Below are 57,671 nucleotides of genomic sequence, written 5' to 3' on the forward strand. Positions count from 1 at the left end.
TCGACGCGGGACCCGCGCTCTGCGAGTGGGTGCTGGCATCATGTCCGAGTGACACCCTCTCCCGTCGGACGCCCCACGCGCGGCACCACGGGGACCAATCGCCTGCGGCGCGTCGACCGGTGGATCGCGCGCCACCCCGTGCTCCGGCGCACCGACGACCCCCTCGTCGTCGACCTCGGATTCGGCGCGAGCGCGGTGACGCCCCTCGAACTCCTCGCCCGGCTGACGCGCCAGCGAACGGATGCCACCGTCCTCGGCCTCGAGATCGACCCCGAACGGGTCGCGCGTGCGCGGGAGCAGGCCGCGGGGGTCGCCGGCATCGCGTTCGCGCGGGGCGGCTTCGAGGTCCCCGTGTCGGACGGTCGACGCCCGGCCGTCATCCGGGCGATGAACGTGCTGCGCCAGTACGACGAGGCCGACGTCGCCGATGCGTGGGCACGCATGTGCGGCCGCCTGCAGCCCGACGGCATCCTCGTCGAAGGCACGTGCGACGAGATCGGACGCATCGCCACCTGGGCGGAGGTGGGGGCGGATGCCGTGCCGCGCAGCCTCACGGTGTCGCTGAGCCTGAGCCACCTGGACTCCCCCGCCGTCGCGGCGGAGCGACTGCCGAAGGCGCTCATCCATCGCAACGTCGCCGGAGAGCGCGTGCACGAGTTCGTGGCATCCCTCGATCGGGAATGGACGCGCGCGGCGGTGGTGGCGCCCTTCGGCCCGACCCATCGCTGGCGCACGGCGATGGCCGCCCTCGCCGCCGAGGGCTGGCCGCTGGTCCGGCGCGAGAGATGGCGACTGGGTGAGGTCGGGGTGGCGTGGGAGGCGGTCGCTCCGCGGTGAGTCGCGCGGAGCGCCCGATGGCGGCGGGATCGCCGACGACGACTGCGCCGAATCGCGACGAAGGGAGCCCGCCGGCGGCAGCCGTCAGATCCGCGGCAGGAGTGCGCGCGCCTCGGCTGAGGGCATCCCCGCCGCGACGAGCAGGTCGACGGCGAGCGGGCGCATCGCGGCGACGAGATTGAGCTCGCCGATGCCGCCGTCGGGCATGAGCCGCGCGGGGTCGAGGCGGCGGGTGAGGCCGGTGAGCGCCTCCCGCGCCGCGGGCTCCATCGAGATGTCGTCGAGGCCGTCGCGCACGAGGGCGGCCGCTCGAGCGAGCTCGGCGAGGAGGTCGGCGGGCACCGGGCGAGGCTGGCCGTCGGCGCAGAGGTAGGCGGCGCGCCGCGCCACGACGCGCAGGTTGCGCGTCGCGAGGTCGAGCGCCTCCCGCACGCGCTCGTGGCGCTGCAGCTCGGTGCGCTGACGGCGCAGGAACGGTGAGATCCTCGCCACCTCGCGGCCGGACTCCAGCGACCCGCTCCAGGCGTCGACGTAGGTCTGCAGTGAACGCGCCCGCTCCAAACCCCGCTCCGCCCGAGCGCGGTCGCCCTTGCGCAGGGCCCGGACGATCGTGGCCATCGCCGCATCCACGGCGTCGAACAGCTCGTCGGCGTCGCGCAGCTCCGTGCGCCGCAGCGTTCGTGGGATGAGGGCCGTCACCGCCAGCGCCGCGACACCGCCGACCGCCCCGTCCACGAGGCGCAGGAACGGCGCGCCCGAGACGAGCACCAGCGCGATGAGCGACTGCACCACCGCGGCGAGCGCGAACCCCGGCTGCGGCGAGAGGAAACGCGCAACGACGAGTGTGACGGCCATCGCCACCGCGATCTGCCACCACCCGGCGCCCGCCACGAGCAGCACCACCTCGGCGATGAGGATGCCGACGAGCATGCCCAGGACGGTCTCCGCCACTCGCCATGGTCTCGCGTCGCGCACCAGACCGAGGCTCGATACGGTCACGGTGGCGGCGAGCAGGGGCACGGGATGGCCGAGCACGAAGTGCGCGAAGGCGAAAGCGGCCGTCGCGGCGACGACGATCTGCGCGATCGCGGGCACCGACTCGCGTACACGATGCAGCCGGCGCGACAGCGTCGACCGCCAGCGTGAACGAGGGACGACGACCCCGACGGTCGTCGACGACTCGTCGGTGCTCATTCCGTGGCGCGGCGGCGGCCCAGGCGCGGCAGTCGCGGGACCGCGGCGGTCGCTCCGGCATCCGCCGGGACGACCGTCTCGGCGGATGCCGCGAGCGGGCCGTCGGCGGTCATGACGACCAGGGGCACGTCCTCGGGAGCGGTGCGCTTCACGAGGGCGAGGGCGATCGGCCCCTCCTCGTGGTGGACGGCGACCGACGTGATGGTCCCGATCACCGCGTCGCCGGCGCGCACCTCATCGCCCCGAGCGGGCAGGATGTTGTCGCTGCCGTCGAGCTGCAGGGCGACCACACGGCGCGGCGGATGACCGAGGTTGTGCACCTTGGCCACCGTCTCCTGCCCGCGGTAGCAGCCCTTCGACAGGTGCACGGCCGTGCGCAGCCAGTCCATCTCGTGCGGCAGCAGCCGCTCGTCGGCGTCGACGCCCACGCGCGGGCGCCATGCCGCGACACGCAGCGCCTCGACGGCATCGAGACCGGCCAGCGCGACCTCGCCGCGCACGGCGGCATCCACCAGACGCGCGTACTCCGCGGCATCCAGGATCGCCTCGGACCAGTCGCGCTCGGCACCCGGGTGCGGCTCGACCCGGGCGTAGGCCCACCCGCCGGGAGAGACCTCCGGCCACGGGTCGACCCACACGGGTGCGACCGTCGTCAACGCCGCCACGGCTGCGCGCGTGCCACCCACGACGAACAGGTCGTCGGAGCGATCGCGCACCTCCACGCGCAGGCGGAAGCGCATACGGGTCAGCCACGCCGCGAGGGCCTCGGCGTCCGTCGCGTCCACGAGCAGCCACGTGGTCTCGCCGTCGTCGACCACCGCGGCCGCGTGCTCGACACGACCCTGCGGATCGAGGATGAGCAATTCGGTCGAGACGCCGGGAGCGAGGTGAGTCAGGGCCTGCGACGACAGCGAGTCCAGCCAGCTGCGGCGGTCCTCACCACCGACCGAGATGACGCGACGGTCGCCGAGGGGGGCGAGGGCCTGCCCGGATGCGAGCTTGCGCTGCTCCGTGACGGGCGAGCCGACGTGGCGGAGACCCCGCTCGTCGGCGACGGCACCGGGGACGTCCGTGAGCGCGCTCACGTCACTCCGCCCGCGCGAGACGGGCCGAGGCGTGCGATCCGAGCTCGCGCCCGAGGGCGGCGATGTCCCACGCCCAGAGCAGGTGGTTGTCGACGAGACCGTAGAGGCGCGTGGCGGCCGTGTAGGGCTTGGCGCCGGCGGTGCGCACGACCGCGTCGGTCGCGAGGTCGATCCGCGGGCCCTTCACCTGCCCGACGTAGAGCTCGAGCACGCCGTCGGCGTGCGCCAGGCTGACCTCGATGTCGAAGCCGCCGTCGGCGTTGCGCAGGGCTTCCACGTCGTCGGCGGAGCGCTCGGCAGCTGCGGCGGTCGCCGGCAGCAGCGCAGGGCCCGCATCGGCGTCGGAAGCGGGGCGCGCCAGACGCCAGTACCCGATCTCGGAGACGAGGGGGCGACGTTCGTTTCCGTCGAGCAGCCAGGCGTCGGCCGAGTAGTTGAGGAAGGCGCCTCCGTCGTGGCTGAAGCTCACGCGATGCGCGAACTCACCGGAGAAGGTGCGACCGCCGGCCTCGTAGTCGATGACGCCGGTGCCCTCCCAGACGCCGACGAGCCACGACAGGGGGACGAGGTCGGCCGGGAGGTCTGTCGGGATCTCGATCACGAGAGCGCTCAGCGCTGGCCGCGATAGAGGTTCCAGATGACCGTTCCCGACACGAAGGCGATCGCCAGCGAGGCGAGGCCGAGAAGTCCCACGAAGAACAGTTCGAGCGCGAGGAGGTCCATACGTCGATCTTAGAGGGCGGCGAGCTCGGCCAGCGCGAAACCGGCCGTGATGACGCCGAGGACGACGAGTGCGCCGAGGCTGCTGAGCGCCATCCGCTGGATGAACGCCTGCGACCGGCCGTACCAGAGCTGCACGGCGAAGGCGGCGATGATGCAGCCGCCCAGCGCGACGCTGATCCACTGGGCGCGCCATTCCGCCGGGACGAACAGCCCGATCGCCACGCCGGCCAGAGCGGCCAGCACCCAGATGGCGACGATCCCGCCGAAGGTGCGCCGCGGAGCGAGGTCGGGAGTGGACATGCCCCCCATCATCGCCCAGGAGGCGTCGTCGGCGCACGCGAAGCGCCGGTGACGGTGCGCCGCGGCGCGTCACCCTAAGATGATCGGGTGCGCGGCAGGCCGCGCGGGGAGGTCCACTTGGCTCAGCTTCTCGTTCTCAGCTCCGCCCCCGGCGGCGGTGCGGCGCTGCCCGCGCTCGAATTGCTGAGCCACCGCGTGCGCCAGATCCCCGCCGAGGCAGCGCAGCTGATCAACGCCCCCAGCGCCGACGTCATCTTCATCGACGCCCGCTTCGACCTTGTCGGCGCGAAGTCGCTGTGCAAGATCATGTCGACCACCGGCGTCGAGGCCCCGCTGGTCCTCATCGTCACGGAGGGCGGGCTCACGGCCGTCTCGACCGACTGGGGCATCGACGACGTCGTGCTCGTGGGTGCCGGCCCGGCAGAGATTGACGCGCGCATCCGCCTCGCCATGGGGCGCCGCACCGTCGACCAGGTCTCCACGCGCATCCAGACCTCCGGCATCACGATCGACGAGTCGTCGTACTCGGCGAAGGTGCACGGCAAGCCGCTCGACCTCACCTACAAGGAGTTCCAGCTCCTGCACTTCTTCGCCACGCACCCCTCCCGCGTCTTCACGCGCGAGCAACTGCTCAGCGAGGTGTGGGGCTACGACTATTTCGGCGGCACCCGCACGGTCGACGTGCACGTGCGACGCCTGCGCGCCAAGCTCGGCGATCTCGAGCAGCTCATCGGCACCGTGCGCAACGTCGGCTACCGCTTCAACGTCTATGAGGACGACGCGCCCGCCACGGCATCCGCCCCGGCCTGAGACGCGCGGAACCGCCCGTTCACTCCCGTGTCACCGACCCCTGCAATGATGTGGGGATGATGGAACACGACGCGCTGGATGCCGGACTCGGCGACGCCGACGACGACGACTTCGACGAGGCGGTCGAAGCCGAGGACGACCAGCTCCCCGACCACCGGTACCTCGACCGCGAGGTGAGTTGGCTCGCGTTCAACCAGCGTGTGCTCGAGCTCGCCGAGGACCCGACCGTCCCGGTCCTGGAGCGCGCGAACTTCCTGGCCATCTTCGCCAGCAACCTCGACGAGTTCTTCATGGTGCGCGTCGCGGGTCTCAAGCGCCGCATCGTCACGGGGCTCGCCGTCCCCACCAACGTCGGTCGCGCCCCGCTCGACGTCCTTGCCGACATCTCCGCCGAGGCTCACCGCCTGCAGCTGCGTCACGCCGCCGCATGGACCGAGAAGGTGCGCCCCGCCCTCGCCGAGGCCGGTATCGAGGTCGTGACCTGGGACTCGCTCGACGACGACACCGCCGCGCGCCTGACCGAGTACTTCCAGCGCAACGTGTTCCCGGTGCTCATGCCCCTCGCGGTCGACCCGGCGCATCCGTTCCCCTACATCTCGGGGCTCTCGCTCAACCTCGCCATCCGCATCCGCAACGCCCGCACCGGGCGCCAGGAGTTCGCCCGTCTCAAGGTGCCGCCGATGCTGCCGAGGTTCGTCGAGGTCGCCGGCGACGGCCCGGGGGTGCGCTACCTGCCCCTCGAGGAGCTCATCTCGAACCATCTCGGCGACCTCTTCCCGGGAATGGAGGTGCTCGACCACCATGCGTTCCGCCTCACCCGCAACGAGGACATGACGATCGAGGAGGACGAGACCGAGAACCTCATCCAGGCCCTCGAGGCCGAGTTGCTGCGCCGCCGCTTCGGCCCGCCCATCCGTCTCGAGATCACCGAGGACATGGATGACGTGACCCGGGCGCTGCTGCTGAGCGAACTCGACATCACCGAGCAGGAGGTCTACCGCCTGCCCGGGTCGCTCGATCTGCGCGGCCTGTTCGATCTCTCGCGGATCGACCGCCCCGACCTGCACTACCCCCCGCACGTTCCCAAGACCGCCCTGGCCTTCCAGCCGCCGGAGCAGAACGGGCGCGCCGACCTCTTCGGGGCGATCCGCAAGGGCGACGTGCTCGTGCACCACCCCTACGAGTCGTTCGCGACCAGCGTGCAGGCCTTCCTCGAGCAGGCCGCGCGCGACCCGCACGTGCTCGCCATCAAGCAGACGCTGTACCGCACCTCGGGCGACAGCCCGATCGTGCAGGCGCTCATCGACGCCGCGGAGGCCGGCAAGCAGGTGCTCGCGCTGGTGGAGGTGAAGGCGCGCTTCGACGAGGCGAACAACATCGTCTGGGCCCGCAAGCTCGAGAAGGCCGGCGTGCACGTCGTCTACGGACTCGTGGGCCTGAAGACCCACTGCAAGCTCGCCCTCGTCATCCGCGAGGAAGAGGGGCGTCTGCGCCACTACAGCCACGTCGGCACCGGCAACTACAACCCCAAGACGAGCCGCATCTACGAGGACTTCGGTCTGTTCACGGTCGACGACCAGGTCGGGCGTGATCTCACCCGCCTGTTCAACGAGCTGAGCGGCTACGCGATCGAGAAGAAGTTCAAGCGGCTGCTCGTCGCGCCCCTGCACCTGCGCAAGGGCCTGCTGCGCCACATCGAGAAGGAGCGGCAGAACGCCCTCGCCGGCAAATCGTCGGGCGTGCGCATCAAGGTCAACTCGATGGTCGACGAGCAGATCATCGACGCCCTGTACCGGGCCAGCCAGGCCGGCGTCCCGGTCGAGGTGTGGGTGCGCGGCATCTGCTCGATCCGGCCCGGCGTCCCGGGGATGAGCGAGAACATCACGGTGCGCTCGATCCTCGGCCGTTACCTCGAGCACTCGCGCATCTTCTCGTTCGCGAACGACGGGGATCCGCAGATCTTCATCGGCAGCGCCGACATGATGCACCGCAACCTCGACCGCCGCGTCGAGGCTCTCGTGCGCGTGATCGACGAGAACCAGCTGCGCGAGCTGACGACCCTGTTCGATCTGGCCATGGACGACGGCACCAGCTCGTGGCACCTGGGGTCGGAAGGCGAGTGGACGCGTCACAGCGTCGACGCCGAGGGCGCCCCGCTGATCGACCTGCAGGAGCACACCATGGCGCTCGTGCAGCGCAAACGACGCGCCCGGACGGCCCGGTGACGGAGACGGCCGTCTACGCCGCGGGCGGTGTCGTGTGGCGGGTGGTCGAGGGGAAGCTCCGTGTTCTCCTCATCCACCGCACCAAGTACCGCGACCTGACGCTGCCCAAGGGCAAGGTCGACCCCGGCGAGACCCTCGCCGAGACCGCCGTGCGCGAGATCCGGGAGGAGACCGGCATCCGCGTGGCCCTCGGCGTGCCCGTGGGGGTGTCGCGTTATCGGATGCCGAACGGCCGGACGAAGATCGTGCACTACTGGGCGGCCGAGGCGACCGACGCGGCCGTGCGCACCTCCAGCTTCGTGCCGAACAAGGAGGTCGCGGCGATCGAGTGGATGAGCCTGAAGAAGGCACGGAAGAGCCTCAGCTATCCCGTCGATGTCGAGATCCTCGACGAGTTCCAGCGCTTGGTCGACGAGCGTGCTCTGCCGACCTTCCCCATCGTCGTCCTCCGACACGCCAAGGCGCGCTCGCGCGACGACTGGGACGGCGCCGACGACGCGCGTCCGCTCACCCCTCGCGGTCGGCGGCAGTCGCAGGCGATCGTGGGACCGCTGCTCGCGTTCGGCGTGCGGAGGGTCATCTCGAGCCCCGCCGAGCGGTGCGTCCGCACCGCGACGCCCATCGCGCAGGCCATCGGCCAACGCGTGCAGTTCTCCGCGTCGATCAGCCAGGACGCGTGGGAGGAGGGACGCGCCGACGCGCGGTCGGTCATCGGCCAGCGGGTGCGGTCACGCAAACCCGTCGTGCTCACCAGCCACGGCCCGGTGCTCCCCGACATCCTGCACGAGCTCGCGCTGGCCACCGGCACGATGAGCGGGTCGTACCTGGGCAGCGCCTCGGCGCTCGAGCCGGCCGCGTTCTCGGTCGTGCACGTGCCGGTGGAGCACCCGGGCGCGGGGATCGTGGCGATCGAGACGCACGAGCCGCAGGTGTGACGCTCCCCGCCGGGCTCACCGTCGCCTGGGGCGAGGTCCCCGCGGGCGTCGCCCGTCGCGCGGTGTCGAGGCGCCTCCTCGGCCGGCTCCTGCCCGAGGCGCGCTTTGCCTCGCGGTGCCCGGCCTGCGCGGGCGACCACGGTCGCGTGCACGTGGAGGGGGCGGATGCCACGGTCTCGGTGTCGTACGCACCGGGATGGGCGGTCGTCGCGATGATCCGCGAGCGCACGCGGCTCGGTGTGGACGCTGCTCCCCGTGAGGTGCGCGGGTTGGAGCGGGTGCGACCGGACGCGACGGCGCAGGCCATCGATTGGGCCCGCGTCGAGGCGGTGCTCAAGGCGGACGGCCGAGGACTCGCGGTCGACCCGGCGCGGGTCGAGGTCCGCTCGGACGGCACCGCCTGGACCGCGACCATCCGGCCCGGCGCTCTCGACGGCGCGACGTCGTCCGTCGTCTGGCGCGGCTGGGACCTCGACGCCCCCGATGGACTCGTCGCGGCGATCTCCCTGTCCTGAGGCGATCGCGCTATCGAGCCCCACGACGTGATCGCCCGAGAGGGCGCGGCGCGCGACCCGCTCAGGGACGAGGGGGAAGAGCCCGGTGGTCGATCCATCGCGACAGCACCGTCGCGGCATCCCCTCCCCCGGCAGCCTCCACGGCGCGGCGGAAGTCGTCGGTCGTCACGAGGCGGTGACGATGCTCGGCCGTCCACGCGCGCAGCAGGTCGAAGAACGCGGCGTCACCGACCTCGCGCCGAACCGCGTGCAGGGCGATCGCGCCACGTTTGTAGACGCGGTCGTCGAACATGTCGTCGGGACCGGGGTCGACCAGCAGCAGGTCGCGGGGCTTCGCCACCAGACCCGCGTAGTTCTCGGCGACGCAGGTCTCGACGTCGGTGCCGCCGGACTCCTCCGACCACAGCCACTCCGCGTAGCAGGCGAAGCCCTCGTTCAGCCAGATGTCGCTCCAGCGCGCGAGTCCGACGCTGTTGCCGAACCACTGGTGGGCGAGTTCGTGGGCGACGAGCCGCTGCGCAGCGGGGACGAGGTGGTTCATGCCGAAAACGGCGAGCCCCTGCGCCTCGAGCGGGATCTCCAGCTCGTCGGCCGTCACGACGAGGCTGCACGCCTCCTGGGGATAGGGGCCGAACAGCCGGTCGAACAGCCGCAGCATGTCGGGCACCGTCGCGAATGCCCGATCCGCGGCCGACGTCAACGCGGGCGGAGCCGTGACCGACACGGGCGGGATGACGCCGTCGCCGCTGCCGACGAGCGGACGCGTCCGGTACCGACCGACGTGGACCGCCGCGAGATAGGTCGCCGTGGGCACGTCGGAGGTGAAAGTCGTCGTCACCCGTCCGCCGCGGCGGGCGGTCGCTCCCGCCACCCCGGTGGCCGCGACCGCGTAGCCGTCGTCGATGGTGATCTCCATCCGCATGCGCGCCCGGGCATCGGGGCGGTCGTTGCACGGGAACCACGTGGGGGCACCGATCGGCTGCCCCGCGACCAGGGCGCCGTCGGTCAGCTCCTCCCAGCCCACCGTGCCCCACCGCGAGCGTCGAGGGGCGGGGGCACCACCGTATGTCACCTCCACCGCGAAGCGCTCCCCCGGCGCGATCGTGCGGCCGGGGCTGACGCGCAGCACGCGCGGTCCCGCGGCGAAACGCGCGGGGGCGCCGTCCATCCGGACGCGTCCGGTCCGCAGGCCGACGAGGTCGAGGGCGAACGACGACAGGGATTCCCGGGCGATGCCCACGATCGTCGCCACCCCGTCGAGGCGGTTGGTGCGGACGCGATAGGTCAGAGACAGGTCGTACGACTCGACGTCGTACGACCTGTCTCCGCTCTGCGGGGCGTAGGAATCGGCGCCGCTCACGTCGTCGACTGGTAGGCGCGCACCTTCACCGCGCGCCAGGGGCCGATGGGATTGCCGCTCCACCGCGAGCCGACGGGGACGGTCTCCCCGCGCATGACCAGCGAGGCCGGACCGACGGTCGCGTGCGCGCCCAGGGTCGAGGCGGGCAGCACCACGCTGTGAGGCCCGAGGGTCGCCCCGGGCTCGAGCTCGACGGTGTCCATGCTCATGATTCGATCATGGAAAAGGTGCGTCTGCACCACGCAGCCCCGATTGACCGTCGACGCGTCGCCGAGCGTCACGAGATCGGGCTCCGGCAGCCAATAGCTGTCGCACCACACGCCCCGGCCGATGCGCGCGCCCAGGCTGCGCAACCAGACCGCAAGGGCCGGCGTCCCGGCCGCCGCGCGGGCGAACCAGGGTGCGGCGACCATCTCGGTGAAGGTGTCCGACACCTCGGTGCGCCAGACGAAGCTCGACCACAACGGCTGCTCCCCGGCCCGGATGACGCCGACGATGGCCCACTTCGCCGCGGTCGACATCCCGGCCGCCACCGCACCGGCCGCAAGCATCACGACCCCCGACAGCAGCAGCGTCCACACGGGGCCGAGGCCCTCCCACAGCGCGGCGAGCGCGAAGATCACGCCGAGGCCGATGCCGCACGTCACGACCACCGGAACGAAACGGCACAGCTCCCACAGCGTGCGGGCCAGCCGGAGCCGCGCCGTCGGCCGGTACGTGCGCGACTCGTCGCCCTCCGCGGACAACCGTCGCAGGCGCACCGCGGGCGAACCGAGCCACGACGACCCGGCCTTCGCTTTGCGCGGCGCGGCCGACAGCACGGCCACGAGCCCGTCGCGCGGCACGCGGTGGCCCGGAGCCGCCATCCCCGAGTTGCCCAGGAATGCGCGCTTCCCGATGCGCACGGGCCCGAGTCGCAGCCACCCGGCGTGCAGTTCGTAGGAGGCGACCATGGTGTCGTCGGCGAGGAACGCACCGTCCTCGATGCGGGTCATCGACGGGATGAGCAGAACCGTGGACGCCTCGACGTCGCGACCGACGCGCGCGCCCAGCATCCGCAGCCAGACGGGGGTGAACAGCGACGAGTACAGCGGGAAGAGGATCGTGCGCGCGGCATCCAGGAGGCGCTCGATCGTCCAGGCCTGCCACGCGACGCGGCTGCGCACGGGATGCGTCCCCTCGACGAGACCGACCGAGAGCAGCCGCACGAGCAGCACCACGGATGCCGCGAACACGAGGCCGGTCACCGCGACGGCGGGCACGAGCCACGCGAAGGCCGCTCCCGCGGCGGCGCCGAGGGTCGCGGATCCGCGCACCCCGTGCGCGAGCACGAGCCCGCCGACGGTGAAGGCGGACAACGGTAGGAGGGCGAGCAACACCGCCGAACCGGCGTAAGCCCAGAGCCACCGCGTCGGTGTGGCCGGGCGCTCCGTCGGCCAGTCCTTGGCGGTGCCGCCGACGCGGACGGCGGGGGAACCGGCCCAGGACTGGTCGGCCTTCACGCGGCCGAAGACGGCCGAACCCGGCGCGATCTCGGCGCGTCGCCCGATGCGCGTTCCCGGCGCGAGGGTGGAGCGCGCCCCCACCGTCGCCTCTGCGCCGATGCGCACCTCGCCGATGCGCACGAGGTCGCCGTCGATCCAGTACCCGGTGAGATCCACCTCCGGTTCGATCGACGCACCGTCGCCGACGACGAGCAGCCCCGTCACCGGCGGCAGCGCGTGCAGATCGACGTCGCGCCCGATCCGCGCGCCGAGCGCGCGCGCGTAGTACGACACCCACGGCGCCCCCGCCAGGCCGACCGCATCCACCTGATCGGAGATCTGCTCGGCGAGCCAGAGTCGGATGTGCACCCAGCCTCCGCGCGGATAGTCACCCGCGCGGACCCCCGCGAGCAGGAGACGAGCGGATGCCACGGCGATCGCCATGCGCCCGAAGGGCGTCGCGAACACGAGCAGGCCGATCACCAGCACGGGCCACGGGACGCTCGGCAGCACGTCGAATCCGGGCAGGAGCCGCAGGATCGCGGACGCGGTGAGCAGGTACAGGAGCCATCGGATGCCGGAGAGGATGAACAGCGGAGCGCCCAGCACCGTCTGCACCCATTGCGTCGTGCGCGGCGTCGGGGCGGCCCGGTGGAAGGATGCCGGCGTCTCATCGGCCAACCGCGGTCCGAGCGCCTTGGCCATCGCACCCAGCCGCGGCACGTCGTAGATGTCGGCCACCGAGAACTCCGGCACACGGGCGCGGATGCGCGAGACGAGCTGCGCCGCGGCGAGGGACCCGCCCCCGAGGTCGAAGAAGTCGGCCTTGCGATCGGTGACCGGCATTCCCAGCACCGCCTGCCACTGCTCGGCGAGCCAGGACTCGTCGGCCGAGAAGTCGGTGGCGGCGGGGGTTTCCACCCCGGGCAACGGCCACGGCAGCGCCGCGCGATCGACCTTCCCCGAGGTGCGCACGGGCAGCGACTCGACGACACCCAGAAGCGGGATGGTCGCCGCCGGCAGACGCTCGGCCAGCAGCGCGCGGGCCGCGTGCCGGTCGAGCTCACGACCCTCCTCCATCACGAGGTATCCCACGAGCACCGGTACGCCGGCTTCGGTCGTGCGCACGGCGACGGTCGCCGCGCTCACCTGCGGCAGGTCCTGGAGGGCCGACTCGACCTCGCCCAGCTCGATGCGGCGGCCCCCGACCTTCACCTGATCGTCGGCGCGACCCTGGAACACCAGCCCCTCCGTATCGAAGCGCACGAGATCGCCCGAGCGGTACGCCCGCTCCCAGCCGAGTGTCGGCATCGGCGCGTATTTCTCGGCATCCTTGGCCGGATCGAGATAGCGCGCGAGCCCCACACCCCCGATGATCAGCTCGCCGACCTCTCCCTCGGCCACCGGCCGACCCTCGCCGTCGACCACGGCGAGCGCCCACCCGTCGAGCGGCAGGCCGATGCGCACGGGAAGCGAGCCGTCCAGCGGTGCGGCGCAGGCCACGACGGTGGCCTCGGTCGGGCCGTAGGTGTTCCACACCTCGCGCCCCTCGGCGACGAGGCGGGCGGCGAGCTCGGGCGGACAGGCCTCGCCACCGAAGATCAGCAGGCGCACGTTCTCGATGGAGTCCGCGGGCCACATCGCGGCGAGGGTGGGCACGGTGGACACGACCGTGATGCCCTGACGCAGCAGCCACGGCGCCAGGTCCTCCCCGGACCGCACGAGAGAGCGAGGGGCGGGGACGAGGCACGCGCCATGCCCCCAGGCGAGCCACATCTCCTCGCACGAGGCGTCGAAGGCGACGGACAGACCGGCCAGCACGCGGTCTCCCGGGCCGAGCGGCTCGTCCTGCACGAAGATGCGTCCCTCGGCTTCGACGAACGCCGCCGCGGATCGGTGCGAGACGGCGACTCCCTTCGGCACCCCCGTCGACCCCGAGGTGAAGATGATCCAGGCGTCGTCGTCGACGGAGGGCGGCGCCACGATCGGCACGGCGCTCGTACTCGGGTGGGGCGCCTCTCCCTCGTACAACCGCACGAGGTCGCCCGTACCGTCGCCCGAGACGAACTCCCCGTCGCCCGCGACGATCCCGCGCACGCCCGCCTCCCCGAACACCAGCCGCGCTCTCTCGTCGGGGTCGTCGGCATCGACGGGAACATAGGCCGCCCCCGCAGCCATCACCGCGAGGATCGAGACGTAGAGCTCCTTCGACCCCGACGGCATCCGCACCCCCACCCGGTCACCGCGGCGTACGCCGGCATCGTGCAGGGCCGCGGCCGTCCGCCAGACGCGCGCCAGCAGCTCGCGGTAGCTGAGGGCGCCCGAACCGTCGTCGATCGCCGATGCTTCCGGATGCCGGGCGGCCACCGCCGACAGCAGATCGATGAGCGTGCGCGCGGGGGCGGCGGAAGCCGTTCGATCGAGCGGGCCCTGGGCGGCGAAGGCAGAGGTCGTCACGGGGCTGAACAGTACAAGGCCCAGGCGAACACCCCGGACGGGCCACCCCGGTTCACCTTCCGTTCACCCATGCAACGCACACTCTTAAGAGTCGCTGTTTACCGTTCCCGACGAACCCTGCACCGGGTTCCGTCCCCAAACATGCGAAGGATTCACATCGTGAAGCTCTCCCGACTCGCCCAGCTGGGCACCGTGGCCGCCGTGGCCTCCCTGACTCTCGCCGGCTGCGCCGGCACCTCGGGCTCCGGCGACGCCGCGGGCTCCTCGGCATCCCCCACGTCGTCCGACGTGGCGTTCAGCATCGACCCGAACCTCTCGGGCACGATCACCGCGGGCGGCTCCAGCGCCCAGTCCAACGCGCAGGCCGCGTGGACCAGCGCCTACAACGCGCAGGCCAAGGGCGTCACGATCAACTACGACAAGTCGCAGGGCTCCGGCGGTGGCGTCACCAACTTCCTGAGCGGCGCGTACGACTTCGCCGGCTCCGACGCCCCCCTCAACGCCGACCAGACCACCCAGTCCGAGGCCCTGTGCACCGAGGGCGGCGTCAACATCCCCGTCTACCTCGACGGTGTCGCGATCATCTTCAACATCCCCGGTGTCACCGACCTGAAGCTCTCGGGCGAGACCATCGCGAAGATCTTCGCTCTGCAGATCACCGACTGGTCCGACCCGGCCATCACGAAGGACAACGGCACCGCGCTCCCCGCCGGCGCCATCACCACCGTCGCACGCTCGGACGGCTCGGGCACGACCCAGAACTTCACGAACTACCTCGCCGCGACCCAGTCGTCGGTGTGGACCTCGCCCGCCGGGAAGGACTGGCCGATCGAGGGCAACGTCTCGAAGCAGAAGGGCGGCTCGGGCGTCGTCGAGGCCGTCAAGGCCGGCTCGGGCACGATCGGCTACGCCGACCACTCGGCCATCGGCGACCTCAACGCCGCGTCGATCGTCCAGGACGGCACCGCCGTCGCCTACAGCGCCGAAGCCGTCACCGCGACGTTCGAGGCCGCGGCCGTCGACGCCTCCACCGGTGTCACGGGCGACCTGGCGAAGAAGTTCGACTACTCGAAGCTCACGGCCGAGACCTACCCGATCCCGCTCGTGTCGTACGCGATCACCTGCACCACCTTCAAGGACGCCAAGCAGGCCGAGCTCGTGAAGTCGTACCTCGGCTTCGTCACCAGCTCGCTCGGCCAGCAGGTCGCCGCGAAGAACGCCGGCTCGGCGCCGCTGCCCGACTCGGTGCTCGAGGCCGCGGCCGAGACGCTCGCCGCCATCAAGTAAACATCTCTTCGGTTTCGGCCCGGCCCGCACCTTTCGTGCGGGTCGGGCCGGGCTGATCGGAACGTTCGACCCGGGTCGAACGCTCCGCTGAGCCGAATCCTCAGAGAACACCCGACCGAGGAGCACCCATGACCCGTGCCGAGCGTGAGGTCCCCCGTGACTGACACCGTCTCCGACACCGAGACCGCCCCGTCCGCACCGACCGATCCGACCACGTCGACCCCGGCCCGCACGAGCATCGTGGGCAAGCGCCGGGTCGGCGACTCCGTCTTCCTGGGTCTGTCGACCACCGCCGCGGTGTCGATCATGATCATCCTCGCGGGTGTCGCGATCTTCCTCATTCTGCGCGGTCTCCCCGCGATCACGGCCAACTGGAGCGAGGGCGACCTCGCCGGCTACCAGAACGGCCAGTGGTCGAACTTCTGGGAGTACGTCGGCCCGCTGCTCTTCGGCAGCGTGTGGGCGGCCTTCATCGCCATGATCATCGGCACCCCCGTGGCCATCGGCATCGCGCTGTTCATCTCGCACTACGCGCCGCGCCGCATCGCCGGCGCCCTGGGATACGTCGTCGACCTGCTCGCCGCGGTCCCCTCGATCGTGTTCGGCCTGTGGGGCATCATCGTCATGCGCCCGCTGCTCCTGCCCGTCGGCGAGTTCCTGAACGAGTACCTCGGCTGGATCCCGCTGTTCCAGGGCCCCGTGTCGTCGACAGGCTCCACGATGCTCACCGGTGGGGTGGTGCTCGCGGTGATGATCCTCCCGATCGTCACCTCGATCACCCGCGAGATCTTCCTGCAGACCCCGCGTCTGCACGAAGAAGCCGCACTGGCCCTCGGCGCGACGCGCTGGGAGATGATCCGCCTGTCGGTGTTCCCCTACGCCCGCAGCGGCATGGTCTCGGCCACTCTGCTCGGACTCGGTCGGGCCCTCGGCGAGACCATGGCCATCGCGCTGATCATCTCGCCGAGCCTCATCTACTCGGTGCTGTTGCTGACCGACGGTTACAACTCGCAGACCATCGCGGCCAACATCGCGCTGAACTTCCCCATCGCGACCGACCTGCAGCGCTCGGCGCTCATCGGGACCGGTCTGATGCTGTTCGTCATCTCGCTGGCGGTCAACATGTTCGCCCGCTACATCATCGGCGCGACGGGCCCCGGCGCCAAGGGTCGCAAGAAGGGCAAGCGCTCATGACCGTCACGGCTCCCTCCGCGCCGCTGGCCCTCACCAGCGGCCAGCTGCCCCGCTTCATCGAGCCGATGGTGCTCGCGGGCGTCGCGATCGTCGTCGCCGTGCTGCAGCTGCTGTTCGGCGGTTTCAACCTCGCGGCGTGGCTCATCCTCACCGCGCTGCTGTACCTGATCGCCATCGGCATCGGCTCGGCCATCGTCGAGAACCGCCGTAAGGCCGTCGACCGGGTCATCCGCGGCCTCGTCACGGCGGCCTTCCTGCTCGCCGTGGCGCCCCTCATCTCGACGCTCTACACGGTCGTGTCCAAGGGCCTCGCCGTGGTGAACCTGCCGTTCATCACGCAGGTCGGCGGCTCGGCATTCAACCCCGACACCCTCGAGGTCGTGGCGACCGCGGGTGCCTGGCAGGCGATCACCGGAACGCTCATCATCACGGGTATCGCCGCCCTCATCTCGGTCCCGATCGGCATCCTCGCGGCCGTCTACCTGGTCGAGTACGCCCAGCCGAACAACCCGCTGCGCCGCGCGATCACCTTCCTCGTCGACGTCATGACGGGCATCCCCTCCATCGTCGCCGGTCTGTTCGCGTTCTCACTGTTCAGCCTGATCGTCGGCCCGAAGGCGTTCAGCGGGTTCTCGGCATCCATCGCCCTGTCGGTGCTGATGATCCCGATCGTGATCCGCTCCACCGAGGAGATGCTGCGTCTGGTGCCCGCCGACCTGCGCGAGGCCTCCCTCGCGCTGGGTGTGCCGCGGTCGGCGACCATCATCAAGGTCGTGCTGCGCACGGCCGCCTCGGGCATCATCACCGGTGTCGTGCTCGCGGTCGCCCGCGTCGTCGGCGAGACCGCTCCGATCTTCATCGCGGCGAGCTTCACCGACAACTTCAACGCCAACCCGTTCGAAGGCCCGATGCAGACGCTGCCCGTCATGGCGTACACCGCCTACAGCTTCCCCGGACAGGACATCGACGCGTCGCAGGCCAACGCCTGGGGCGCCGCGTTCCTCCTCGTCGTCCTCGTCGTCATCTTCAACCTGATCGCCCGTATCGTGGCGGCGGTGTTCGCGCCCAAGGCGCGCTGAGCCCAGAAAGGCACCTCTCGTGTCCAAGAGCATCGAGGTCCAGGACCTCAACGTCTACTACAGCGACTTCCTCGCGGTCGAGGGCGTCTCGATCGACATCGAGCCCCGCTCCGTCACCGCCTTCATCGGCCCCTCCGGCTGCGGCAAGTCCACGTTCCTGCGGACGCTGAACCGTATGCACGAAGTCATCCCCGGTGGTCACGTCAAAGGCCGCGTGCTGATCGACGGCGACGACCTCTACGGACCGGGCGTCGACCCCGTCCTCGTCCGTCGTCACGTCGGCATGGTGTTCCAGCGGCCCAACCCGTTCCCCACGATGTCGATCCGCGAGAACGTCCTCGCCGGCGCGCGCCTGAACAACAAGCGCCTGTCGAAGAGCGACGGCGACGCGCTCGTCGAGAAGTCGCTGCAGGGCGCCAACCTCTGGAACGAGGTCAAGGACCGTCTCGACAAGCCCGGCGGCGGCCTCTCGGGCGGTCAGCAGCAGCGTCTGTGCATCGCCCGCGCGATCGCCGTCTCCCCCGACGTCCTGCTGATGGACGAGCCCTGCTCGGCCCTCGACCCGATCTCGACGTTCGCGATCGAGGAGCTCATCTCCGAACTCAAGAACGAGTACACGATCGTCATCGTCACGCACAACATGCAGCAGGCGTCTCGCGTGAGCGACAAGACCGCCTTCTTCAACATCGCGGGTACCGGCAAGCCCGGAAAGCTCATCGAGTACAACGACACCTCCACGATCTTCACGGCACCCACCGTGCAGGCCACCGAGGACTACGTCTCGGGACGCTTCGGATAAGCACTCGCCCCCACGAGAACGAAGGCCCCCGCTGTTGCGGGGGCCTTCGTCGTTCTCGAACGGGACGGATCAGTCGCGGCGACCGAGCAGGAAGGAGTTCAGATCGTCGGTGAGTCCCCGGTCGACGGCGACGGCACGGCCGTCGACGGCGGAGATGGGAGCCGCGAGGCGCACGCTCGACAGCAGCCAGGCGGCATCCGCCCGCTCGAGATCACCCACGGGGACGTTCTCGTACCCGGTCTCGAAGCCACGCTGCTCGAGGTGCGCGAACACGCTCAGCTGCGTCGTGCCGTGCAGGATCCCGGCGCTCGGCGACGGAGTGACGAACCGGCCGTCGATGCGGAGGAGAAGGGACGCCGTGGGCGCCTCGAGGAGGAACCCGTCGGTCGTGACGAAAACGGCATCGTCGGCACCCCGTCGCTTCGCCTCGCGGATCGCGGCCATGTTGACGGCGTACGAGAGCGTCTTGGCTCCCAGGAGCAGCCAGGGCGCGCGGGCGGGCACGTCGAGGGGGTACCCGCGATCGAGCGTCACGACGCGCACGCCGTCGCGTCGGGCCGCGGAGTTGTCGGGGGCCGTCGCGACAGTGACCCAGGCGGTCGGCATCGCGCCGCCCTCGATTCCGCGACTCAGGATGAGCTTGATGACGCTCTCCCCCGGCCCCGCCTCGGCGCTGACGCGCTGGATCGCCGCGCGCCACTGCGCGAGATCGGGTGCCGGCAGATCACACAGGGATGCCGAGTGCGCGAGTCGTTCGAGGTGCGGGCCGACCTCGTGCGGGTGCCCGTCGACGACCCCGATGGACTCGAAGACGCCGTCACCGCGCTGCGCGCTCAGGTCGCCGAGTTCGAGGGCGGGAGCAGACGGGTCGATCACGCGGAGCGTGCTTCGCAGATCGCCGCCCTTCTCGAGGGATGCCACGGGGTCGATCATGAGAGCGAAGCGCAGAACCATGACGTGAGCCTACGGGGAGACCCCGACACGCCCGGGTCTTGTCAACGGGGGTCGCGGAGGGAATGTCTCGGGGGTCGCCTTGTTACACTTTTCTAGCCGGGCCGCAGTAACCCCGGGCTCCATCTTCTGCCGCTCTGAGCGGCCTTGCGCCGAGAGGCGTTCTGCGGTCCGGCACTTATCTTTTCCGGCGTTCATCATCGATGCGGCGTGCAGTCCTCCCGCCCGTCGACCGCCTCGTTCTCTCCCGACCGCCGCGCTCTCCCATGCGTCCCTGCTCTGCGCCCTCCTGGGTCGCGTGTCCACGACGCGCCGCGACCGGCGCGTGCCTTCGGCGTGTCCTGGACACTCGACGGAAGAAGACGCCGCCGCGTGGCCCGATGTCGGCCTCTGCGCCGCGCGGTGCCCGAAGCAGCACGCGCCGCGGCATCCTGAGACGAGTGTCCGGGACACGCCGCGACCCCCGTGTGGATGCGGCGCGTCCTGGACACTCGAGAAAGAGCGGCCGGGGTTGCGCGGAAAGGAGGCGGGGCGGCTCAGGTGAGGGCGTCGCGGCGCCAGAGCGACGCGGAGGCCGACAGGTCGTCGGCATAGGTGGCGAGACGGAGGGCGCGGGTGGTGAGCGCCGTCGCGCGCTCCGACTCGGTGTTCTCGTAGTCGTCGGCCAGATGCGTCGAGCCGGCCGCCTGGACGCGGCAGAAAGCGGCGGCGCGGTCGAGAGCCACCGCGAAATCGCCGTCGAAAAGCCCGCGGAGGATGGTGTCGATGAGCTGCACGAGCTCCTCCGGGCCGGCCGGGGCGGGCGCCCCCGCGACCACCGCATCGACGGTGGCCATCTCCACCCGTCCCCGCTCGTACAGCAGCGCCGCCGTCGCCGCGTCGTCGTGGATCATCAGCTGCAAGAGGTAGAGACGCCACAGGGCACCGGGGAGCGATCGGGCAGGCGAGCGCGACCAGAGTTCGGCGATGTCGTCGATCCCGTGATCATCGGTGAAGGCGACGAGGCGTTCCACCACGTCGACGCTCGGGTCGGCGCGAACCCGCGACAGCAGCGCCTGAGCGGTGCTGTGGGCGACGCGCGACACCTCGGCGGGATCCTCCGCCGAGAACAGGCGGTCGAAGAGTTCGGCGGGACGCCGGACCGGCTTGTGGAATTCGCGGGGTGAGTCGCTCATCATTCCAGGCTAGAGCGTGCCCCGCCGCGGGCGGGTCGCGAACGACCCGCTCACCGGCCGTGGGGTCACGCCGTGGCGACGGCGACGACCGGAGCAGAGCTGGGCGTCCCGTCGGGCGACCCACCCGCCGGCTCGATCGTCACGGCGATGACATCGCCGCTGTGCATCTCGCCCTGCAGGACCGCCGTGGCCTTGCCATCGGCATCCGGTTCGAAGGTGCCCGCGGCGATCGGCGTCTCGCCGCGCACGAACCACAGCTCGTAGGTCTTCCCCTGCTCGGGGGCCGGCATGCCGTCGGTGACCAGAACGCTCTGCCCCGTCGACGGCGACCAGTGCGCGGTCGCCACGGTGCCGTCGGGCATCGTCGCGGTCGCCGACTGCGCGTCGGGGGCGTCTTCGATCTGCTGGAGCGCCACGACGGCGGCCGGGGGAGCGAAGATCTGGCTGACGGTCACGGCACCGAAGCCGAGCACGAGCACGGCCGCGAACGAGGCCGCCAACGTGAACCACCGACGCGGTCCCCATCCGGATGCTGCGGACGGACCGATGGTGACGCTCTCGCGCTCGGGTGCGACCGGAGCGGCACCCACGGCCGCGAAGTCCTCCTCATCGAGACGCGAGGAGGACTCGTCGACCGGTGAGGCCGAGTCCTGCGGGAGCTCCGAGATACGCGCGAACAGGGATGCGCGGACGGAGGGCGGGGGCTCGACGGGCTCGACGGAGGCGCTGATCGCCGTCACGATGTCGCTCGCGTCGCGCACGTGGTGGTCCCAATGCGGATTTCCCGCCAAAGCCTCCTGGTACGCGCGCTCATCTGCCTCTGACAACGCGTTCAACGCGTGTCCGACGGCGAGGTCGGCGAAATCCCTCTCGTTCACTTGTCCACCCCCATTTCCATCCTCAAGCGCGACAACCCGTCGCGCATTCTGGTCTTGACCGTTCCGAGCGGCGCCCCGACGAGGGTCGCGATCTCACTTTGGCTGTACCCGCCGAAATAGGCGAGCGTGAGGGCTTCCTTCTGGGCGTCGGGAAGCGCCGCCAATGCATCGACGACGCGCCGCCCTTCCATTTTCAGTTCTACTCTCTCGGAGACATCGTCATAAGCGACGTCCATATCGCGGAATCCCGCGCGCACATCTCGATCCGTACTCGACTGCGACGACCGGACCCGGTCCACCGCTCGCCGGTGCGCGATCGTGAGCACCCACGATCTTCCTTGACCTCTGTTCGGAGTGAACCGTGAAGCGGATTGCCAGACTTCGAGGAAGACCTCCTGCAGGACCTCCTCGCTCTGGGCACGGTCGACGAGCACGCGCAGGATCAGACCGAAGGCCCGCGCGGAGAGAGCGTCGTACACGCCCGCGAATGCGGCACGGTCGCCGGCGGCGACGCGCATCAGAAGGGCGCCGATCTGGTCGACCGACCCCGTCCCGTCGTCGGGGAGGTCTAAGCCGTCGATCACCATGTCATCCATCATTGCCTACCGGCCTGGAGAGTCCCACGCATACGCGCGCGCGTCGCGGTTGAGCTAGGGACGGCGGGAACGAACCCCCACGCGGTGCTCGAAAAATATTCGGAAGAATATTTACTCAACTCTGATCTGGGCTTTTCCTTCAAATGGGACGGCGATTCGGGGTCCGTGCGCAACATTCCGCAATCCGATCCCCGGGGGGTCCCGAAGACCCTGTGTAAGCCGCTCCACGGCGAACCGCCCCTCGCACCGGGGTGTCCCTGCCGGGTCGCAGACCGCGATCCGAACGATTTCGGAGGAATGTCATGCTCACCAACAAGAAGCCTGTCGTCGCCGGTCTCGCCCTCGTTCTGGGTTCGGCCTTCGCTCTCACCGCATGTTCGGGTGGCACCACCTCGGGCAGCACCGCCGAGGAGAGCTCGTCGGCCCCCTCGATGGCCGCTTCGCCCTCCGCATCGGCGTCGTCACCGATGATGGACCCGGCCGCCAACCTCGTGGGCCCCGGTTGCGCCGACTACGCCGCCGCCGTTCCCTCGGGTGCCGGTTCGGTCGAGGGCATGGCCGCTGACCCGGTCGCCGTCGCCGCCTCGAACAACCCCCTCCTCACCACGCTCACCGCGGCCGTCAGCGGTCAGCTGAACCCCAATGTGAACCTGGTCGACACCCTCAACGGCGGCGAGTTCACCGTCTTCGCTCCGGTCGACGACGCTTTCGCCAAGATCGACGCCGCGACGATCGACTCGCTGAAGACCGACACCGACACCCTGACCAAGATCCTCACGTACCACGTGGTTCCCGGCCAGATCGCGCCCGACGAGATCGACGGCACGCACACCACCGTCGAGGGCCAGGACGTCACCGTCGCCGGCTCCGGCGACGCGATCACGGTCAACGGCTCGACCAACGTCATCTGCGGTGGCGTCCAGACCGCCAACGCGACCGTGTACCTCATCGACTCGGTGCTGATGCCCCCGATGTAAGTCCTCGGAGCGTGAGCGATCACGCATCCGACCGATCGACAACCGATCGGACCTGACGGCGAGCGCCGGACCCCAGGCGAGGGGGTCCGGCGCTCGCTTTCGTCTGCCGGTCAGCCGGCATCGACCTCGCTGATGATCTCGTCCTGCACGAGCCGGGCTGCCGTGGGTCCGGCATTCATGAACCATGGGTCGTAGTCCACCGGTACGGCCCGCCCGTCGGTGACCGCTCCGAGCGTCGTCCACAGCGGAGCGCTCTCGATGAACGCGACGCCCTCCCCCGTGCCCGCGTAGAACACGTGGTCGGCGTCGGCGAGATCGATCTGCTCCGCGCTGATCTCCTGCGACGTCTCGTCGAACTGCTGCGACGAGGGGCGACCGAGGCCGAGATCCTGCGCCAGACCGCCGGCGAAAGACGGCACACCCATGATGCGCGTGCGGTCACCCGTCGACTGCAGGAACGACACGGTCGTCGCTTCCGCCTCGCGTCCGGCGGCGAACGCCGCGCTGTCACCCTGGAGCGAGTCGAGAACGCCCCGCGCCGCGCCCTCGTCGCCGAGCGCGTCGGCGATGAGGAGGAAGTCGCTCTTCCAATTGACCCCGTTTCCCTTGGTCACGACCGTCGGCGCGATCGCCGACAGAGCGTCGTAGAGCTCGGCGCCGCGCGTGGCGTTGACGAGGATGAGGTCGGGGGCGGCTTGCGCGATCGCCTCGAGGTCGGGCTCCGTGCGCTGGCCGATGTCGGTCATGGCGTCCAGGGCCGCGGCATCCTGGGGGAAAGCCTCGCGAAGGTACGCGGGCACGAGTCCGCTGTTCTCGGCGCGGGTGGCGGCGGTGGGCACCCGGCCCAGGGTGAGCAGGGCGTCGAGCTGGCCCGTCGACACCACGGCGATGCGGGTGGGGGCCGCGGGGATCTCGGTCACACCCGCGAAGTGGGTCACCGAGCGGGGGAAGACCCCGTCGCCCTCGGTCGAGCCCATCCCGGGCTCGAGATCGCGCGCGACGACCCACTCCCCGGTCGAACCGACCTCGGAGTCGATGGATGCCGCGGGGGCGGCCGTTCCGGCGCACCCGGTGAGGGCCAGGATGGTCGCCGCGGCAAGGACGCCGAGCAGGCGTCGGGGACGGAAACGGTCGGTCACGGACGAAGAACGAAAGGCGATCACCCAGTTAGGTTATCCTTACCTGTGTGACCGACGTGACCGCCGCCGTTCTCCCGTCGGCCGTCGCGGAGCGCGTCATCGAGCGGCGTCGTCGCGTACGCGCGCGCGCCCTCGTCTTCACCCTCGTGATGCTCGGGGCCGTGGCCCTGCTGGTGGTCGCGAGTCTCGCCGTCGGGTCTCGCCCTCTCGCCCCCGGCGATGTCGTCGCCGCCCTCTTCTCGGATCGGCGGGATGCCGTGGGCGTCATCGTGCACGAGCTGCGAGCGCCGCGGACGCTCACGGCACTGCTGACGGGCGCGTGCCTCGGCGTGGCCGGAGTGCTGATGCAGGCCGTGACGCGCAACCCCCTCGCCGATCCGGGCCTGCTGGGCGTGAACGCGGGGGCCGCGGTGGGAGTGGTCACCGCGATCGCCATCTTCGGCGTCGGCACGGCGAGCGGATACGTGTGGTTCGCCTTCGCGGGAGCCGCGGGTGCGGCGGTGCTGGTGACGGCCGCAGCACGATCGGGTCGGCGCGGCGACACCGTGGGTCTCGTGCTGGCGGGGGTGGCGCTGAGCGCGTGCTTCGGGGCGCTCGTGCGGATCATCACGCTCGTGGACGACGACACCTTCGAGTCCTTCCGCTTCTGGGCGGTCGGCTCGTTCGAGCGCCGGGATCCCGACGTCGCCCTGCAGTTGCTGCCGTTCGCCCTCGCGGGTGTGATCCTCGCCGTCATCGTCTCGCGCGGTCTCGATCAGCTCCGCCTCGGCGCCGACCTGGCGCGCGCACTCGGGGTGTCCCCCGTCCTCGTGGTCCTCGGCGCGGGCGCGGCCATCACGTTGCTGTGCGCGACGGCCACCTCCGCCGCGGGACCGCTCGCATTCATCGGACTGCTCGTCGCTCATCTCGTGCGCGGGATCGTCGGCGTCGGCGTCCGCTCGTCGCTTCCGGTCGCCGCGGTGACCGGCGCCGCCCTCACGGTCGCGAGCGACGTCATCGGGAGGGTCATCGCTCCCCCCGGGGAGATCGAGGCGGGGATCGTCGCCGCGTTCCTGGGCGCCCCGCTCCTGCTGTGGCTCGTCATCCGGAGGGCCTCGTGAGCTCCGTCGCGGCCGTCGCCCGACGACGTCGGTACGCCCTGGTCACGGTGGCGATCGTCACCGTCGCCCTCGGCTCCGCCCTCGTGGGGGTGACCACGGGGTCCTTCCAGACGTCGCTGGGCGATGTGGCGTCCGTCTTCTCCGGCGGCGCCGATGCTCGCACGAGCGTCGTGGTGCTCGGGCTGCGCGTGCCCCGCGTGCTCGCGGCGCTGCTGATCGGCACGGCACTGGGTCTGGCGGGCGCCGTCTTCCAGACTCTCGCCCGCAACCCGCTGGCGAGCCCCGACATCGTCGGCTTCACGGCCGGCTCGGCCACCGGCGCGCTCGTCGGCCTGATCGTCGTGGCGCCCACGGCGTCGCCGGCCGCGGGGGCGTGGATGGGCGGACTGCTCACAGTGGCCGTCGTCATGCTCATCGCGCGCAGCGTCGGCGTCTCCCGCGAACGCACGATCCTGGCCGGCATCGCCCTGTCGATGCTGCTGGCCGCGGCGAACGACTACCTGCTGACGCGCGCGCCGATCGAGATCGCCCGCAACGCCGACCAGTGGCTCCACGGCAGTCTCGCCGCCACCTCGATGGATGACGTCGCCCTGCTCGCCGGGGCGATCGGCATCCTGAGTGTCGTGCTCATCCTGCGCCGGCGGGATCTGCGCGCCCTCGAACTCGGCGACGACACCGCCCGGTCGCTGGGGGTGCGCACCCCGCGGGTGCGGCTCGTGCTGCTCGTCGTCGCCGCACTGCTGACCGGCACGGCGACCGCGGTGTCGGGTCCGATCGGCTTCGTCGCCCTCGCGGCTCCCCAGCTCGCCCGGCGCCTCTTCGGCGCGAGCGGAATCCCGTTGCTCGGGTCGGCCCTGACCGGCGCGGCCGTCCTCGTGATCGCCGACGTCGTCGCGCAGCGCGCGCTCGCGCCGCTGCAGATCCCCGTCGGTCTCCTCACCGGCGTCGTCGGCGGAGCCTATCTGTTCTGGATCGTCGCGCGCTCGCGCCGGTGAGCACGTCGGGCTCGGGCGTCCCGGTAGGCTGGAGTCATCAGGGCCTGTAGCTCAGTTGGCAGAGCATCGGACTTTTAATCCGCGGGTCGAGGGTTCGAGCCCCTCCGGGCCCACCACCTCAGCGTTCCCCGCATACCGACCTCGGCGATCCCCAGGGGAGACGCACTGTCCGAGCACTCACACCGCCTTCTTTCCAGAGGCGGTTTTCCGCGTGCGCGAACTCTTCGTCCGTAGCGAGCGGCTCGCGAACGCGGAGTCATCCCCCCGCCCTCCTTCCGCGACGTATCCGCTCGACGGTCTCCCCCGCTGCCACGCCCACGAGAAGGACCGCGGCCGCGATCGACAGCCTGAGCGCGTCGAAGAACGGGAGGAAGAAGGCCACCCCCGCGAGCGCGACCAGACCGACGAGGCCGATCAGCTGAGCTCGCGACCACCGTCTTTCGAGAGTGCGCCGGAAGAGCGCGGTGCCGGCGAGGAAGAGCATGGGTGCGCCGACGATGACGATCGTCGCGGAAACACTTCGCTGGTCGGGATGCGAGAGCATCTCTTTGTCGCCCACGCTCATCAGGACGATTCCCGCGATGATCGGGAGATGCACCCAGGTGTACGCGGTGCGGGCGAGTCGGGCCGGTTCGTCCGACGCCTCGATCGCCTCCGCACCGATGCGCTCGCCGTGGTCGAAGTAGATCCACCATGCGGCCGCGGCGGTGGCGAAGGCCGTCACCAGCGACGCGACCGACGACGCCGACGACTCCTTTTCGACGAAGGCGAGGCCGGTGATGAGCAACCCCTCGCCGACGGCGATGAGGACGAAGAGCGAGGTCCGTTCGGCGATGTGAGGGCCGGACAGATCCCACGATCGAAGAAGCACTTTCCCTCGACCCGGTATCGGGTACCCGAGGGTCGTACCGAGCAGTTCGAGAGCGAGAGCCGCGGTCCACAACGGCAGCTGCCACGCATGCGGCAGCACGGCGCCGACGATCCAGAGGGCGCCGCCCGCGGCGGTCCACCCGAGGATCAGAGCGAAATCGTGCGCCACCCGCCGGTCGTGGCGCGCCGTCGCCCACACGATGAACGCCGTTCGACCGACCTGGAGGACGACGTAGGAGAGGGCGAACGCCCACGCCCGATCACCGAATGCTTCAGCGATCGACACGCTCATCACGAGCGCGACGAAACCCAGTGCGACCACCGCGCCCCGAACGGGGAGCTTCACCGGGTCGAGCCAGTTGGTCACCCACGTGGTCGACACCCACGCCCACCACAGGGCGCACACCATGATGATGCCCTCGAGAGCGCCGAGCGGAGTCTGGTTCTCGTACAGGTAGGCCGACAGCTGCGTCAGCGCCAGGACGAACATCAGGTCGAAGAACAGCTCGACGTAGGTCACCCGATCCGCGCGCGAGGAGTCCGAGGGACGGAGGACGTCGCGGGCCATACCGAATGCCATGCCCCATCCTGACACCGGTGCAGGGGGCTCAGACGGATCTCCGAGGCCGGCCGTGACGGGCCCACCTCCCACGGTGGGGTCTCACCGGCCGCCTCACCCGCCCGGGCAGTCGCAGGTCCCGCCACTGGCGCACTGGCACGGCAGCGACGGGTAGTCCTCCGCGGTCACCGTGCGGCGCACGTCGAGTCCGTCGATCGGCTCCGGCTCCCCGTAGCGCGAGTAGTCGATGACGTCGGCGACATCGGCGAGACCGTGGCCGGCGCCGTCGGTGCAGTCGGAGGCGAGGGTGTGGATCTTCCGCTCACCGGCAGGGAAACGCAGCTCGAAGCAGACGGCCGCGCTGCGCTGGTCGTAGAAGAGTCCACCGCCCGTCTCGACCCCCGCCGAGGTCGCGAGGATCAGAGACGTTCCGTCATCGGATGTCGCGAGGCCGAGGAGCTTGTACAACCCCCCGGCCGGGACGACGGCGGGGTCGGCGTAAGCGGGTCGCACATCGGAGACGAATCCGATCCGGGCGATCGTCGCCTCCGGGTCGGAGACGATGTCGGCGCGATACGGCCAGAAGGTGTCCTGCGCCCCGTCCACCGAGCGCGCGAGCGCGTCCTCCAGCTCCGCCTCCGGCGAGGGCATCACCCCGCACCCCGCCGCCAGCAACGCAGACAGGCCGATGGCCACCGAACAGATACCGCGTCGTGCTCCCCCGTGCATGCGGGTCAGTGTGCCGCATCCCGCATCACCGCAGCGGCATGCGGGTGCCCCGCACCGTGACCAGAGGCACCGGCCCTGCCTAACGCTCACGAAAATACGAGAGCGCGCGTCCTGCATCGACCGATGCGACCCCCAACAATGCGCCGCAGAGCGCGCCGGCCATTCCCACGGCTGCGGAGAAAAGGGAGAACTCCATCGCCGGAGGAAAGGCGCCCCTCGCCTGCACCGCGGATAGCGCAGACGTGGCCACGAGCGAGACCGCCGACGAGACCGTCAGCCAGACGCTCGACTCGAGAAGGAGCATGACGCATTGATGAAAGGGGCGGATGCCGATCAGTCGAGCGGCAGCCAGTTCCAAACGCCTGGACCGCACGGCGAAGAAGCCGAGCGATGCCCCCAGAACCACGAGCGATCCCGGTACAAGCACGCTGGCACGTCCGCGATACTTCGCTTCGCCATTGAAGCTCATTCCCATCGACGCGTTGAGCTGACCTACCGTCGGGGGGCCCTGACCCGCGTCGTCTCCTCCCACCACCGTCGAACTGGCTATGGACTGGATGCGGGGCGACTCCGGCCACACGTCCACCCAACATTGATCGAAGATTCCCGAGACGAGAGCCGTCTCGATGGCGGCATAGCCGAGAATCGCCCTTCGACCGTCGTCCGGGTAGGCGAAGGTGCCTGCCAGATGAGCTTCGCCCGTGACGAGCTCCAACCTGGACCTGTCTGCACCGAGGGCTCTCGCCGCCTCTGCGGACAGGAAGACACCATATGCGTCACCCGTATCGGGCCGCAGCATGGGGAGGAGGCCGGGGGTGACATCGAAGGTGGGAAGCTCGACCCCCGGCGTGATGGTCGGCGTGATCTGTCGCGCGGCGGACCGCAGCGCGCCGGCATGACGGACATTGGGTAGATTCGCGAGATTCGCGCACCGCAAGCCGTCGACGCGACCGGCGGCTTCGACCACGATGATGTTGGCGCCCGCGTCACGGTATGTCGCCGACGCAGCGAGGAGATCGGCGGTCACTGCCGCGTTCCATGCCAAGACGACCGAGAGCAACACGCACCAAACAGCGCCGAGAAGGACCGCTCGGGTCGTTCCCGACACCAGGTTTCGCCCCGCTTCGGAACACAGCACTCTCGGCCGGATCGTCGACCCGTCTCTCACGATTGATACCCGGCCAAGTCCAGGACGTCGGTGCAGGAGTCTCGCGTACCCGCATCGTGCGTGGCGATGACCACGATGCATCCTCGTTCCGCCAGGCGTCCCAAGAACTCGTTCACAACGGCGGCCGTTCGCACGTCGAGTTGCGCGGTGGGCTCGTCGACCAGCAGAACGCCGGGCGCTGCGGCGATGGCACGCGCCAGCATCAGACGCTGCGCTTCCCCTCCCGAGAGGTGGCGAAACCGTTCCTCAGCCACGGAGCCCAAAGCGAATTGCTCGAGGAGATCCCGCGCCTTGCCCTCGGCCTCGGCGCGACTGTCGCCACGAGCAAGAAATGCCAACGCGACGTGATCGAGGGCGCGTCTTCCCGGGACCCCGTGGGGATTCTGAAACACCCAGTTCGACGTGGTCGACCTCGCACGGACGACACGCCCGCGGGTCGGTTCGAGATTCCCGGACAGGATGTTCAAGAGGGTGCTCTTCCCGGCACCCGACGGGCCCACGACGGCATAGGTTCGGCCCGGGATCAACTCCACACTGATCGCCGAGAAGAGAGCACGTCCCGTCTCGTATTCATGGCCGACGTCGTCGAGAATCAGGGACATGTCTGCTGATCGTCAGGGGCGATGAGGACCTCCGAGGGGCTCCCCGACGCGAAACTCATCAACGTGTAACCCAGCTCGCTCGTCAGGATCTCTCCTTCGTACGTCTGCACGCCGTCTGAGACGCACCCCTTTCCCGTGCGCGTGCCGAAAATGGCCGACGGAGGGATCCGAGAAACCCGGACCGGGGTCGTTAGCTGGACGTCACCCTTGAGTACAACCGTCTTTGGATCCGCCACGTACGCCTCGAAAGAGGGCGTCTCCGAGATCTCCGGCCACGACTGTCGATCGACGTTCCCCTGCTCATCGACTGCCGCCGAGATGCCGTCGATGACGACGGTCCGCGGCAGGTCAGGCATGACGACCGGCAGAGTGCCAATCCCCAACGCGGACAGGCGAGGCGGGAGCTCCGCCACGACGTCACCCGGATGGACCACGCTTCCCACGGGGACGGGGCAGCTCGCGCCGGTCACCGACTCTTCGGGGAGCCAGACGATGTCGGACGGTGCGATCTCGGTGACAAGGGGAGCATCTGACGCGATCGCGCGCCGCAGACCGTTGAAGAACGCGATGGTCTGCGGCCCCACGACCCCATCGATCGCTCCGCGAAACCCGAGGCTCGCGAACGAGCGCTGGAGCTCGCGGACGTCTCCCCCCTTCGCATCGGCGCCGAGCGGCCGCCATAGCGGATGCGGGGTGTACAGATCGATGAGCGGCGTGCCGTCGACGGCGAAGACCGAGTCGCCGCTGACAATTACCGCCTCGGGCGCACAAGAACTCGAGGTCACGATCCCGCTCGTCTGAACGAGCACCCTCGAGCTGGTGTGGAGCGAGACCTCCATCACCACGGTGTGCCGGTCGGAGAAGTCATCCACCTGAACGTCGTAGCGTTCCACCGCGAACGGGGGCGCAAGGTCGGTAGGTACGGAAAGCCTGCCCTGCACGTATCCGACCGCCGCCCCACAGCCGACCAGAAGGGTCAGCGCGCCAACGAGGATGACGACCCGCTGGCGCTTCTCCGCTGATCGGCTCTTCATGACTCGATCGCACCTCCTACGGCGCACCCATGACGCCCAACGGATCTTGGACACATCGTTGGACGTCATCTGCCGACCAATTCACTCCCGTTTGGTCCGCCAGATCTTTGGCGTATTGCGCCACGGTGTAGGCGACGGCGACGATGTGGTGCCGTTTGAAGCACTCGACCACGATGAGGGATTCGTCTTTGCGCTCGGGATTCCGTCGGATCTGCTCGTAGAGCATCGCAACCGATCCGACGGTCTTCTTTTCACACCCGGGCACCGCGTCGGTCGTCACCTGAGCCTCCGTGAGCTTCCCGTCAGCCCGGACGGAAAACCCGCCATCGGGATCGAGCACGACCGAGACACCGAGGTCCTCCAGGCAGCGGGTGAAATCGTTGCGAAGACCGGCATACTCGGTGTCGGTGATGATGCCGTCGGCGAGGATGTCCCTCTGTGCGGATGTCGTGTCGGGATTCTCGAAGATGCGTGTGAACCAGTCCGACCACGGTCCGTGGAATGCGGGAGAGGTCGCGACGCGGGGCGGCTCGCCCCGATCACTCGACGCACCTGCGTTCGTATCCGGATCGGCGCACGCCGAAAGGACACTGACGCACACCAATCCAATGAGTACCGCCCGAAGAAGCGACCGCTCCCGCACAGCAGGGTTTCTCACACCGTGTGGAAGGCGTAGGTGTACCACACCACGTTCGCGTAGCTCGCGCTCTGCCACGACGTCTGGCCCGTGGGCGCCCAGCGCGCGTAATGGATTGTGCTGCCCTCCTTCACCTGGCTCTGAACGACCTTGTTTGCACAGAATGACGTGCTGTTGACAGCTCGGGACTCGGAGTAATACCCGCACGAGCCGTTGTCCGCGAAAGCGGCGGGAGCGGCGACGAGAGTCGCTCCACTCACTGCGATTGCGATGGTCATCGCGGCCGCGATTCTCGTCGTTAGCTTGATCATGATCGTCCCTCTCCTCCGTTGATGGCGGACGACGTCGAGTCGTCCACGCGCTCAGAGAAGCACCGGAGGACCATGCGGTGCACGGAATGCGTGCTGCGTCATGCGAAGGTGAAGCCAGCGAGCCTGTCCGCTCTCCCGCGCTGGGCACGAGCTGCACATGCGCCTGAATGAGGAGGCGCGCCGCGACAGATCACCCATCTCATCGATCCCGCGGGAGCGGAGATTCGCCCGCCTCGACCACTTCCCGCACAACCGGCGTCCCGGCGCGGAGGTCCTCCCGCATGCGGCGCCAGCCGAAGCCCGCCTCTCAGTCGAGCAGCTCCACCCCGAACTCCGCGACGACCGCGCGCACCTCGCCGAGGTAACGCTGGGCCTGCTCGGTGAGGGGGATGGCGGTGCGGTCGATCCAGCCGATCTCGATCTGCTCGTCGATGTCGAGGGGCACGGCGACGATCTCGGGATCGAGGTCGTCGCTGATGATGCCGGTCGAGATCGTGTAGCCGTCGAGGCCGATCATGAGGTTGAAGATGGTCGCGCGGTCGGACACGCGGATCTCCTGCCGGCTCGACAGCGTCGAGAGGATCTCCTCGGCGAAGTAGAAGGAGTTGTTCGCGCCCTGGTCGAAGGTCAGGCGCGGGAGGTCGACGAGGTCGTCGAGCGTCGCGCGCGGACGGGATGCCAGGGGGTTGCGGCGCGAGACGAAGATGTGGGGAGCCGCGACGAACAGCGGGTGGAAGGCCAGGCCCGAGTCGCGCAGCAGCTTGTCGAGCACGTTGCGATTGAAGTCGTTGCGGAACAGGATGCCGAGCTCGCTGCGGAGGGTGCGGACATCTTCGATGATGTCGAACGTGCGCGTCTCGCGGAGGGAGAACTCGTACTCGGCGGCATCCGTCGCCTTCACCATGCGCACGAACGCGTCGACGACGAACGAATAGTGCTGCGCCGAGACGCCCAGCAGGCGCCGGGAGGGAGGGCGGCCGAGGTAGCGCTGCTCGAGGAGCTCGGCCTGCTCCACCACCTGCCGGGCGTAGCCGAGGAACTCCACGCCGTCATTGGTCAGTGTGATGCCCCGGGCCGAACGCGTGAGCAGGGCGCGGCCGACCCGCGTCTCAAGATCTTTCATCGCGGCCGACATGGTGGGCTGTGCCACGTAGAGCAGATCGGCGGCGGCGGAGATGGACCCCTCGGCCGCGACCTCTATGAAGTACTGCAGCTGCTGCAGGGTGATCCCGCTCGCGCGCTTTGCCATAGGTACAAGCTATATCAGTGCATAGTCGACGGGAATTACCCGATGACCCGGGGGGCGGCGCACGATGGAGGACACCACCGTCCGCGGGCTCATCCGGCCCCCGCACCCGATTGGCCCGTCATGGCGAACGACATCGCGTTCAGCATCACCACCACCCGTTTCGACGAGGATTACGCTCCGGCCGAGTCCTCGCGCGTCACGACGAACTTCGCCAACCTCGCGCGGGGCGAGGGCCGCCAGCAGAACCTCCGCAACGCCCTGTCGATGATGAACCACCGTCTGAACGAGCTCGTGCCCGGCGAGGCGGACCAGTACCGCGTCGAGCTCGACATCGTCTCGGTGCACCTGCGCTTCGCAGACGGGGCCGATGACGAGGAGTTCCCCGTCATCGAGGTGCTCGACGTGAGCATCGTCGACACGCGTACCGGCGAGCGCCACCGCGGCATCGTCGGCAACAACTTCTCGTCGTACCTCCGCGACTACGACTTCAGCGTCGTCCTGCCCGCGGCGAATGCCGGCGGCGCCGGGTTCACGGTGCCGGAGGACTTCGGCATCCTGCACGGGAAGATCTTCCAGCACTTCCTCGACTCCGACGCCTACCGCGAGCGCTTCGCACAGGCTCCGGTGATCTGCATCAGCGTCTCGACGAGCCGCACCTACCGGCGCACGGGGGTCGTGCACCCCGTGCTCGGCGTCGAGTACGAGCAGGACTCCTTCTCGCTGACCGACGACTACTTCGGCCGTATGGGCCTGCAGGTGCGGTACTTCATGCCGCGCGGCAGCGTGGCACCGCTGGCGTTCTACTTCCGCGACGACCTCACTGCGGAGTACTCCGACCTGCAGCTCGCGGGCACGATCGCCACGATGGAGACGTTCCAGAAGATCTACCGCCCGGAGATCTACAACGCCGTCAGCCCCGCGGGCGAGGTGTACCGCCCGACTCTCGACGAGCCCGACTTCGTGCGCACCGGCATCGACTACGACCGCGAGGAGCGCAGCCAGCTCGCCGTGACGCAGGGCCGCTACGCCGAGGAGCACTTCGTGAAGCCCCACCGTCACATCCTCGACGCGTGGGCCGCCGACTACGCCGCACCCGTCCGATGACCACCGAAGGATCCGCCGCCGTGACCACGCTCCTGCCCACCTCGACCGTCGGCAGCCTCCCGAAACCCGCTTGGCTCGCCAAGCCCGAGGTGCTCTGGTCGCCGTGGGAACTCGAGGGCGACGTCCTCGTCGAGGGCAAGCACGACGCCCTCCGCTCGGCGGTGCAGGAGCAGGAGCGCCGCGGCCTCGACATCATCAGCGACGGAGAGCAGACGCGCCAGCACTTCGTGACCACGTTCATCGAGAACCTCGACGGCGTGGACTTCGAGAACCGCGAGACGGTGCGCATCCGCAACCGCTACGACGCCAGCGTTCCGACCGTCGTCGGCGCCGTGAGCCGTCGCGGTCCGGTCTTCGTGGAGGATGCCGCGTTCCTGCGCGCGCAGACCGACCGGCCGATCAAGTGGGCTCTGCCCGGTCCCATGACGATGATCGACACCCTCTCCGACCGTTACTACGGCAGCCGCGAGAAGCTCGCGTGGGAGTTCGCGACCATCCTGAACGACGAGGCGCGCGAGCTCGAGGCCGCCGGCGTCGACATCATCCAGTTCGACGAACCGGCCTTCAACGTCTTCTTCGACGAGATGAAGGACTGGGGTGTCGCCGCCCTCGAGCGCGCCGCCGAGGGACTGCGCGCCGAGACGGCCGTGCACATCTGCTACGGCTATGGCATCAAGGCGAACACCGACTGGAAGGCCACGCTCGGTTCCGAGTGGCGCCAGTACGAGGAGTCGTTCCCCCTGCTGCAGCGCTCGAGCATCGACATCGTCTCGCTCGAGAGCCACCACTCGAACGTGCCGATCGACCTCGTCGAGCTGGTCCGCGGCAAGAAGGTCATGCTCGGCGCCCTCGACGTCGCCAGCGAGCGCATCGAGACGCCCGAAGAGGTCGCCGACACCCTCCGCCGCGCCCTGGAGTTCGTGGATGCCGACAAGCTCATCCCCAGCTCCAACTGCGGCATGGCGCCGCTGCCGCGCCGCGTCGCCTTCGACAAGGTCAGCGCGCTGACCGCGGGAGCCGCACTGCTGCGCGAGGAGCTCGCGGGCTGATTCCGCGACGGGTCGGAAAGCCCCGGCATCCCGGCCCGTCTTCGATCGCCCCCACGCGGAGCCGGTTCCGTCGCGAACGCGGATGTCGTGGCAGAGTCGGAACGATCCCTTCCCCGTTCCGAGGAGCAGCAGTCCCATGCCCATCGCCGCCGATGATCCCCGCCTCGTCTCGCCCTTCGACGCCGCCGCGACCCGCTACGACGACGTGCCGTTCCAGCGCGCCGGCGCCAGCGGCATCCCCCTCCCCCGCATCTCGCTCGGCCTGTGGCAGAACTTCGGCACCGGGCGCACGCTCGACAGCCAGCGCGCGATCCTGCGGCACGCGGTCGACCGCGGCGTCGTGCACATCGACCTCGCCAACAACTACGGCCCGCCCTACGGCGCCGCCGAGGCCACGTTCGGCACGGTGCTCGACAGCGACCTGCGGCGCTACCGCGACGAGCTGTTCCTGTCGACGAAGGCCGGCTACGACATGTGGCCCGGGCCCTACGGCGACGGCGGTTCGCGCAAGTACCTGATGCGCTCCCTCGAGCAGAGCCTCACGCGCATGCGCACCGACTACGTCGACGTCTTCTACTCGCACCGCGTCGATCCCGACACGCCGATCGAAGAGACCGTGCACACCCTCGCCGACATCGTCCGCAGCGGTAAGGCCCTCTACGCCGGCATCTCGAACTACCCCGCCGACCTCACGCGCCGCGCCCACGACCTGCTCGCGGCCGAGGGGGTGCGTCTGTTTATCCACCAGCCGCGATACTCGCTCTTCGACCGCACGCCCGAAGCCGAGCTCTTCCCGACGCTGCGCGAGCTCGCCGTGGGGAGCGCGGTGTTCTCGCCTCTGGCGCAGGGCCTGCTGACCGCCAAGTACCTCGACGGCACCGTGCCCGCCGACTCGCGCGCGGCCGACAGCCGCTTCCTCGACGCATCGGCGCTGACCGACGACTACCTCGAGCGCATCCGCGGCATCGACGGCATCGCTCGCGAGGCCGGGCTGTCGATCCCCCAGCTCGCCGTGGCGTGGGTGCTGCGCGACCCGGTCGTCACCACCGCCATCATCGGCGCCTCGCGCACGAGTCAGATCGACGACGCCGTCGCGGCCAGCACCATGCCGCTGTCGGACGACGTGATCGAGGCCCTCGAGCCCTTCGCCGCCGGCGTGGGCGAACGCATCGCCTGAGCGCACAGCACACCGTCATCCGCGGCGCAAGCGGCATGGCATCCCCCGGTCCGTCGCGTTGGCTGGGACTCCAGCTGACTGAAGGAGGCGCCATGGGTGTTGCACGATGGATCGGAACCGGGGCCGTGGGACTGGCCGGAGCGGTGATCGCGCGGACGGCGATCGGACGCGCGGTCGCCGCCGGGACCGTGGCCTACCGCGTGTGGACCGACCCGAAGGTGCAGAAGGTGCGTCGTCGGGTGGTGGCGAAGCTCGCGAAGCAGCGCCGCACGCGCTGACAGCGCCTCACCGCCCGGGAATCAGCCCGAGGATGACGCAGGCGACGCCGGCGACGCCGAGGACCACCGCGTACAGCGCGCGGTGGTCCTTCTCGATCAGCCGCACGTAGACGCCGTTCACCCGCGCCGCCGTCGTGGGGAAACGCGTCCATGCCGTCGCAAGCAGGACGAAGGGGGCGGCGAGCGCCGCGAGGAACACGGCGTACGCCAGCCACCGCAGGAGCGGGTGATCGCTGACCCCATCGGCCACGCGGCCCGTCATGTACATGATCGGCAGCGTGGTGAATCCCACGATCGAGCAGCTGACGCCCAGCACGTACGAGCTCCAGCCATGGGCGTGCGACGACGCGGTCGTGCGGTGCGGTGGGCGCGCGGGTCGTCGGACCCTCCAGATCCCCATCGCGATCGCGCCGGCGAGGAACACCGCACCGGCCGCGAGGTCGACCCGGCGATCGAGCACCGCTTCGGTCGTGCCGCGTTCCGCCGCCGCGACGAACTCGGTCGGGTCGAAGCTCTGCAGCACGAGGTAGAGCACGGTGGCGCCGGTCGCGAGACCCGCGACCATCCACCCGACGCGCGCGCCGACCCGGGTGTTCTGCGCGAGGGCATCCGCCGTCGCGGCGTAGAGCGCCGGGTTGAGGCCGAGAGTCACCCCGAGACCGACCATCGTGGTCAGGGCCGCCGTCCAGCGCGCGAGGTCATCCACGTCGCGGGGCTCCTCTCAGAGGGTCAGGGCCCTGGTGACGCTCGGGCGGGATCGTCACATCGTAGCGAGGCACGCGTCAGTGGCTGTCCGACGAGCGCGCACCCCCGACGGGGAGCGGCGAGAGCGGCTTGGTGACGCCGAAGGCGAACGTGGTGTCGATCGACGAGAGGGAGGGGATCGCGCGCAGGTGCTCGCGCAGCAGGCGTTCGTACGCCTCGAAGGTCGGTGTGACGATGCGGACGAGGTAATCCCAGTCGCCGGCGAGAAGGTGCGCCTCGACGATCGACGGGATCGCGCGCAGTCGCTCCTCCACGGCATCCACCGTCGCCCCTTCGTGCGAGGCCAACCGCAGGCGGACGAACGCCGTGATCTCGAGATCGACGGCCTTCGGTGACACGACCGCGCGGTAGCCCGAGATGACCCCCGCCTCCTCGAGCCGGCGCACACGACGCAGACACGGCGAGGGCGAGAGGCCGACCCTGTCCGCCAGGTCTTGATTGGTGAGGCGGCCGTCGCGCTGCAACTCGGAGAGAATGAGGCGGTCGATCTCGTCGAGGGCGTCCATCCGGCAGATTCTGCCAAACCAGACCCGGTACGAGCAATATTCGCAATCCTCTGCGCCCATGTTGTTCCTACGCTCGCAACGTGACCACCTTCGCCCTGCCCCGCCCGTCGGCGCTCTCGCGACGCACTGTGGTCGGGATCGCGGCCGTGACCGCCGTCGTCTGCCTGTGGTCGTCGTTCGCGCTGTCGACACGGGCGCTCGAGGCGACGGGGATGAGCATCGGCGACGCTGCGATCGTGCGATTCGGCGTCCCCGCCCTCGTGCTCTCCCCCTGGATCCCCCGCACGCTCCGCCGCCTCCGCGGCGAGCCCACGACGGTCATCGCCCTCGTCCTGCTCGCAGGGCTGCCGCACTTCCTCCTCTTCGCCTGGGGCGCGCACCTCACCTCGGCCGCTCTGACCGGCCTCCTCGTCCCCGGCACGGTCCCCCTCTTCGTGACGATCCTGCTCTTCCTGCACCGGCGGACGACGGTGTCTCGGACCCGGCTCATCGCCCTCGCGGCGATCGTCGCGGGAGTCGCGGCGAGCGCCGTCCTCATGGGAGGGGTGGCGGATGCCGGGGGCATCGCGGTTCTGCTCGCGGCCGGTCTCGTGTGGGCGGCGTACACGCTCGGGCTGGGGCGGACGCGACTCGACCCGGTCGGGGTCATCGCGCTCGTCTCCGTCGTGTCGCTCGTCGCCGCTCTCGCGCTCACCGCCACCGGTGCGATGCCGTCGCACCTGTTCGACGGACGCGTCGACGTCTCCGCCTGGGTGGCCTACGGCCTCGTGCAGGGCGTCGGAACGGGGCTCCTCTCGACCGCCTGCTACGTCGTCGCGGTGAAGAACCTCGGCAGCAGCATCCCCGCCGCCGCCGGGGCCCTGAGCCCCGTGCTGACCGCCCTCGTCGCGGTCCCCCTCCTCGGCGAGCAGATCTCCCCCGGGCTCGTCGTCGCGCTGGTGCTGATCGTCACCGGGGTGGCCGCTTTCGCCCTCGCCCCCGCACGGACGACCTCGCCGCCGCCGCCCTGACGGCACCCGGCCCCGGCGGCATCCGATTCCGCTCCGGCTCCGAACAAAGGACGAGGCAGGCTCGCGCGTGCGCGGTGCCGGAAACGAGGATGCCATGACCACCGACACCACGGCACGCACCGCCGAGACCACGAAGGTGCGCCAGCCGCACGCCTGGATCTGGGCCGCCCTGGCCGGAATCGTGTCGGCGGCGACGTTGCTGGCGGTCGCCGAACTGTTCGCCGCCCTCGTGGCGCGCTCCGCGAGCCCCGTGCTGGCCGTCGGCTCGTTCATCGTCGACGTCGTGCCGCGCCCCCTGAAGGAGCTCGCGATCACGCTGTTCGGCGAGACCGACAAGATCGCGCTGCTCGTGGGCGTCGGCCTCGGTGCGGTCGTCGCCGCCGCCGTGGCCGGGGTGCTGCAGTACAGGTTCCGACCGGTGGGCGCCGTGCTGCTCGGGATCGGCGGCGTGCTCGCCACCGCCGCGATCATCACCCGCGCAGGCGCCGGAGCCCTCTCGTGGCTGCCGCCGGTGCTCGGCACCGTGGCCGGTGTCGTCATCCTCATCCTCACGATCGCTCGCCTGAAGCGCTGGGTCGCCGCGGCCGATGACCGCGACCTCGACGGGGTGCGCGCCGGGCGTCGTCAGTTCCTCCTGCTCACCGGATTGACCGCCGTCGGCGCCGTCGTCGTGGGTGTGGGCTCCCGTATCCTCAACGCCACGACCTCCTCCGTCGCCGCTGCGCGCGACGCTCTGCGCCTGCCCGCGCCGCGCACCACGGTCACCGTGCCGGAGGGCGCGAACTGGGAGGTCGATGGACTGAGCCCGATTATCACGCCCAACAGCGACTTCTACCGCGTGGACACCGCTCTGACGGTCCCCAACGTCGACCCCACCACCTGGCGCCTGCAGATCGACGGCATGGTCGACACCCCCGTCGAGCTCAGCTTCGACGATCTCGTGAACATGGGCCTGAACGAGTACGGCGTCACCCTGACCTGCGTCTCGAACGAGGTCGGCGGAAATCTCGTCGGCAACGCGATCTGGACCGGCGTTCCGATCCGCGACGTGCTGCGTATGGCGGGCGTCCAGTCGGACGCCGACATGGTGCTCTCCGAGAGCGTCGACGGGTACACGGCATCCACTCCCCTCAGCTCACTGACCGACGACAACCTCGACGCCATCTTCGCGGTCGCCATGAACGGCGAGCCCCTGCCGTTCGAGCACGGCTTCCCCGTGCGCATGGTGGTGCCGGGCCTGTACGGCTACGTCTCGGCGACGAAGTGGGTCACGAAGCTGACGGTGACCCGCTTCGACAAGGACGAGGCGTACTGGACGCCCCGTGGCTATGCGGCGCAGGCGCCCATCAAGATGTCGTCGCGCGTGGACACGCCCAAGATCGGCGCGCCCGTGCCCGCCGGTACCGTGGTCATCGCGGGGATGGCATGGGCCCAGCCCATCGGCGTGCAGAAGGTCGAGGTGCAGATCGACAACGGCGACTGGCAGGAGACGCAGCTCTCGACGCCGATCAACGATCAGTCGTGGGTGCAGTGGCGCCTCGAGTGGACCGCCGAGGCTGGCAGCCACTACATCGCCGTGCGCGCGACCGACAAGCAGGGCAACGTGCAGATCCAGGAGCAGGCTCCCATCGCGCCCGACGGCTCGAGCGGATGGCAGCGCACGCTCGTGACCGTCTCGTGACCGTCTCGTGATCGGGCGGAGTCGGCGAGCGGATGTCAATCGCTGTCGCTCCCGGCCGGTGACGGGCATGATCGAGCCATGCCTTCAGCAAGCATCCCCGCCCGCTTCCGTGCCGCATGAGCACCGTGCCCGATGAGCCGTCGACCCTGCCCGCCACCCCGGGGGTGATCCCCGACCACCCGCTGACGAGCATCCGTCGCTCGATCCCGCGCGACTGGGACGAGCAGGTCGACCTGTTCGCGATCGTCAAGCTGGACAGCGGCGGGTTCGTCCGCGGGTGGAACCTGGGTGCGGAGCTCATTAAGGGCTACACCGAGGACGAGATCCTCGGCTCCCATTTCTCGCGCTTCTACCGCGAGGAGGCTCAGCGCCGCGGTGTGCCCGATCAACTGCTCGCCGCCGCTCAGCGCGACGGCCACGTCGAGGACACGGGCTGGCGCGTGCGCAGCGACGGCACCGAATTCTGGGCGCGCGTGACCATCTCGGCCATCCGCAACGATCAGGGTCAGGTCCTCGGTTTCGTCAAGATCGTGCGCGACCTCACGAGCGAGAAGCAGGCGGCCGACGAGCGCGCCTCCCTCCAGAGGACCTTCGCCCACGACCTCCTCTCCCCCGTCACCGCGCTCCGCGGCTACCTCGACCTCATCGCCGACGAACTGCCGCCGGATCACCGCCTCCTGCGCCTCGCCGGCGACGCGAGCGACCACATCGTCGCCATGGCCCAGGCGCTCATGGCCGACGTCACCTCGTCCGCCGAGCGCGGTCGCCGCCGGGCGACCCTCGACCTCGTTGCGCGCGGCGCCGTCGCCCTCGTGCTCCCGGGCGAGCTCGGCCGCGTCCGGTTCGGCACCATGGATGCCATCCCCGTCCGCGCCGACGTGTTGGGACTGCGACGCGCGATCGCCAACGTGCTCGAGAACGCGGCGAAGTACTCCGACGACGTCATCGAGCTCGACGCCTTCGAGACCGACGAGGGCGCGGCCGTCCGCGTGCGCGACCACGGTCGTGGCATCCATCCCGACGATCTCGCGACGATCGTCGAGGAAGGCCGCCGAGGGCGCTTCGCGGTCACGACGGACGGCGGCCAGGGGATCGGCCTGTCGAGCGTGCACCGCGTCGTCGCCGAGCACGGGGGGAGCCTGCGCATCACGAGCACCCCGGGCGAGGGCACGACGGTGACCCTGACGATTCCCCGCGCCGACGACGACGAACCCGTCGTCCGCGACGACTCAATCGACTGAGCGGGCCAGCACCGTGCCGGCGGCCTCGATCTCGCGGAGGGCCTCGGCACTCGAATCGGGGTGCACCCCGGCGATCAGGTCGGTGAGCACCCGCACGCCGCGACCCGCCGCGACCGCGTCGAGAGCGGAGGCGCGGACGCAGTAATCGGTCGCGATGCCGACGATGTCGATGTCGCGGATGCCGTGCGACTCGAGGATCTGCGCGGCGGTCTCGCCGTCGTCGGACACCCCCTCGAACAGCGAATAGGCGGGCTTGCCCTGCCCCTTCTTCAGGTGGTGGGTGACGCGTTCGGTGTCGAACACCTCGTCGTAGTCGGCGCCGTACGTGCCGCCCACGCAGTGCACCGGCCAGGTGTCGACGAAGTCGGGGGTCGCGGAGAAGTGCCCGCCGTTGTCGTCGTCGCCGTGGTGCCAGTCGCGCGAGGCCACCACCACCGCGTAGTCGTCGGCGTGCGCCTCGAGATAGCGCGAGATGCGGGCGGCGACCTCGTCGCCGCCCTCCACGCCCAGCGCCCCGCGCTCCGTGAAGTCGTTCTGGACGTCGACGATGAACAGGGCGCGGCTCATGAGGCGAGCCTACGCGCGTCGGGCGGGCCGCGGATCGCGTGCGGCGTGGCTCCGTGAGGTGCGGCGCGAGCTGCCGACGGGCGGGCGCGGGCGGGCGAGGCCGGGCGCGGGCGGTCACGGGACGAGCCCGGGTGGCCGGGCCTCCCGGAGGGGTCGCGTCATCCGCGAGTGGTCCTGGGGCGCGCCCGATGACCGGGCGGGGAGGAGTCGGGTCACCCGCGGGCGAACAGCAGCACGATCGAGACGACGAACGCCACCGCGCCCAGTGTCAGGACGCCGGCGGAGAGCAGCGAGAGGAACCGCACCACGGGCGAGGACCGCGTGAGCCGCATGCGGTGCGACGCACCGCGGCGGTAGAAGATGTCGGCCATGTCGGCCGCGCCGATCTTCGCGTCGTCGTGCGCCGACAGGGGCGCCTCGTTGACGCCGCCGCCGTCGTCGAACCAGCGCACGACACGTCCGCCGTCGACCGGTTCGACCACGGCCCGAGCCGGAGACCACGTGCCGTCGAGCAGAAGGAGGACCACCGCCGCGAAGGCCAGGACGAGCCCCCCGCCCAGCCCGACCCACGTGAAGATCTCGATGAGGGCATCGAGGGCGTTCGACACGGGTGCTCCTGCAGGCTGACGACGCGTCACGCGGACGCGGAACGGCTCTCCAGCCTATCGGCCCGTGAAGGGCGCTCTTCGGCCTTCCAGGGCCTCCAGACGGCGCGTGGCGACGAAGGCGACGATGAGCGGTACGGCGGCCACCAGGCCGAACGAGATGTCGATCAGCTGCCAACCGAGCGGCAGCCCGCGCAGCGCCCCCGCGATGAGGGCGAGGGGCACGATGCCGGCGCACGCGATCAGCCCCCACACCGTGATCCAGACGTTGCGCACGGGGTCGAAGAGCGGCCCCACGAACGCGACGGCGATGAGCAGGTGCGCGAACGCCAGCCAATCGGTGCCGTAGGCGATGAACGGGAACGCCGCAGCCGTGGCATCCAACCCCTCCCCCACCCGGTCCACCCAGCCCGTGAAGGCGGGGGCGGATGCCGCGACACCCGTGGATCGCAGAACCTCTCGAGCGAGGGCGAGCTCCTCCCGCAGCGGGAACGCGGTGACACCGCTGACCACGAGACCCGCGATGACCACGCCGAGACACAGACGGATGACGCGACGCAGACCCCTCGCGTCCGAGACGAGTGCGGTCACGGTGCCCCCTTCGGGGCGCGTCGCCCCTGCGCCGACCATACGGCCGCGGCCGACAGCCCACGCGCACTCGTCTCGACGACGAAGAAAGGCCCCCACCCGGTGGAAGCGGGTGGGGGCCTTCGGAGCCGCCTAAGGGAATCGAACCCTTGACCTATTCATTACGAGTGAATCGCTCTGCCGTCTGAGCTAAGGCGGCATGTGCGCGCTGTCGCGTGCACGATCATCGATCTTACATGCTCCAGCGGCCCTCGCGGTACGCGGTCAGTAGTCGCCCGTCGCGGAGCGGTCGGCCAGGATGTCCCGGCTCGACGACAGGCCGAGACGCGAGGCGCCCGCGGCGATCATCTCTTCGGCCGCGGCGCGCGTGCGGACGCCGCCGGAGGCCTTGACTTCGGCGCGGTCTCCGACCGTGCGCTTCATCAGCTGCACCGCGTGAACGGTCGCGCCGCCGGCGGGGTGGAAGCCCGTCGAGGTCTTGACGAAGTCGGCTCCCGCCGCGACCGCGGCCTCGCACACGGCCACGATCGCCTCGTCCGACAGGGCGGCGGACTCGATGATGACCTTCAGGACGGTAGGCGCCGGCGCCGCGGCGCGGACGGCGCGGATCTCGGCCTCGACGACCTCGTAACGCCCCTCGATGGCGGCGCCGATGTCGATGACCATGTCGATCTCGTGCGCGCCCTGGGCGACCGACAGCGCCGCCTCGGCGGCCTTGACCTCGGCGTGGTGCTTGCCGCTGGGGAAGCCGCACACGACGGCCAGTTTGAGACCCTCCGGCAGCTGGACCGGGAGGAACGACGGCGAGAGGCACACGCTGTAGGTCCCGAGCTCGGCGCCCTCGGCGATGATGCGCTCGACGTCGGCGCGGGTGGCCTCGGGCTTGAGCAGCGTGTGGTCGATGTAGCTCGCCAGGTCGGCGATGGGCGCGGTCATAGGGGTCTCCTCCGGATGTGACGGATCAAGCGTAGGCGCACGACGTCGCCATGGGGCTACTCGCAGCGCAGATCGGGGCCGGGCACGGTGCCGTCGACGAGGTAGTCGTCGACCGCGCCGTTCACGCAGTCATCGCCCTTGTTGTAGGCCAGGTGGCCCTCGCCGACGTAGGTGACGAGGACACCCTGCGAGAGCTGATCGGCGAGCGCCTGGGCCTCGGCGTAGGGCGTGGCCGGGTCTCCTGTCGTGCCGAGCACCAGGATGGGCGGCGACCCCGGGGCCGTGATGGCCGCCGGCCGGCCCGTCGACGGCGCCGGCCAGGCCGCGCACGCGTCGGGCCCCACCCAGTAGGGCGCGACGACCGGAGCCTTCTGCTCCAGCTCCTGCTGCAACGCCGTCTCATCGGCGTCGTCCTCGCGGGGGTAGTCGACGCAGTTGTAGGCGCGCAGGGCCTGCATGGTGTTGTCGGTGTACTGCCCGTCGACGCGGCCATTGTAGAAGTCGGCGAGCTGGAAGGCGACGGAGGCGTCGCCGTTCTGCACGTCGGCGAGGGCCACGCGCAGATACGGCCAGTTCTGGTCGCTGTACAGCGCGGCGACGATGGCCGTCAGCAGCGTGTCGGCGCCGAGGAGGCGTCCGTCGGAGCCCGCGAGAGGGCGGGCGTCGGCGCGGGCGAGCAGCGAGGCCACGTCATCCATCGCATCGTCGACCGACCCCGAGAACGGGCACTCCGAGGTGCGCAGGCAATCGGCCATGAACGCACGCAGCGCGTTCTCGAAGCCGACCGCCTGGGCGATTCCGCTCTCGCTCCCGGCAAGGCTCGGATCGATACCGCCGTCGAGCACCATGCGCCCCACGCGCTCCGGGAAGAGCCCGGCGTAAGTCGCACCGAGCAGGGAACCATACGAGAAGCCGAGGTAGCTGAGCTTCTCATCGCCGAGGACGGCGCGCAGCAGATCCATGTCGCGCGCGGCGTTCTCCGTGGAGATGTAGGGCAGGATGCCGTCGCTCCCCGCCTCGCAGGCCTTCGCGAAGTCCGCCTGCCGCTGCTCGAGGGCCGCGTTGCGCTCGTCGCTGCCGCGCGCGCCCGGCGGGACGTCGTACAGGTAGGCATCCATTCCGGCGGCGTCGTAGCACGACACCGCCGTCGACCGGCCCACGCCGCGGGGGTCGAACCCGATCACGTCGAAGGATCGCGTCAGCGCCTCGTCGGCGACGAGCGACAACGAGTCGCGGACGGTGTCGACGCCGCTCACCCCCGGGCCGCCCGGGTTGGTCAACAGCGACCCGAGCGGTTCGCCGGAGGTCGCGCGGTGCCGGATGACCGCGAGCTGCAATTCACCCGCAGAGGGGTCGGAGTAGTCGCGCGGGGCGGTGACGGTGGTGCAGTCGAAGCCGGCGCTGCCGCACGCGGTCCAGGTCAGTGTCTGGCCGTAGTAGGGCAGCAGAGCGGCATCGATGCCCTCCGTCTGAGGGGCGAGGGAGCGACCGCCGTCGGGGGCCATGGGCGGGATCTGCGCATAGAGGCAGCCCGTCAGTGCCAGCGCGACGCCCACGAGACCCGCGACCAGCGCGGTCAGACGCCGTCGCACGCTCACGGGGCCGAACCGTTCGCCACGGTGATCATGAGACTCTCCAGGGCGAGCAGCGGCGCGGCGTTCTGCTCGAGGTTGCGGCGGGTCGCCGAGATGCGATCGAGGACGCCGAGGCTGCGCGCGGGCGTCCATTGCGTCGCCAGCGCGCGCAGAGCGTCGAGGCGTTCGACGTTGACCAGGTCGGCCTCGCGGCCGTATTGGACCATCACGACATCGCGGAACAGGGATTGCAGATCGGTGAGCACACGATCGATGCCGTCGCGCAGGCTCCGCGTGGCACGGCGCTTCTGATCGTCTTCCAGCGCGTTCACCTGCCCCCGCACCGAGGGCGGGACCGCGGCCCCCTCGGCCACCCCGAGCATGCGCAGCAGAGCACGTCGCTCCTCCTCGTCGCGAGTGGCGGTGAGCGCCTTGGCGTCCTCCGTGGCCAGGCGCACGATCTGCCCCGCGACCTCGACGGCGTCGCCGATCCCCCGCACGGCCAGCACGGCCGCGAGGGTCTCGGCGCGCCGCGCCCGGGCATCGTCGTCGGTGGCCAGACGCTGCGCCATGCCGATGTGCCTCTGCGCGTGACGCGCCGACTCTTCGGCCACGTCGGGCGTGACCCCGGTGCGTTCGACGATGAGACCCGCGACATCGGCCACGGAAGGTTCCCGCAGCCGAAGAACGCGCACCCGCGAGCGGATGGTGGGCAGCAGATCGGCGTCACTCGGGGCGCAGAGCACCCAGACGGTCTTCTCCGGCGGCTCCTCGAGAGCCTTCAGCAGCACGTTCGACGTGCGCTCGGCCATGCGATCGGCGTCCTCGACGACGATGACGCGGTGCCGACCGAGCGAGGGCGCGAAGGACGCGCGCTCGACGAGACGGCGCGCCTCGTCGATGCGGATGACGACCTGCTCCGTCCGCAGAGCGGTGAGATCGGGGTGCGTCCGCGCGAGCACCTGATGCTGCGCCCGCTCGTCGTCCGGGTCGGCGATGAGCTCCGCGGCGAACGCGTAGGCGAGCGTCGAACGCCCCGAACCGGGCGGCCCGGTGATGAGCCACGCGTGAGCGAGCGCGGAGGGGTCGGATGCCGCATGGCGCAGGGCAGCGACGGCCTCGTCCTGACCCCACACGGCGTCCCACGGGAAGGGGGCCGCGCCGGCGGCCCGCGGAGACGGCTCGAGCGCGACGGACATGCGTTCCAGCCTAATCCCGGGGTCGGACAGCGCTGCTGAGCATCGACTGTCGGTGCGCGTCCGGCTCAGCGGAACCGCGCGACGACGGCGTCCCGTACCCGTGCGGCCAGGACCTCGGGCGTCTGCGTCGCGTCGAGGACGACGAACCGATCGGGCTCGCGTTGCGCGAGGGCCAGGAAACCCTCGCGGACTCGGGCATGGAAGTCGTTCTTCTCCGCCTCGAGCCGATCGAACGGCTTGTCATCGGCGTCGAGCCGCTGACGCGCGGCTGTCGGGTCGAGGTCGAGCAGCACGGTCAGGTCGGGGAGCAGGCCTCCGGTCGCCCACAGCGACAGCGCTCGCACGTCATCGGGGTCGAGCACCCGGCCCGCACCCTGATAGGCCACCGACGAGTCGAGATAACGGTCCTGGATGACGACATCGCCACGGGCGATGGCCGGCTGCACGACGGTCTCCACATGGTGCGCCCGATCGGCGGCGTACAACAGCGCTTCGGCACGCGCGGCGATGTGACCGCGGTGGTGCAGGACGATCTCGCGAATGCGCACGCCCACCTCGGTGCCGCCCGGCTCGCGCGTGCGCACGACGGTGCGCCCGTCGCCCGTGAGCCACTCCTCGAGCATTGACGCCTGGGTCGTCTTGCCCGCGCCGTCTCCCCCCTCGAAGGTGACGAACAAGCCGGGACCCCCGGCCGACGCCGCCCGAGGGGCGTGCAGCGGCCGAGGCTCGAGGCCGGTCACGAGTTCTTCGCCGGGGCCTTGCGGGTGGTCGAGGTCGTCTTGGCCGCGGTGGTCTTGGCCGTCGTCGTCTTGGCTGCCGTCGTCTTGGCAGCCGTGGTCTTGGCAGCCGTCGTCCGCGTCGCGGTCGTCTTGGCGGCGGCCGTCTTCGTCGTGGCGGTCTTGGTCGCCGTGGTCTTGGCCGCCGTGGTCTTGGCAGCGGCGGTCTTGGCGGCCGTCGTCTTGGTGGCAGCCGTCTTCCGCGCGGTGGTCGTCTTCTTGGGTGCCGGTCCCTTGGCGCGCTTGTCGGCGATCAGCTCCACCGCGCGCTCGAAGGTGATCTCCATCGCGTTCTCGCCGCGGGGAACCGTGGCGTTCGTCTCCCCGTCGGTGACGTACGGCCCGAAGCGACCGTCCTTGAGCTTGATCGGCTTCCCGCTCACCGGATCGGCATCGAACTCCTTGAGCGCGCTCGACGCGCGACGCGCGCCGTACTTCGGCTCGGCGTACTTCGCCAGCGCCTCCTCGAGGGTGATGTCGAAGATCTGCTGCTCGTTGTCGAGCGACCGCGAATCGGTGCCCTTCTTCAAGTACGGACCGAAGCGACCGTTCTGCGCGGTGATCTCGTCACCCGTCGACGGGTCGGCGCCCACGACGCGCGGAAGGGAGAGCAACTGCAGGGCGGCGTCGAGCTCGATGGTGTCGACCGACATCGACCGGAACAGCGACGCCGTGCGGGGCTTCGGGGCCGCCTCCTTCTTCGCACCGCGCTTCTTCGGGGCCTCGACGACCTCCCCCGTGGCCTGATCGACCTCTTCGGGCTCCTCGGCGTCGACCTCCTGCACGTAGGGGCCGAAGCGACCGTCCTTGACGACGACGAGCTTGCCGTTCTCAGGGTTCTCCCCCAGCACGCGGTCGCCGGCGACGGGCGCGTCGATCAGCTCCCGGGCCTTTTCGGGGGTGAGCTCGTCGGGCGCCAGGTCTTCCGGAATGTTCACGATCCGCGGCTTGGCCTCGGCGTCGCCCGAGGGGTCGGCGACCTCGAGGTAGGGACCGTACTTGCCGAACCGCAGCGTCGCCGTGTCGGTGATGCGCGTCGAGTTGAGCTCGCGGGCATCGATCTCGCCGAGGTTGTCGACGATGTGACGCAGGCCGACCTGCTTCTCCGACCCGAAGTAGAACGACTTGAGCCACTCGGTGCGGCGCTGCTCGCCGCGGGCGATCGCGTCGAGGTCGTCTTCGAGTGCTGCCGTGAAGTCATAGTCGACGAGGTCGGCGAAGTGCTCCTCGAGCAACCGCACCACGCTGAAAGCGAGCCAGCTCGGGACGAGCGCCTGCCCCCGCTTGGTGACGTAGCCGCGGTCGAGGATCACGCCGATGATGCTCGCGAAGGTCGACGGGCGACCGATGCCCTTCTCCTCCAGCGCCTTGACCAGGCTCGCCTCGGTGTATCGCGGCTTGGGAGAGGTGCTGTGCCCCTTGGGCTCGACGTCGCTCATCGAGAGCTCGTCGCCCACCGCGACGGCAGGCAGCGACTGGTCGGCGTCGTCGTCATTGCGCTTCTCGTCGGCGCCTTCTTCATAGGCCTCCAGGAAGCCCTTGAAGGTGTAGACGGTCCCGGATGCCGTGAACTCGGCGACCTGCGCGGCGGCCTGCACCGTGAGGGTGACCGTCGTCGTCTCGTACTTGGCATCCGCCATCTGGCTGGCGACGGTGCGCTTCCAGATGAGGTCGTAGAGCTTCTGCTCGTCGCGGTCGAGCGACGAGGCCAGCGAAGCAGGGGTGCGGAAGGTCTCGCCCGAGGGGCGGATGGCCTCGTGCGCCTCCTGGGCGTTCTTCGACTTGCTCTTGTAGACGCGGGGGTTCGCGGGGACGGCCTTGTCGCCGTACAGAGCCACGGCCTGCGCGCGGGCGGCCGAGATGGCCTGTCCCGACAGCGCGACCGAGTCGGTTCGCATATAGGTGATGAAGCCCTTCTCGTACAGACGCTGCGCCACGCCCATGGCGTGCTTCGCGCTCATCGAGAGCTTGCGACCGGCCTCCTGCTGCATGGTGGACGTCGTGAAGGGCGCGCGAGGGCTGCGGGTACCCGGCTTCGCCTCGACCTTCGACACCGTGGCGCGACCGGCGGCGGTGATCGCGTCGGCCAGCGCACGGGCGGCCGCCTCATCGAGCACCACGACGGCCTTCTTGAGCTGACCGTTGTCGTCGTAGTCCCCACCGCGGGCGATGGGAGCCCCATCGAGACGGTTCAGTCGCGTGGTGAACGACGAGCCCGACCGCGAGGCGAGCGCTTCGACGTCCCAGTACGACGCCGACACGAACGCCATGCGCTCGCGTTCGCGCTCGACGACCATGCGCGTGGCGGCCGACTGCACGCGGCCGGCGCTCAGCGCCGTGCCCTCGCGACCGGAACCGACCTTGCGCCAGAGCACCGGCGAGACGTCCCAGCCGTAGAGGCGGTCGAGGACGCGACGCGTCTCCTGTGCGTCGACGAGCGAGACGTCGAGGTCGCGCGTGTGCTCCGCCGCGTCACGGATGGCGTCCTTGGTGATCTCGTGGAAGATCATGCGGCGGACGGGGACCTTGGGCTTGAGGACCTCGAGCAGGTGCCACGCGATGGCTTCGCCTTCGCGGTCACCATCAGTGGCGAGCAGGACTTCGTCGGCGGTCTTCAGCGCGCGCTTGAGCTCGGCGACCGTCTTCGTCTTGCGATCGTTGACCACGTAGAAGGGATCGAAGTCGTTCTCGACGTCGATGGAGTACTTGCCGTACGCCGCCTTCTTGTCGGCCGGGATCTCTTTCTTCGACGCGAGGTCGCGGATGTGACCGACCGAGCTGAGCACCTCGTAGTCGTCGCCGAGGTATCCCTGGATCGACTTCATCTTCGTCGGGGACTCGACGATGACGAGCTTCTTTCCGTTTGCCACTGGGGTCCTTTCTTCGATGCACACCATACACACGCCTCCCTGTTCGGGTTCCGGGAGGTCTCACGGGCTCGAGACGACGGGAGGTCCGGCTCGCGAGCGCGCATCGAGGGGAACTCCACCGTACGCCCCGGCGACCGTGACCGTGGCGACCAGGCCGTCGACATGGCACTCCGCCAGCTCCCACCCCGCTGCGGCGGTCACCCGTGCGGCCGCGTCGCACGGGTAGCCGGTCACCGCACCACTGGCCGTGTCGGCCGCCGCGAGAGCCGCCGCATCCGCCGTCCCCGCCACCCGCCGCGCCGTCACCGCAGCACCGCCGACCGCGGCCACCGCCACCGTCAGGGCGGCGACGACCGCCACGACGCCGACGGTCGACGCGCTGCCCGCCATCAGCGGCCGCCGTCGAGGGCGCAGGCCCGCGCCTCCGCGGGCGGGAGCGGAAGGGCGATCGGGATGGAGCGCGTCGCCGACGTCGACACGCAGACGAGACCGTCGCCGCGCATCACGGTCATCGAGCCGCCGGCCGCGGCGAGCGCGGCCGACGCCCCCGCGTCGTCCCCCCGACCGAGGAGCCGGGCTCCCTCGGTCGCCGCCTGCTGCAGACGGAGCGTCGTCATGGCCGTGCTGAGCACCCCCACCCCGAGCGCCAGGACGAGGAGCACGGCGGGGAGGGTCACGGCGAACTCGGCCGCGACCGCGCCCCGCTCCCCCAGCGGGGAGAGCGGGATCGCGGTCGCACCCCGATCCTCCCGCTGCACGCGCGTACCCGCGGCCGTGACAGACCCTCCCCGCGGGAGTCGCGAACCCGCGCCCGTTTTCCGCTCCCCGGGCGGGACGCTCGAGCCCGCCCGCGACCGACCAGGCGTCGTCATTGCACGGTGAGCGCGCGGCGAACGAGGTCGGTGAGGATGCCGCGCACCTCGTCGCTGCGCATGATGGCGACGAGCAGCCCGGCGAAAGCGACAGCGGCCATCGTCGCGATGGCGTACTCCGCGGTGGCGGCGCCGCGCTCGTCGAGGAACACGCGTCGCGCGCCGGCTCCGGTCAGCAGCGGGAACGGCGACGTGTCGCGGGAGAAGAGGGATCGGGGGTCGAGGTCGGACATGGGTTCTCCTTGTTCTTCAGAGGGATTCGGGTCGACGACGTGGTCAGGGGACGACGTCGGAGCGGAGCAGGCCGAGCACGATCGGGGCAACGGCGAGCAGGAGGAACGCGGGCAGGGTGCAGATGCCCAGCGGGAGGAGCAGCCGCGTCGACAGGCGCGCGGCCGCCTCTCGACCGTCGGTGCGTGCCCGGTGACGCGACGCCCAGGCGTCGGCGCGGAGCAGCTCGGCGGCGGGGATGCCGGCTCGCAGCGCCAGGTCGAGCGTCTCGTCGATGGCACGCGTCCCGGACTCGCCGGGGCTGCGCGCGCGGCGCGCGATCACGGTCCGGGCCCGCTCGGGGGACGCGCCCGCGGAGAGCGCGACCGCCCACAACTCGGCTTCGAGGCCCGGCACCGTCGCGGACGGACGCGCGGACCGCGCCAGCCGCCGCGTCCAGACGCTCGCAGCGAAGACCAGGGCGACTCCGCCGGCCAGGCACCCGCGTCCGATCGGATCGGCGAGGAGCGTGCCGACGGTATCTGCTCCGAGAAGCATCCCCAACGGCACGCCGGCAACGGGGAGCCAGCCGAGCAGGCGGGCCGTCGCGAGCGGCTCGGCCACCGCGACACGCACGTCCGAGGTGACTTCGGCTGCATCGCGAAGGGCCCCCGCGACGGAACGGAGCGTCTCCGCCAACGGTGCGCCCGTCTCGACGGCGACGCTGTAGACGGCGGCGATGTCGGCCCATGCCCCTCCGGCGGCGGTGAGCACGACGCCGACGTCATCGCCGCCCTCGGCGGCTCGGGCGGCGGCCAGCACGGCGGGGTCCCCTCCCGCCGCCAGGTGCTGCCACGCGAGGGCGGGCGCGGCACCACCGCCCAGCAGCACCGCGAGCCGCACCACGATCGCGTACGGGTCGGTCCGCGGCGCCGTCACGACCACTCCTGCGGGCGGATGGTCAGTCGGCGGCCGCGCAGGACGGGGCGCCCCCACGCTGTCACGCGTCGGAGTCCGTCCGAGCGCTCGACATGCACCACCGCGCCGACGGCGCTCACGACCTGCCGCGCCGTGGTCACGGCGTCCATTCCGGAGAGTGCGCCCAGCGCCTCCAGACGCGTCGCGACGTCGGCGAGGCTGCTCGCATGGAGCGTGCCGGCGCCCCCGTCGTGTCCGGTGTTCAGGGCCATCAGGAGCTCGCGCAGCTCTTCGCCGCGACACTCTCCCAGAACGAGACGATCGGGCCGCATGCGCAGCGCCTCCCTTAGGAGCCGCGCGAGGGAGATGCCGCCTGCTCCCTCGATGTTGGCCTGGCGGGCCTCGAGGGCGATGTGGTGAGGATGCGCGGGGCGCAGCTCCGCCACCTCCTCGATGGTGATGACACGCTCCGTCGGGGGCGCGCATGACAGCAGGGCGGAGAGCAGAGTCGTCTTCCCCGCGCCCGTCGCCCCCGTGATGAGTACGTTCTCGCGTCGGTCCACGAAGCCCTCAAGACGCTCGCGCTGCGCGGCCGACAGCATCCCGGTCCGTTGCAGCAGCGCGAGGTCGGGTGCATGCCACCGGGGGACGCGGATGGAGATGGTCGTCCCGCGGGCGGCGACGGGGGCCAGTACCGCGTGCACCCGGACGCCCCGCTCCCAGCGCACGTCGACGCACGGAGAAGCATCGTCGAGATGCCGTCCGCCTCGCGCGATCAGCCGGACCGCCAGACGGCGCACCTCCGTCTCGGTCGCCCGCCACGATGCCACGCGCTCGATTCCCGCGCCCCGATCGACGAACAGGCCGTCCTCTCCGTTGATGAACAGGTCGGTGACGAGGGGGTCGTCGAGGAAAGGGCGGAGGAAGGTCACCGCGGCGTCGTCGTCGGCCGCGACCGCGCCGTCGTCCTGCGCCGCCGGCCGGGATTCGGCCGGGGCGATGCGTGCGGGGGAAGGGAGGGATGCCACGACCACGACGGTAGGCATCGCTGGAGCCCCGGCACGGGGCGGAGACGGGCATCCGTGGACAACGGCTCGGATCTCCTTGCTGGGGAGGAGGGGTCCGAGGGCCCGGAAAAGAAGGGGGCGGCATCCCTACAGTGGGGGGCGAGGGATGCCGCCGCGCGCCGGAGGAAAATTGGGGGGCTCCCCCCGACGCGAGTGCCGGAAGCGATGTTCGGGCGTTCCTAGAGTACGCGCGCCGATGAGCCGGGCCAACTCTCGCGACCTATTCATCGCGATATATCACCTGTTTCCCGGGCGGCGCCGATCCCAACTATCGGAGGTGGCCCCGGTGCAGAGCGGTCGCTAGCGTGACCCGGGTAGAACGCCGCGCATCGACGCGGCGTGACGTGAACGCGAAGGAGCGCCGCGATGAGCAGCCAGATCGACCACCTCCTCAACGAGACCCGGCGGTTCGCACCGTCGGCCGGTTTCGCCGAGAGCGCCGTCGCAGACCGGAGTCTGTACGAGCGCGCGGCCGCCGACCGCGAGGGCTTCTGGGCCGATCAGGCGCGCGAGCTGCACTGGCACACGCCGTTCACGCAGGTGCTCGACTGGTCCAACCCCCCGTTCGCGGAGTGGTTCGCCGACGGCGAGCTCAACGTGGCCTACAACTGCCTCGACCGGCACGTCGAGGCCGGGAACGGCGATCGCATCGCGCTGCGGTGGGAAGGCGAACCCGGCGACCAGCGCAACGTCACCTACGCGGAGCTCACCGACGAGGTCAAGCGCCTCTCCAACGTGCTCCTCGACCTCGGCGTCGAGCGCGGGGACCGCGTCGCGCTCTACCTGCCGATGATCCCCGAGGCCATCGCCTCCATGCTCGCCGTCGCCCGTATCGGCGCCGTGCACTCGGTCGTCTTCGGCGGCTTCTCGGCCGACAGCCTCCGCGCACGCATCGACGACGCCGGCGCGAAGGTCGTCATCACCGCCGACGGCGGCTGGCGGAAGGGGAAGGTCTCCCCCCTCAAGCCCGCGGTCGACCAGGCCCTCTCCGACCGCAACGGCTCCGGCATCCAGGAAACGGTCGAGCACGTGCTCGTCGTCAAGCGCGGCGAGAACGAGGTCGAGTGGAACGCCGACCGCGACATCTGGTGGCACGACGCCGTTCCGCAGGCCTCCGCCGAGCACGAGGCCGAGGCGTTCCCCGCCGAGACACCGCTGTTCATCCTCTACACCTCGGGCACGACGGGGAAGCCGAAGGGCATCCTGCACACCTCCGGCGGCTACCTCACGCAGGCCGCGTTCACGAACCGGGTCGTTCACGACGTGCACCCCGAAACCGACGTCTACTGGTGCACCGCCGACATCGGCTGGATCACCGGGCACACGTACGTGACGTATGGTCCACTCGCCAACGGCGCGACTCAGCTGCTGTACGAGGGCACGCCCGACACGCCTCACCCGGGTCGCTGGTGGGAACTCATCCAGAACCACGGCGTGACCGTCTTCTACACCGCCCCGACGGCGATCCGGTCGTTCATGAAGATCGGGCGAGACGTGCCGCAGAGCTTCGACCTGTCGTCGCTGCGCCTGCTCGGCTCGGTCGGTGAGCCCATCAACCCCGAGGCGTGGGTCTGGTACCGCGAGATCATCGGCGCCGACGAGACGCCCATCGTCGACACGTGGTGGCAGACCGAGACGGGCGCGATCATGATCTCGGCGCTGCCCGGGGTCACCGAGACCAAGCCGGGGTCGGCGCAGGTGCCCCTGCCCGGCATCTCGATCGCCGTCGTGGACGATGCCGGCGAACCCGTCGGCAACGGCAGCGGGGGGCTGCTCGTGGTCACCGAGCCCTGGCCCAGCATGCTGCGCGGAATCTGGGGCGATCCGGACCGTTACCGCGAGACCTACTGGGAGAAGTTCGCCGAGAAGGGCTACTACTTCGCCGGCGACGGGGCCCGCCTCGACGACGACGGCGACGTGTGGTTGCTCGGCCGGGTCGACGACGTCATGAACGTGTCGGGGCACCGTCTCTCGACCGCCGAGATCGAGTCGGCCCTGGTCGGCCACGAGGGCGTGGCCGAGGCGGCCGTCGTCGGCGCATCGGACGAGACCACGGGCCAGGCGGTGGTCGCTTTCGTGATCGTCAAGAGCCGCTACCTGAAGCAGAACCCCGTCGAGGGCCTCGGCGACGAACTGCGCAAGTGGGTCGGAGAGCAGATCGGCCCCATCGCGCGCCCGCGCGACGTCTACATCGTCGGGGAGCTGCCGAAGACCCGCTCCGGCAAGATCATGCGTCGCCTGCTGCGTGATGTCGCGGAGGGACGCGAGGTGGGCGACACCACGACCCTCGCCGACACCGCCGTCATGAGCGTCATCAGCGCCCAGGTGAAGTGACACTCCCCGGCCGGGGATGCCGCGTCCGCGGTGTCCCCGGCCGGACCTTCCTCCGAGTCGGCTCCCCCGGGCCCCCGCGCGTCGCGCGTCAGACGACCCGGCGCGCGCGACGGCGTCGCATCCCGGCATCCACCCTCGCGACCGCCACCGCCCATCCCCCGCGCACGGCCGGGAACACCCCCGCCGCCCAGACGAGGGATGCCACCGCGTCGCCGAGGTAGTGCACGCCCTCGATCACGACGGCGGCGGTCATGCCCGCCACGAGGACAGCGCCCATCGCGATCACGAGCGAACGCCACCGGGTTTCCCATGCCAGACACACGCACGCGGCGACGAAGGCCGCGGTGAAGGCGACGTGACCGCTCGGGAAGGAGGCGTCGGCGGCCCGTCCGATGGTCGCCATCGCCGCCTCGCTCATCCCCGGTCGCGGACGGTCGACCATGACCTTGACCGCCTCGGCCGAGCCCCACGTCACCGCGACCGCTCCCAGGAAGACGACGGCCGGCCGCCACGAGCGGGTCAGACCGGCCACCGCGGCCGTCGCCGCGAGCATGATGATCGCCGCGGGCATCGGCTTGAGGGCGAGATAGAACGCCTCCGCGGTCGACCGGAGCGCACCCCCTCGGAGGTGGTGGATGGCCGCCGACGCGGCGACATCGATCTCGGTCAGGCGCAGCAGGAAGCCGACCAGGACCAGGCCGACGATGGTCGCGACGGCGATCGCCGCCTGCCGCCGCAGGCGTGCGGGAGGGTGCGTCAGCACGGAACCGGTCACCGCGGAAGGAGGAGTCACGAGGGCGATCGTCCTCCTCGCTCCTTCTGAATCAGCCGAGTCACCCGTGGTGCCGGACCCGCCTCGCCGCACCGAAACGGCCGCCCGAACGCCGGAGGGCCGTGGACGTCATCCGCGTCCACGGCCCTCCACGATCACGTCGTCAGGCGACGGTGAAGATCACCTCGACCTCGACCGGGCTGTCCAGCGGCAACACGGGCACGCCGACGGCCGATCGCGCGTGCGCGCCGGTCTCGCCGAACACCTCGCCGAGGAACTCGCTCGCTCCGTTGATGACTCCCGGCTGCCCGGTGAAGT

At 70.4% G+C, this 57,671-nt stretch carries 56 protein-coding genes and 2 tRNA genes (1 of these 58 running past the window's edge); 21 read left to right on the forward strand and 37 right to left on the reverse strand.

Annotation, left to right across the window (positions count from 1 at the left end; all coding sequences use genetic code 11):
* Positions 1–48: 48 nt before the first annotated feature.
* On the forward strand, positions 49–837 hold the full coding sequence (locus AB0N82_RS07310; RefSeq protein ID WP_315994798.1) for a class I SAM-dependent methyltransferase: 789 nt from the start codon (positions 49–51) through the stop codon (positions 835–837).
* 84 nt (positions 838–921) lie between these two features.
* On the opposite strand, the gene AB0N82_RS07315 is transcribed toward AB0N82_RS07310, so the two are convergent.
* The 4 genes from AB0N82_RS07315 to AB0N82_RS07330 all read right to left on the reverse strand — a co-directional run bounded on the left by AB0N82_RS07315 (position 922) and on the right by AB0N82_RS07330 (position 4,139).
* Entirely contained in the window at positions 922–2,031 is a 1,110-nt protein-coding gene (locus tag AB0N82_RS07315; protein WP_315994799.1) for an FUSC family protein, read from the reverse strand.
* Positions 2,028–3,116 (reverse strand): folate-binding protein, encoded by a 1,089-nt coding sequence (locus AB0N82_RS07320; protein ID WP_363389883.1) that lies wholly within the window; start codon positions 3,114–3,116, stop codon positions 2,028–2,030. Before AB0N82_RS07320 ends, AB0N82_RS07315 begins: the two co-directional genes overlap by 4 nt.
* Before the next feature lies 1 nt (position 3,117).
* Complete coding sequence (locus AB0N82_RS07325) at positions 3,118–3,717, reverse strand: FABP family protein (RefSeq protein WP_315994801.1); 600 nt, start codon at positions 3,715–3,717, stop codon at positions 3,118–3,120.
* A gap of 131 nt (positions 3,718–3,848) precedes the next feature.
* Positions 3,849–4,139, reverse strand: coding sequence for a hypothetical protein (locus AB0N82_RS07330; RefSeq protein ID WP_315994802.1), 291 nt, complete (start codon positions 4,137–4,139; stop codon positions 3,849–3,851).
* A 117-nt stretch (positions 4,140–4,256) separates the two neighbouring features.
* Here AB0N82_RS07330 and AB0N82_RS07335 point away from each other — a divergent pair, with 117 nt between their 5' ends.
* From AB0N82_RS07335 to AB0N82_RS07350, 4 genes are read left to right on the forward strand one after another with little or no spacing between them, the layout of a single operon-like run.
* Positions 4,257–4,949 carry a response regulator transcription factor gene (locus AB0N82_RS07335; RefSeq protein WP_315994803.1) on the forward strand — a complete coding sequence of 231 codons (693 nt, stop codon included), beginning with the start codon at positions 4,257–4,259 and terminating at the stop codon, positions 4,947–4,949.
* Between the two features lie 56 nt (positions 4,950–5,005).
* A complete protein-coding gene (locus tag AB0N82_RS07340; RefSeq protein WP_363389888.1) occupies positions 5,006–7,174 on the forward strand; it encodes an RNA degradosome polyphosphate kinase in 2,169 nt (722 codons plus the stop codon).
* On the forward strand, positions 7,171–8,109 hold the full coding sequence (locus AB0N82_RS07345) for an NUDIX hydrolase (RefSeq protein ID WP_315994805.1): 939 nt from the start codon (positions 7,171–7,173) through the stop codon (positions 8,107–8,109). Before AB0N82_RS07340 ends, AB0N82_RS07345 begins: the two co-directional genes overlap by 4 nt.
* Positions 8,106–8,624 (forward strand): hypothetical protein, encoded by a 519-nt coding sequence (locus AB0N82_RS07350; protein ID WP_363389891.1) that lies wholly within the window; start codon positions 8,106–8,108, stop codon positions 8,622–8,624. The genes AB0N82_RS07345 and AB0N82_RS07350 overlap by 4 nt, the downstream gene beginning before the upstream one ends.
* A 61-nt stretch (positions 8,625–8,685) precedes the next feature.
* Here the strand turns inward: AB0N82_RS07350 and AB0N82_RS07355 are convergent, their stop codons facing one another.
* Entirely contained in the window at positions 8,686–9,984 is a 1,299-nt protein-coding gene (locus AB0N82_RS07355) for a M1 family metallopeptidase (RefSeq protein ID WP_363389894.1), read from the reverse strand.
* A complete protein-coding gene (locus AB0N82_RS07360; protein ID WP_363389897.1) occupies positions 9,981–13,925 on the reverse strand; it encodes a Pls/PosA family non-ribosomal peptide synthetase in 3,945 nt (1,314 codons plus the stop codon). Before AB0N82_RS07360 ends, AB0N82_RS07355 begins: the two co-directional genes overlap by 4 nt.
* Before the next feature lie 159 nt (positions 13,926–14,084).
* Between AB0N82_RS07360 and AB0N82_RS07365 the strand changes: the two genes are divergently transcribed.
* The 4 genes from AB0N82_RS07365 (at position 14,085) to pstB (ending at position 18,284) form a co-directional block, all read left to right on the forward strand.
* Entirely contained in the window at positions 14,085–15,212 is a 1,128-nt protein-coding gene (locus tag AB0N82_RS07365) for a phosphate ABC transporter substrate-binding protein PstS (RefSeq protein ID WP_315994809.1), read from the forward strand.
* Positions 15,213–15,449: 237 nt separating this feature from the next.
* Entirely contained in the window at positions 15,450–16,406 is a 957-nt protein-coding gene (pstC, locus tag AB0N82_RS07370; protein ID WP_315995265.1) for a phosphate ABC transporter permease subunit PstC, read from the forward strand.
* A complete protein-coding gene (gene pstA, locus AB0N82_RS07375) occupies positions 16,403–17,485 on the forward strand; it encodes a phosphate ABC transporter permease PstA (protein WP_363389901.1) in 1,083 nt (360 codons plus the stop codon). Before pstC ends, pstA begins: the two co-directional genes overlap by 4 nt.
* Before the next feature lie 19 nt (positions 17,486–17,504).
* Positions 17,505–18,284, forward strand: coding sequence for a phosphate ABC transporter ATP-binding protein PstB (pstB, locus tag AB0N82_RS07380; RefSeq protein WP_264631205.1), 780 nt, complete (start codon positions 17,505–17,507; stop codon positions 18,282–18,284).
* A gap of 69 nt (positions 18,285–18,353) precedes the next feature.
* On the opposite strand, the gene AB0N82_RS07385 is transcribed toward pstB, so the two are convergent.
* From AB0N82_RS07385 to sigK, 4 genes are all read right to left on the reverse strand, one after another.
* Entirely contained in the window at positions 18,354–19,238 is an 885-nt protein-coding gene (locus AB0N82_RS07385; RefSeq protein WP_363389906.1) for an aminodeoxychorismate lyase, read from the reverse strand.
* A gap of 533 nt (positions 19,239–19,771) precedes the next feature.
* The gene (locus AB0N82_RS07390; protein ID WP_315994812.1) at positions 19,772–20,410 is read right to left on the reverse strand and encodes a DNA-directed RNA polymerase subunit beta; all 639 of its coding nucleotides are present in this window, start codon (positions 20,408–20,410) and stop codon (positions 19,772–19,774) included.
* Between the two features lie 65 nt (positions 20,411–20,475).
* Entirely contained in the window at positions 20,476–21,288 is an 813-nt protein-coding gene (locus tag AB0N82_RS07395; protein WP_315994813.1) for an anti-sigma factor, read from the reverse strand.
* Positions 21,285–21,887, reverse strand: coding sequence for an ECF RNA polymerase sigma factor SigK (gene sigK, locus AB0N82_RS07400; protein WP_363389910.1), 603 nt, complete (start codon positions 21,885–21,887; stop codon positions 21,285–21,287). Before sigK ends, AB0N82_RS07395 begins: the two co-directional genes overlap by 4 nt.
* Before the next feature lie 299 nt (positions 21,888–22,186).
* Here sigK and AB0N82_RS07405 point away from each other — a divergent pair, with 299 nt between their 5' ends.
* Entirely contained in the window at positions 22,187–22,861 is a 675-nt protein-coding gene (locus AB0N82_RS07405; RefSeq protein ID WP_363389913.1) for a fasciclin domain-containing protein, read from the forward strand.
* Between the two features lie 110 nt (positions 22,862–22,971).
* On the opposite strand, the gene AB0N82_RS07410 is transcribed toward AB0N82_RS07405, so the two are convergent.
* Positions 22,972–24,024, reverse strand: coding sequence for an iron-siderophore ABC transporter substrate-binding protein (locus AB0N82_RS07410; RefSeq protein WP_363389916.1), 1,053 nt, complete (start codon positions 24,022–24,024; stop codon positions 22,972–22,974).
* A 23-nt stretch (positions 24,025–24,047) separates the two neighbouring features.
* Here AB0N82_RS07410 and AB0N82_RS07415 point away from each other — a divergent pair, with 23 nt between their 5' ends.
* The 3 genes from AB0N82_RS07415 (at position 24,048) to AB0N82_RS07425 (ending at position 26,211) form a co-directional block, all read left to right on the forward strand.
* Positions 24,048–25,100 carry an iron ABC transporter permease gene (locus tag AB0N82_RS07415; RefSeq protein ID WP_363389919.1) on the forward strand — a complete coding sequence of 351 codons (1,053 nt, stop codon included), beginning with the start codon at positions 24,048–24,050 and terminating at the stop codon, positions 25,098–25,100.
* Positions 25,097–26,095 (forward strand): iron chelate uptake ABC transporter family permease subunit, encoded by a 999-nt coding sequence (locus AB0N82_RS07420; RefSeq protein ID WP_363389922.1) that lies wholly within the window; start codon positions 25,097–25,099, stop codon positions 26,093–26,095. The genes AB0N82_RS07415 and AB0N82_RS07420 overlap by 4 nt, the downstream gene beginning before the upstream one ends.
* 40 nt (positions 26,096–26,135) lie before the next feature.
* Positions 26,136–26,211, forward strand: a tRNA-Lys gene (locus AB0N82_RS07425).
* Positions 26,212–26,351: 140 nt separating this feature from the next.
* Here AB0N82_RS07425 and AB0N82_RS07430 read toward each other — a convergent pair.
* From AB0N82_RS07430 to AB0N82_RS07465, 8 genes are all read right to left on the reverse strand, one after another.
* Positions 26,352–27,545, reverse strand: coding sequence for a low temperature requirement protein A (locus AB0N82_RS07430; protein WP_363389924.1), 1,194 nt, complete (start codon positions 27,543–27,545; stop codon positions 26,352–26,354).
* A 93-nt stretch (positions 27,546–27,638) separates the two neighbouring features.
* On the reverse strand, positions 27,639–28,175 hold the full coding sequence (locus tag AB0N82_RS07435; protein WP_363389926.1) for a hypothetical protein: 537 nt from the start codon (positions 28,173–28,175) through the stop codon (positions 27,639–27,641).
* 157 nt (positions 28,176–28,332) lie between these two features.
* On the reverse strand, positions 28,333–29,280 hold the full coding sequence (locus AB0N82_RS07440) for a hypothetical protein (RefSeq protein WP_363389928.1): 948 nt from the start codon (positions 29,278–29,280) through the stop codon (positions 28,333–28,335).
* 137 nt (positions 29,281–29,417) lie between these two features.
* Positions 29,418–30,023 (reverse strand): ATP-binding cassette domain-containing protein, encoded by a 606-nt coding sequence (locus tag AB0N82_RS07445; RefSeq protein WP_363389930.1) that lies wholly within the window; start codon positions 30,021–30,023, stop codon positions 29,418–29,420.
* The gene (locus AB0N82_RS07450) at positions 30,014–31,084 is read right to left on the reverse strand and encodes a hypothetical protein (protein WP_363389933.1); all 1,071 of its coding nucleotides are present in this window, start codon (positions 31,082–31,084) and stop codon (positions 30,014–30,016) included. The genes AB0N82_RS07445 and AB0N82_RS07450 overlap by 10 nt, the downstream gene beginning before the upstream one ends.
* A complete protein-coding gene (locus tag AB0N82_RS07455) occupies positions 31,074–31,658 on the reverse strand; it encodes a hypothetical protein (protein WP_363389936.1) in 585 nt (194 codons plus the stop codon). Before AB0N82_RS07455 ends, AB0N82_RS07450 begins: the two co-directional genes overlap by 11 nt.
* A 53-nt stretch (positions 31,659–31,711) precedes the next feature.
* Complete coding sequence (locus AB0N82_RS07460; protein ID WP_315994837.1) at positions 31,712–31,972, reverse strand: hypothetical protein; 261 nt, start codon at positions 31,970–31,972, stop codon at positions 31,712–31,714.
* A gap of 340 nt (positions 31,973–32,312) precedes the next feature.
* On the reverse strand, positions 32,313–33,254 hold the full coding sequence (locus tag AB0N82_RS07465; protein WP_363389940.1) for a LysR family transcriptional regulator: 942 nt from the start codon (positions 33,252–33,254) through the stop codon (positions 32,313–32,315).
* Between the two features lie 120 nt (positions 33,255–33,374).
* On the opposite strand from AB0N82_RS07465, the gene AB0N82_RS07470 reads away from it, so the two are divergent.
* The 4 genes from AB0N82_RS07470 (at position 33,375) to AB0N82_RS07485 (ending at position 36,862) form a co-directional block, all read left to right on the forward strand.
* On the forward strand, positions 33,375–34,358 hold the full coding sequence (locus tag AB0N82_RS07470) for a putative oxygenase MesX (protein ID WP_315994839.1): 984 nt from the start codon (positions 33,375–33,377) through the stop codon (positions 34,356–34,358).
* Between the two features lie 20 nt (positions 34,359–34,378).
* On the forward strand, positions 34,379–35,407 hold the full coding sequence (locus AB0N82_RS07475) for a methionine synthase (protein ID WP_315994840.1): 1,029 nt from the start codon (positions 34,379–34,381) through the stop codon (positions 35,405–35,407).
* A 136-nt stretch (positions 35,408–35,543) separates the two neighbouring features.
* Positions 35,544–36,584 (forward strand): aldo/keto reductase, encoded by a 1,041-nt coding sequence (locus AB0N82_RS07480; RefSeq protein WP_363389945.1) that lies wholly within the window; start codon positions 35,544–35,546, stop codon positions 36,582–36,584.
* Positions 36,585–36,676: 92 nt separating this feature from the next.
* Positions 36,677–36,862, forward strand: coding sequence for a hypothetical protein (locus tag AB0N82_RS07485; RefSeq protein ID WP_363389948.1), 186 nt, complete (start codon positions 36,677–36,679; stop codon positions 36,860–36,862).
* Positions 36,863–36,869: 7 nt separating this feature from the next.
* Here the strand turns inward: AB0N82_RS07485 and AB0N82_RS07490 are convergent, their stop codons facing one another.
* A complete protein-coding gene (locus AB0N82_RS07490) occupies positions 36,870–37,568 on the reverse strand; it encodes a hypothetical protein (RefSeq protein WP_363389951.1) in 699 nt (232 codons plus the stop codon).
* Positions 37,569–37,644: 76 nt separating this feature from the next.
* Entirely contained in the window at positions 37,645–38,133 is a 489-nt protein-coding gene (locus AB0N82_RS07495) for an Lrp/AsnC family transcriptional regulator (protein ID WP_315994843.1), read from the reverse strand.
* Between the two features lie 80 nt (positions 38,134–38,213).
* Here AB0N82_RS07495 and AB0N82_RS07500 point away from each other — a divergent pair, with 80 nt between their 5' ends.
* The 3 genes from AB0N82_RS07500 (at position 38,214) to AB0N82_RS07510 (ending at position 42,065) form a co-directional block, all read left to right on the forward strand.
* Positions 38,214–39,143 (forward strand): DMT family transporter, encoded by a 930-nt coding sequence (locus tag AB0N82_RS07500; protein WP_363389954.1) that lies wholly within the window; start codon positions 38,214–38,216, stop codon positions 39,141–39,143.
* Between the two features lie 94 nt (positions 39,144–39,237).
* A complete protein-coding gene (locus AB0N82_RS07505) occupies positions 39,238–40,824 on the forward strand; it encodes a molybdopterin-dependent oxidoreductase (RefSeq protein ID WP_363389957.1) in 1,587 nt (528 codons plus the stop codon).
* A gap of 116 nt (positions 40,825–40,940) precedes the next feature.
* Positions 40,941–42,065: a PAS domain-containing sensor histidine kinase gene (locus AB0N82_RS07510; protein WP_363389960.1), complete on the forward strand. Its 1,125-nt coding sequence runs from the start codon at positions 40,941–40,943 to the stop codon at positions 42,063–42,065.
* On the opposite strand, the gene AB0N82_RS07515 is transcribed toward AB0N82_RS07510, so the two are convergent.
* The 14 genes from AB0N82_RS07515 to AB0N82_RS07580 form a co-directional block, all read right to left on the reverse strand.
* Positions 42,054–42,632 carry an isochorismatase family protein gene (locus AB0N82_RS07515; RefSeq protein ID WP_363389963.1) on the reverse strand — a complete coding sequence of 193 codons (579 nt, stop codon included), beginning with the start codon at positions 42,630–42,632 and terminating at the stop codon, positions 42,054–42,056. The two genes, AB0N82_RS07510 and AB0N82_RS07515, sit on opposite strands and share 12 nt — an antisense overlap.
* 212 nt (positions 42,633–42,844) lie before the next feature.
* A complete protein-coding gene (locus AB0N82_RS07520) occupies positions 42,845–43,240 on the reverse strand; it encodes a hypothetical protein (protein ID WP_315994848.1) in 396 nt (131 codons plus the stop codon).
* Between the two features lie 54 nt (positions 43,241–43,294).
* Positions 43,295–43,828 carry a hypothetical protein gene (locus tag AB0N82_RS07525; RefSeq protein ID WP_363389967.1) on the reverse strand — a complete coding sequence of 178 codons (534 nt, stop codon included), beginning with the start codon at positions 43,826–43,828 and terminating at the stop codon, positions 43,295–43,297.
* A gap of 123 nt (positions 43,829–43,951) precedes the next feature.
* Positions 43,952–44,024 (reverse strand) — tRNA-Thr (locus AB0N82_RS07530).
* 65 nt (positions 44,025–44,089) lie between these two features.
* Complete coding sequence (deoC, locus tag AB0N82_RS07535) at positions 44,090–44,761, reverse strand: deoxyribose-phosphate aldolase (protein ID WP_315994850.1); 672 nt, start codon at positions 44,759–44,761, stop codon at positions 44,090–44,092.
* A gap of 56 nt (positions 44,762–44,817) precedes the next feature.
* Positions 44,818–46,359, reverse strand: coding sequence for an alpha/beta hydrolase (locus AB0N82_RS07540; RefSeq protein ID WP_363389970.1), 1,542 nt, complete (start codon positions 46,357–46,359; stop codon positions 44,818–44,820).
* Positions 46,356–47,534: a DNA polymerase III subunit delta' gene (locus AB0N82_RS07545; protein ID WP_363389973.1), complete on the reverse strand. Its 1,179-nt coding sequence runs from the start codon at positions 47,532–47,534 to the stop codon at positions 46,356–46,358. The genes AB0N82_RS07540 and AB0N82_RS07545 overlap by 4 nt, the downstream gene beginning before the upstream one ends.
* A gap of 65 nt (positions 47,535–47,599) precedes the next feature.
* Positions 47,600–48,211, reverse strand: a complete 612-nt coding sequence (tmk, locus tag AB0N82_RS07550; protein ID WP_363389976.1) for a dTMP kinase — start codon at positions 48,209–48,211, stop codon at positions 47,600–47,602.
* 59 nt (positions 48,212–48,270) lie between these two features.
* Positions 48,271–51,180 carry a type I DNA topoisomerase gene (gene topA, locus AB0N82_RS07555; RefSeq protein WP_315994854.1) on the reverse strand — a complete coding sequence of 970 codons (2,910 nt, stop codon included), beginning with the start codon at positions 51,178–51,180 and terminating at the stop codon, positions 48,271–48,273.
* 60 nt (positions 51,181–51,240) lie between these two features.
* Positions 51,241–51,570, reverse strand: coding sequence for an Rv3654c family TadE-like protein (locus AB0N82_RS07560; protein ID WP_363389985.1), 330 nt, complete (start codon positions 51,568–51,570; stop codon positions 51,241–51,243).
* Positions 51,570–51,938, reverse strand: a complete 369-nt coding sequence (locus AB0N82_RS07565; RefSeq protein WP_363389988.1) for a TadE family type IV pilus minor pilin — start codon at positions 51,936–51,938, stop codon at positions 51,570–51,572. The genes AB0N82_RS07560 and AB0N82_RS07565 overlap by 1 nt, the downstream gene beginning before the upstream one ends.
* A gap of 110 nt (positions 51,939–52,048) precedes the next feature.
* Positions 52,049–52,285, reverse strand: coding sequence for a DUF4244 domain-containing protein (locus tag AB0N82_RS07570; protein ID WP_363389991.1), 237 nt, complete (start codon positions 52,283–52,285; stop codon positions 52,049–52,051).
* A 43-nt stretch (positions 52,286–52,328) separates the two neighbouring features.
* Positions 52,329–53,201, reverse strand: coding sequence for a pilus assembly protein TadB (locus tag AB0N82_RS07575; protein WP_363389994.1), 873 nt, complete (start codon positions 53,199–53,201; stop codon positions 52,329–52,331).
* Positions 53,198–54,226, reverse strand: coding sequence for a TadA family conjugal transfer-associated ATPase (locus AB0N82_RS07580; RefSeq protein ID WP_363389997.1), 1,029 nt, complete (start codon positions 54,224–54,226; stop codon positions 53,198–53,200). Before AB0N82_RS07580 ends, AB0N82_RS07575 begins: the two co-directional genes overlap by 4 nt.
* A 387-nt stretch (positions 54,227–54,613) precedes the next feature.
* Here AB0N82_RS07580 and acs point away from each other — a divergent pair, with 387 nt between their 5' ends.
* The gene (gene acs / locus AB0N82_RS07585; RefSeq protein ID WP_363390001.1) at positions 54,614–56,581 is read left to right on the forward strand and encodes an acetate--CoA ligase; all 1,968 of its coding nucleotides are present in this window, start codon (positions 54,614–54,616) and stop codon (positions 56,579–56,581) included.
* 88 nt (positions 56,582–56,669) lie between these two features.
* On the opposite strand, the gene AB0N82_RS07590 is transcribed toward acs, so the two are convergent.
* Positions 56,670–57,374 (reverse strand): phosphatase PAP2 family protein, encoded by a 705-nt coding sequence (locus AB0N82_RS07590; protein ID WP_363390004.1) that lies wholly within the window; start codon positions 57,372–57,374, stop codon positions 56,670–56,672.
* A 142-nt stretch (positions 57,375–57,516) separates the two neighbouring features.
* A protein-coding gene (locus AB0N82_RS07595) for a RidA family protein (protein ID WP_363390007.1) crosses the window boundary here: on the reverse strand, positions 57,517–57,671 show its final stretch. Its footprint extends 313 nt past the window's final position; only the last 155 of its 468 coding nucleotides appear in the window; its start codon lies off the right edge, out of view — the gene reads right to left on this strand; its stop codon occupies positions 57,517–57,519.

The sequence above is a fragment of the Microbacterium sp. NPDC089186 genome (assembly GCF_040685115.1).
GTDB lineage: Bacteria > Actinomycetota > Actinomycetes > Actinomycetales > Microbacteriaceae > Microbacterium > Microbacterium galbum.

Bases quoted from the DNA above. Each gene is read 5' to 3' on its own strand.
- sigK (WP_363389910.1), bottom strand. From the start codon at position 21,887: ATGATGGATGACATGGTGATCGACGGCTTAGACCTCCCCGACGACGGG.
- AB0N82_RS07510 (WP_363389960.1), top strand. From the start codon at position 40,941: ATGAGCACCGTGCCCGATGAGCCGTCGACCCTGCCCGCCACCCCGGGG.
- AB0N82_RS07465 (WP_363389940.1), bottom strand. From the start codon at position 33,254: ATGGCAAAGCGCGCGAGCGGGATCACCCTGCAGCAGCTGCAGTACTTC.
- deoC (WP_315994850.1), bottom strand. From the start codon at position 44,761: ATGACCGCGCCCATCGCCGACCTGGCGAGCTACATCGACCACACGCTG.
- AB0N82_RS07560 (WP_363389985.1), bottom strand. From the start codon at position 51,570: ATGGCGGGCAGCGCGTCGACCGTCGGCGTCGTGGCGGTCGTCGCCGCC.
- AB0N82_RS07515 (WP_363389963.1), bottom strand. From the start codon at position 42,632: ATGAGCCGCGCCCTGTTCATCGTCGACGTCCAGAACGACTTCACGGAG.
- pstA (WP_363389901.1), top strand. From the start codon at position 16,403: ATGACCGTCACGGCTCCCTCCGCGCCGCTGGCCCTCACCAGCGGCCAG.
- AB0N82_RS07545 (WP_363389973.1), bottom strand. From the start codon at position 47,534: ATGTCCGTCGCGCTCGAGCCGTCTCCGCGGGCCGCCGGCGCGGCCCCC.
- AB0N82_RS07470 (WP_315994839.1), top strand. From the start codon at position 33,375: ATGGCGAACGACATCGCGTTCAGCATCACCACCACCCGTTTCGACGAG.
- AB0N82_RS07495 (WP_315994843.1), bottom strand. From the start codon at position 38,133: ATGGACGCCCTCGACGAGATCGACCGCCTCATTCTCTCCGAGTTGCAG.
- AB0N82_RS07340 (WP_363389888.1), top strand. From the start codon at position 5,006: ATGATGGAACACGACGCGCTGGATGCCGGACTCGGCGACGCCGACGAC.
- AB0N82_RS07580 (WP_363389997.1), bottom strand. From the start codon at position 54,226: ATGCCTACCGTCGTGGTCGTGGCATCCCTCCCTTCCCCCGCACGCATC.
- AB0N82_RS07385 (WP_363389906.1), bottom strand. From the start codon at position 19,238: ATGGTTCTGCGCTTCGCTCTCATGATCGACCCCGTGGCATCCCTCGAG.
- acs (WP_363390001.1), top strand. From the start codon at position 54,614: ATGAGCAGCCAGATCGACCACCTCCTCAACGAGACCCGGCGGTTCGCA.
- AB0N82_RS07430 (WP_363389924.1), bottom strand. From the start codon at position 27,545: ATGGCATTCGGTATGGCCCGCGACGTCCTCCGTCCCTCGGACTCCTCG.
- AB0N82_RS07570 (WP_363389991.1), bottom strand. From the start codon at position 52,285: ATGTCCGACCTCGACCCCCGATCCCTCTTCTCCCGCGACACGTCGCCG.
- AB0N82_RS07330 (WP_315994802.1), bottom strand. From the start codon at position 4,139: ATGTCCACTCCCGACCTCGCTCCGCGGCGCACCTTCGGCGGGATCGTC.
- AB0N82_RS07435 (WP_363389926.1), bottom strand. From the start codon at position 28,175: ATGCCCTCGCCGGAGGCGGAGCTGGAGGACGCGCTCGCGCGCTCGGTG.
- AB0N82_RS07485 (WP_363389948.1), top strand. From the start codon at position 36,677: ATGGGTGTTGCACGATGGATCGGAACCGGGGCCGTGGGACTGGCCGGA.
- AB0N82_RS07505 (WP_363389957.1), top strand. From the start codon at position 39,238: ATGACCACCGACACCACGGCACGCACCGCCGAGACCACGAAGGTGCGC.
- AB0N82_RS07390 (WP_315994812.1), bottom strand. From the start codon at position 20,410: ATGAGCGACTCACCCCGCGAATTCCACAAGCCGGTCCGGCGTCCCGCC.
- AB0N82_RS07460 (WP_315994837.1), bottom strand. From the start codon at position 31,972: ATGACCATCGCAATCGCAGTGAGTGGAGCGACTCTCGTCGCCGCTCCC.
- AB0N82_RS07315 (WP_315994799.1), bottom strand. From the start codon at position 2,031: ATGAGCACCGACGAGTCGTCGACGACCGTCGGGGTCGTCGTCCCTCGT.
- AB0N82_RS07405 (WP_363389913.1), top strand. From the start codon at position 22,187: ATGCTCACCAACAAGAAGCCTGTCGTCGCCGGTCTCGCCCTCGTTCTG.
- AB0N82_RS07480 (WP_363389945.1), top strand. From the start codon at position 35,544: ATGCCCATCGCCGCCGATGATCCCCGCCTCGTCTCGCCCTTCGACGCC.
- AB0N82_RS07445 (WP_363389930.1), bottom strand. From the start codon at position 30,023: ATGTCCCTGATTCTCGACGACGTCGGCCATGAATACGAGACGGGACGT.